The sequence below is a fragment of the Streptomyces sp. SID5643 genome, from assembly GCF_009872555.1.
Classification (GTDB): domain Bacteria; phylum Actinomycetota; class Actinomycetes; order Streptomycetales; family Streptomycetaceae; genus Streptomyces; species Streptomyces iakyrus.
This window is the reverse complement of the sequence record NZ_WWIC01000331.1, coordinates 2,501-57,850: the sequence shown is the minus strand read 5'-3', so window position 1 is coordinate 57,850 and position 55,350 is coordinate 2,501. Positions and strand designations below refer to the sequence as shown.

Annotated in this window: 53 protein-coding genes and 2 rRNA genes (1 of these 55 running past the window's edge); 33 read left to right on the top strand and 22 right to left on the bottom strand. The window is 70.4% G+C overall.

The window, feature by feature from the left end; genetic code table 11:
• Positions 1–60: 60 nt before the first annotated feature.
• Both GTY56_RS35280 and GTY56_RS35275 read left to right on the top strand, forming a co-directional pair.
• Complete coding sequence (locus GTY56_RS35280; RefSeq protein WP_161369353.1) at positions 61–798, top strand: response regulator transcription factor; 738 nt, start codon at positions 61–63, stop codon at positions 796–798.
• The gene (locus GTY56_RS35275) at positions 795–2,264 is read left to right on the top strand and encodes an ATP-binding protein (RefSeq protein WP_161369352.1); all 1,470 of its coding nucleotides are present in this window, start codon (positions 795–797) and stop codon (positions 2,262–2,264) included. Before GTY56_RS35280 ends, GTY56_RS35275 begins: the two co-directional genes overlap by 4 nt.
• Before the next feature lie 3 nt (positions 2,265–2,267).
• Here the strand turns inward: GTY56_RS35275 and GTY56_RS35270 are convergent, their stop codons facing one another.
• Together GTY56_RS35270 and GTY56_RS35265 are read right to left on the bottom strand one after the other, a co-directional pair.
• A complete protein-coding gene (locus GTY56_RS35270; RefSeq protein WP_161369351.1) occupies positions 2,268–2,468 on the bottom strand; it encodes a DUF397 domain-containing protein in 201 nt (66 codons plus the stop codon).
• On the bottom strand, positions 2,465–3,280 hold the full coding sequence (locus GTY56_RS35265; protein WP_346345655.1) for a helix-turn-helix domain-containing protein: 816 nt from the start codon (positions 3,278–3,280) through the stop codon (positions 2,465–2,467). Before GTY56_RS35265 ends, GTY56_RS35270 begins: the two co-directional genes overlap by 4 nt.
• A 136-nt stretch (positions 3,281–3,416) precedes the next feature.
• Between GTY56_RS35265 and GTY56_RS35260 the strand changes: the two genes are divergently transcribed.
• The 4 genes from GTY56_RS35260 to GTY56_RS35245 all read left to right on the top strand — a co-directional run bounded on the left by GTY56_RS35260 (position 3,417) and on the right by GTY56_RS35245 (position 7,010).
• Complete coding sequence (locus tag GTY56_RS35260) at positions 3,417–3,635, top strand: hypothetical protein (RefSeq protein WP_161369349.1); 219 nt, start codon at positions 3,417–3,419, stop codon at positions 3,633–3,635.
• Positions 3,632–3,895, top strand: a complete 264-nt coding sequence (locus GTY56_RS35255) for a hypothetical protein (protein WP_161369348.1) — start codon at positions 3,632–3,634, stop codon at positions 3,893–3,895. Before GTY56_RS35260 ends, GTY56_RS35255 begins: the two co-directional genes overlap by 4 nt.
• Before the next feature lie 124 nt (positions 3,896–4,019).
• On the top strand, positions 4,020–4,868 hold the full coding sequence (locus tag GTY56_RS35250) for a hypothetical protein (protein ID WP_161369347.1): 849 nt from the start codon (positions 4,020–4,022) through the stop codon (positions 4,866–4,868).
• Positions 4,869–4,946: 78 nt separating this feature from the next.
• The gene (locus tag GTY56_RS35245; protein ID WP_161369346.1) at positions 4,947–7,010 is read left to right on the top strand and encodes a pectinesterase family protein; all 2,064 of its coding nucleotides are present in this window, start codon (positions 4,947–4,949) and stop codon (positions 7,008–7,010) included.
• 67 nt (positions 7,011–7,077) lie between these two features.
• Here the strand turns inward: GTY56_RS35245 and GTY56_RS35240 are convergent, their stop codons facing one another.
• From GTY56_RS35240 to GTY56_RS35230, 3 genes are all read right to left on the bottom strand, one after another.
• Positions 7,078–8,112 (bottom strand): cellulase family glycosylhydrolase, encoded by a 1,035-nt coding sequence (locus tag GTY56_RS35240; RefSeq protein WP_161369345.1) that lies wholly within the window; start codon positions 8,110–8,112, stop codon positions 7,078–7,080.
• 159 nt (positions 8,113–8,271) lie between these two features.
• Positions 8,272–9,507 (bottom strand): LmeA family phospholipid-binding protein, encoded by a 1,236-nt coding sequence (locus GTY56_RS35235; protein WP_161369344.1) that lies wholly within the window; start codon positions 9,505–9,507, stop codon positions 8,272–8,274.
• 58 nt (positions 9,508–9,565) lie between these two features.
• Positions 9,566–11,383 carry a bifunctional metallophosphatase/5'-nucleotidase gene (locus GTY56_RS35230; protein WP_161369343.1) on the bottom strand — a complete coding sequence of 606 codons (1,818 nt, stop codon included), beginning with the start codon at positions 11,381–11,383 and terminating at the stop codon, positions 9,566–9,568.
• A 145-nt stretch (positions 11,384–11,528) separates the two neighbouring features.
• On the opposite strand from GTY56_RS35230, the gene mshD reads away from it, so the two are divergent.
• Together mshD and GTY56_RS35220 are read left to right on the top strand one after the other, a co-directional pair.
• Positions 11,529–12,455, top strand: a complete 927-nt coding sequence (gene mshD, locus GTY56_RS35225; protein WP_161369342.1) for a mycothiol synthase — start codon at positions 11,529–11,531, stop codon at positions 12,453–12,455.
• A 12-nt stretch (positions 12,456–12,467) separates the two neighbouring features.
• The gene (locus GTY56_RS35220; RefSeq protein WP_161369341.1) at positions 12,468–12,980 is read left to right on the top strand and encodes a GNAT family N-acetyltransferase; all 513 of its coding nucleotides are present in this window, start codon (positions 12,468–12,470) and stop codon (positions 12,978–12,980) included.
• Here the strand turns inward: GTY56_RS35220 and GTY56_RS35215 are convergent.
• The 6 genes from GTY56_RS35215 to GTY56_RS35190 form a co-directional block, all read right to left on the bottom strand.
• Entirely contained in the window at positions 12,952–13,914 is a 963-nt protein-coding gene (locus GTY56_RS35215) for a LysR family transcriptional regulator (protein WP_161369340.1), read from the bottom strand. The genes GTY56_RS35220 and GTY56_RS35215 overlap by 29 nt on opposite strands.
• A 98-nt stretch (positions 13,915–14,012) precedes the next feature.
• Positions 14,013–14,642: an ABC transporter gene (locus GTY56_RS35210; protein ID WP_346345654.1), complete on the bottom strand. Its 630-nt coding sequence runs from the start codon at positions 14,640–14,642 to the stop codon at positions 14,013–14,015.
• Positions 14,630–16,144, bottom strand: coding sequence for an ABC transporter permease (locus GTY56_RS35205; protein WP_161369339.1), 1,515 nt, complete (start codon positions 16,142–16,144; stop codon positions 14,630–14,632). The genes GTY56_RS35210 and GTY56_RS35205 overlap by 13 nt, the downstream gene beginning before the upstream one ends.
• Entirely contained in the window at positions 16,141–17,001 is an 861-nt protein-coding gene (locus GTY56_RS35200) for an ABC transporter ATP-binding protein (protein WP_161369338.1), read from the bottom strand. The genes GTY56_RS35205 and GTY56_RS35200 overlap by 4 nt, the downstream gene beginning before the upstream one ends.
• Entirely contained in the window at positions 16,998–17,834 is an 837-nt protein-coding gene (locus GTY56_RS35195; RefSeq protein WP_161369337.1) for a zf-HC2 domain-containing protein, read from the bottom strand. The genes GTY56_RS35200 and GTY56_RS35195 overlap by 4 nt, the downstream gene beginning before the upstream one ends.
• A complete protein-coding gene (locus GTY56_RS35190) occupies positions 17,831–18,382 on the bottom strand; it encodes a sigma-70 family RNA polymerase sigma factor (protein ID WP_161369336.1) in 552 nt (183 codons plus the stop codon). Before GTY56_RS35190 ends, GTY56_RS35195 begins: the two co-directional genes overlap by 4 nt.
• Positions 18,383–18,493: 111 nt before the next feature.
• Here GTY56_RS35190 and GTY56_RS35185 point away from each other — a divergent pair, with 111 nt between their 5' ends.
• The 11 genes from GTY56_RS35185 (at position 18,494) to pstB (ending at position 30,109) form a co-directional block, all read left to right on the top strand.
• Complete coding sequence (locus GTY56_RS35185; RefSeq protein WP_161369357.1) at positions 18,494–18,886, top strand: GntR family transcriptional regulator; 393 nt, start codon at positions 18,494–18,496, stop codon at positions 18,884–18,886.
• Positions 18,883–19,767, top strand: a complete 885-nt coding sequence (locus GTY56_RS35180; protein WP_161369335.1) for an ATP-binding cassette domain-containing protein — start codon at positions 18,883–18,885, stop codon at positions 19,765–19,767. The genes GTY56_RS35185 and GTY56_RS35180 overlap by 4 nt, the downstream gene beginning before the upstream one ends.
• The gene (locus GTY56_RS35175; RefSeq protein ID WP_161369334.1) at positions 19,764–20,771 is read left to right on the top strand and encodes an ABC-2 membrane transporter-related protein; all 1,008 of its coding nucleotides are present in this window, start codon (positions 19,764–19,766) and stop codon (positions 20,769–20,771) included. The genes GTY56_RS35180 and GTY56_RS35175 overlap by 4 nt, the downstream gene beginning before the upstream one ends.
• Complete coding sequence (locus GTY56_RS35170; RefSeq protein ID WP_161369333.1) at positions 20,768–21,712, top strand: ABC-2 membrane transporter-related protein; 945 nt, start codon at positions 20,768–20,770, stop codon at positions 21,710–21,712. Before GTY56_RS35175 ends, GTY56_RS35170 begins: the two co-directional genes overlap by 4 nt.
• 270 nt (positions 21,713–21,982) lie before the next feature.
• Positions 21,983–24,214: an RNA degradosome polyphosphate kinase gene (locus GTY56_RS35165; RefSeq protein ID WP_161369332.1), complete on the top strand. Its 2,232-nt coding sequence runs from the start codon at positions 21,983–21,985 to the stop codon at positions 24,212–24,214.
• A complete protein-coding gene (locus GTY56_RS35160) occupies positions 24,195–25,271 on the top strand; it encodes a CHAD domain-containing protein (protein ID WP_161369331.1) in 1,077 nt (358 codons plus the stop codon). The genes GTY56_RS35165 and GTY56_RS35160 overlap by 20 nt, the downstream gene beginning before the upstream one ends.
• A gap of 31 nt (positions 25,272–25,302) precedes the next feature.
• Entirely contained in the window at positions 25,303–25,737 is a 435-nt protein-coding gene (locus tag GTY56_RS35155; RefSeq protein ID WP_161369330.1) for an NUDIX domain-containing protein, read from the top strand.
• A gap of 246 nt (positions 25,738–25,983) precedes the next feature.
• Complete coding sequence (pstS, locus tag GTY56_RS35150) at positions 25,984–27,108, top strand: phosphate ABC transporter substrate-binding protein PstS (protein ID WP_161369329.1); 1,125 nt, start codon at positions 25,984–25,986, stop codon at positions 27,106–27,108.
• 104 nt (positions 27,109–27,212) lie between these two features.
• Positions 27,213–28,214, top strand: a complete 1,002-nt coding sequence (gene pstC / locus GTY56_RS35145; RefSeq protein WP_161369328.1) for a phosphate ABC transporter permease subunit PstC — start codon at positions 27,213–27,215, stop codon at positions 28,212–28,214.
• Positions 28,211–29,266, top strand: coding sequence for a phosphate ABC transporter permease PstA (gene pstA / locus GTY56_RS35140; RefSeq protein ID WP_161369327.1), 1,056 nt, complete (start codon positions 28,211–28,213; stop codon positions 29,264–29,266). The genes pstC and pstA overlap by 4 nt, the downstream gene beginning before the upstream one ends.
• A gap of 66 nt (positions 29,267–29,332) precedes the next feature.
• Positions 29,333–30,109 (top strand): phosphate ABC transporter ATP-binding protein PstB, encoded by a 777-nt coding sequence (gene pstB / locus GTY56_RS35135; protein WP_031105672.1) that lies wholly within the window; start codon positions 29,333–29,335, stop codon positions 30,107–30,109.
• Between the two features lie 246 nt (positions 30,110–30,355).
• Here pstB and GTY56_RS35130 read toward each other — a convergent pair whose 3' ends face one another.
• Together GTY56_RS35130 and GTY56_RS35125 are read right to left on the bottom strand one after the other, a co-directional pair.
• Complete coding sequence (locus GTY56_RS35130) at positions 30,356–31,354, bottom strand: inorganic phosphate transporter (RefSeq protein WP_161369326.1); 999 nt, start codon at positions 31,352–31,354, stop codon at positions 30,356–30,358.
• Between the two features lie 7 nt (positions 31,355–31,361).
• The gene (locus GTY56_RS35125) at positions 31,362–31,982 is read right to left on the bottom strand and encodes a DUF47 domain-containing protein (RefSeq protein ID WP_062927701.1); all 621 of its coding nucleotides are present in this window, start codon (positions 31,980–31,982) and stop codon (positions 31,362–31,364) included.
• 205 nt (positions 31,983–32,187) lie between these two features.
• On the opposite strand from GTY56_RS35125, the gene GTY56_RS35120 reads away from it, so the two are divergent.
• Entirely contained in the window at positions 32,188–32,565 is a 378-nt protein-coding gene (locus GTY56_RS35120; RefSeq protein ID WP_202511150.1) for a metal-sensitive transcriptional regulator, read from the top strand.
• Between the two features lie 20 nt (positions 32,566–32,585).
• Here GTY56_RS35120 and GTY56_RS40180 read toward each other — a convergent pair whose 3' ends face one another.
• On the bottom strand, positions 32,586–32,753 hold the full coding sequence (locus GTY56_RS40180; RefSeq protein ID WP_202511168.1) for a hypothetical protein: 168 nt from the start codon (positions 32,751–32,753) through the stop codon (positions 32,586–32,588).
• Between the two features lie 91 nt (positions 32,754–32,844).
• Positions 32,845–33,696, bottom strand: a complete 852-nt coding sequence (locus GTY56_RS35115; protein WP_161369325.1) for an SCO4651 family lipoprotein — start codon at positions 33,694–33,696, stop codon at positions 32,845–32,847.
• A 137-nt stretch (positions 33,697–33,833) separates the two neighbouring features.
• Here GTY56_RS35115 and GTY56_RS40175 point away from each other — a divergent pair, with 137 nt between their 5' ends.
• Together GTY56_RS40175 and GTY56_RS35110 are read left to right on the top strand one after the other, a co-directional pair.
• Positions 33,834–34,004, top strand: coding sequence for a hypothetical protein (locus GTY56_RS40175; RefSeq protein ID WP_202511167.1), 171 nt, complete (start codon positions 33,834–33,836; stop codon positions 34,002–34,004).
• 92 nt (positions 34,005–34,096) lie between these two features.
• Positions 34,097–35,650 (top strand): FAD-binding oxidoreductase, encoded by a 1,554-nt coding sequence (locus GTY56_RS35110; RefSeq protein WP_161369324.1) that lies wholly within the window; start codon positions 34,097–34,099, stop codon positions 35,648–35,650.
• Between the two features lie 5 nt (positions 35,651–35,655).
• Here the strand turns inward: GTY56_RS35110 and GTY56_RS35105 are convergent, their stop codons facing one another.
• The 4 genes from GTY56_RS35105 to GTY56_RS35090 form a co-directional block, all read right to left on the bottom strand.
• Positions 35,656–36,354: a phosphatase PAP2 family protein gene (locus tag GTY56_RS35105; protein WP_161369323.1), complete on the bottom strand. Its 699-nt coding sequence runs from the start codon at positions 36,352–36,354 to the stop codon at positions 35,656–35,658.
• A 245-nt stretch (positions 36,355–36,599) separates the two neighbouring features.
• Positions 36,600–37,601, bottom strand: a complete 1,002-nt coding sequence (locus tag GTY56_RS35100; RefSeq protein ID WP_161369355.1) for an NlpC/P60 family protein — start codon at positions 37,599–37,601, stop codon at positions 36,600–36,602.
• 203 nt (positions 37,602–37,804) lie between these two features.
• The gene (locus tag GTY56_RS35095) at positions 37,805–38,515 is read right to left on the bottom strand and encodes a trypsin-like peptidase domain-containing protein (RefSeq protein WP_161369322.1); all 711 of its coding nucleotides are present in this window, start codon (positions 38,513–38,515) and stop codon (positions 37,805–37,807) included.
• 35 nt (positions 38,516–38,550) lie between these two features.
• Positions 38,551–39,483 (bottom strand): oxidoreductase, encoded by a 933-nt coding sequence (locus tag GTY56_RS35090; RefSeq protein WP_161369321.1) that lies wholly within the window; start codon positions 39,481–39,483, stop codon positions 38,551–38,553.
• Positions 39,484–39,554: 71 nt separating this feature from the next.
• Here GTY56_RS35090 and GTY56_RS35085 point away from each other — a divergent pair, with 71 nt between their 5' ends.
• From GTY56_RS35085 to GTY56_RS35055, 7 genes are all read left to right on the top strand, one after another.
• The gene (locus tag GTY56_RS35085) at positions 39,555–40,172 is read left to right on the top strand and encodes a TetR/AcrR family transcriptional regulator (protein ID WP_161369320.1); all 618 of its coding nucleotides are present in this window, start codon (positions 39,555–39,557) and stop codon (positions 40,170–40,172) included.
• 552 nt (positions 40,173–40,724) lie between these two features.
• Positions 40,725–41,033: a DUF8827 family protein gene (locus GTY56_RS35080; protein WP_003991275.1), complete on the top strand. Its 309-nt coding sequence runs from the start codon at positions 40,725–40,727 to the stop codon at positions 41,031–41,033.
• A gap of 209 nt (positions 41,034–41,242) precedes the next feature.
• Entirely contained in the window at positions 41,243–42,070 is an 828-nt protein-coding gene (locus GTY56_RS35075; protein ID WP_161369319.1) for a DUF8175 domain-containg protein, read from the top strand.
• Positions 42,060–43,394 carry a hypothetical protein gene (locus tag GTY56_RS35070; protein ID WP_161369318.1) on the top strand — a complete coding sequence of 445 codons (1,335 nt, stop codon included), beginning with the start codon at positions 42,060–42,062 and terminating at the stop codon, positions 43,392–43,394. Before GTY56_RS35075 ends, GTY56_RS35070 begins: the two co-directional genes overlap by 11 nt.
• The gene (locus GTY56_RS35065) at positions 43,391–44,947 is read left to right on the top strand and encodes an SCO6880 family protein (protein WP_107456698.1); all 1,557 of its coding nucleotides are present in this window, start codon (positions 43,391–43,393) and stop codon (positions 44,945–44,947) included. The genes GTY56_RS35070 and GTY56_RS35065 overlap by 4 nt, the downstream gene beginning before the upstream one ends.
• Before the next feature lie 6 nt (positions 44,948–44,953).
• A complete protein-coding gene (locus GTY56_RS35060; RefSeq protein WP_161369317.1) occupies positions 44,954–46,363 on the top strand; it encodes an ATP-binding protein in 1,410 nt (469 codons plus the stop codon).
• Positions 46,364–46,381: 18 nt separating this feature from the next.
• Complete coding sequence (locus tag GTY56_RS35055; RefSeq protein ID WP_161369316.1) at positions 46,382–48,001, top strand: TraM recognition domain-containing protein; 1,620 nt, start codon at positions 46,382–46,384, stop codon at positions 47,999–48,001.
• A 6-nt stretch (positions 48,002–48,007) separates the two neighbouring features.
• Here GTY56_RS35055 and GTY56_RS35050 read toward each other — a convergent pair whose 3' ends face one another.
• Entirely contained in the window at positions 48,008–48,550 is a 543-nt protein-coding gene (locus GTY56_RS35050; RefSeq protein ID WP_161369315.1) for a GNAT family N-acetyltransferase, read from the bottom strand.
• Between the two features lie 92 nt (positions 48,551–48,642).
• Here GTY56_RS35050 and GTY56_RS35045 point away from each other — a divergent pair, with 92 nt between their 5' ends.
• From GTY56_RS35045 to GTY56_RS35030, 4 genes are read left to right on the top strand one after another with little or no spacing between them, the layout of a single operon-like run.
• Positions 48,643–49,563, top strand: a complete 921-nt coding sequence (locus tag GTY56_RS35045) for an ABC transporter ATP-binding protein (RefSeq protein ID WP_161369314.1) — start codon at positions 48,643–48,645, stop codon at positions 49,561–49,563.
• Positions 49,560–50,339, top strand: coding sequence for an ABC transporter permease subunit (locus GTY56_RS35040; RefSeq protein WP_161369313.1), 780 nt, complete (start codon positions 49,560–49,562; stop codon positions 50,337–50,339). Before GTY56_RS35045 ends, GTY56_RS35040 begins: the two co-directional genes overlap by 4 nt.
• 23 nt (positions 50,340–50,362) lie before the next feature.
• Positions 50,363–51,607, top strand: a complete 1,245-nt coding sequence (locus tag GTY56_RS35035) for a sensor histidine kinase (RefSeq protein WP_161369354.1) — start codon at positions 50,363–50,365, stop codon at positions 51,605–51,607.
• Positions 51,604–52,275 (top strand): response regulator, encoded by a 672-nt coding sequence (locus GTY56_RS35030; RefSeq protein ID WP_161369312.1) that lies wholly within the window; start codon positions 51,604–51,606, stop codon positions 52,273–52,275. Before GTY56_RS35035 ends, GTY56_RS35030 begins: the two co-directional genes overlap by 4 nt.
• A gap of 88 nt (positions 52,276–52,363) precedes the next feature.
• Here GTY56_RS35030 and rrf read toward each other — a convergent pair.
• Together rrf and GTY56_RS35020 are read right to left on the bottom strand one after the other, a co-directional pair.
• A 5S ribosomal RNA gene (gene rrf, locus GTY56_RS35025) occupies positions 52,364–52,480 on the bottom strand.
• An 87-nt stretch (positions 52,481–52,567) separates the two neighbouring features.
• Positions 52,568–55,350 (bottom strand): 23S ribosomal RNA (locus GTY56_RS35020) (it continues 338 nt past the right edge of the window).

The following is a 55,350-nucleotide window of genomic DNA, read 5'->3' as shown; positions in this document are numbered from 1 at the left end:
TGCGACGCTGAGAGCGTCAGAGCACCCCCGCCCCCCTTCACACCCGAGGACCCCCGACCCATGAGCCCCGCAGACGGCGACCGTGACCCGCAGCGCATCCTGATCGTCGACGACGAGCCGGCCGTACGCGAAGCCCTTCAGCGCAGCCTCGCGTTCGAGGGGTACGGGACCGAGGTCGCGGTCGACGGCGCGGACGCCCTGGAGAAGACGGCGGTCTACCGGCCCGACCTGGTCGTCCTCGACATCCAGATGCCGCGCATGGACGGTCTGACAGCCGCGCGCCGCATCCGTGCCACCGGCGACACCACGCCGATCCTGATGCTCACGGCCCGCGACACGGTCGGCGACCGCGTCACCGGCCTCGACGCGGGTGCCGACGACTACCTGGTCAAGCCGTTCGAACTCGACGAACTCTTCGCCCGCATCCGCGCGCTGCTGCGCCGCAGCACCTACGCGGCGGCCGTGGGCGCGGCCGCCGCGGCCGACGACGACGCGCTCACCTTCGCCGACCTGCGCATGGACCTCTCGACGCGGGAGGTCACCCGGGGCGGGCGCCAAGTGGAGCTGACCCGTACGGAGTTCACGCTCCTGGAGATGTTCATGGCGCACCCGCGTCAGGTCCTCACCCGGGAGCAGATCCTCAAGGCCGTCTGGGGCTTCGACTTCGAGCCGTCGTCGAACTCCCTCGACGTCTACGTGATGTACCTGCGCCGCAAGACCGAGGCCGGAGGCGAACCGCGCCTCGTCCACACGGTGCGCGGTGTCGGATACGCGCTGCGGGCGGGCGGCGCCGAGTGAACAAGGTCGTTTGCCGGTTCCGCTCCCTGCCGATCCGGTCCCGACTGGCGCTGCTGGTGGCGGCGGCGGTGGCGTTCGCGGTGACGGCGGTGTCTGTGACGTGCTGGTTCATCGTGCAGAAGAAGTTGTACGACCAGGTTAACGGGGATCTCAAGTCGTCCTTCCGGACTATTGAGGCGGACGCGTTCTACTCTCTGACGAAGGAGTGCCCGCAGAAGCCGTCGAACACGCTCAGCGGGGCGCCTCGGCCGCAGGCCTACGCGCAGGTGGTCAGGTCCGACGGCAGGGTCTGCCGGTTCAGCAGCCTCATGCCCCAGGTGAACGTGACGAGTGGCGACAAGGACGTGGCCAAGAATCCCGACTACAGGACAGCCGTACTGCGCAACGGCACGGACAGCGACGGCAATTCGGTGCGGGTGCTGACCACGGCGGTCGTCGTGAAGAACGGCCCGTTCGAGCAGGGCGTGGCCGCCGACTACGCGCTGGTCATTGCCGTGCCCCTCAAGGGCACGGAGTCCACCCTCAACGAACTGGCGCTGATCCTGCTGCTGGTCTCGGGGATCGGGGTAGTGGGCGCCGGGGCGGCCGGCCTCACCGTGGCGAGGGCGGGCCTGCGCCCGGTCGACAAACTCACCGAGGCCGTCGAGCACGTGGCCCGCACGGAGGATCTGAACATCCGCATCCCCGTGGAGGACGCCAGCGAGGACGAGATCGCCCGCCTCTCCCACTCCTTCAACTCCATGACCTCGGCCCTGGCCAGTTCCCGGGACCTCCAGCAGCAACTGATCGCGGACGCCGGCCACGAACTGCGCACGCCGCTCACCTCCCTCCGCACCAACATCGAACTCCTCACCCGCAGCGAGGAGACGGGCCGCCCCATCCCCGAGGCGGACCGCAAGGCGCTGCTCGCGTCGGTGAAGGCGCAGATGACGGAACTGGCCACGCTCATCGGCGACCTTCAGGAACTGTCCCGCCCGGACCCCAACCAGCACTCGGAGCGGACTCAGATCGTGGCCTGGCAGGACACGGTCGAGTCGGCGCTGCGGCGAGCGCGGCTGCGCGGACCGGAACTGACGATCACCGCAGACATCGAGCCCTGGTTCGTCCGCGCGGAACCCTCCGCCCTGGAACGGGCCGTGGTCAACATCCTGGACAACGCAGTGAAGTTCAGCCCGGAGGGCGGCCTGATCGAGGTCCGCCTGGCCGAGGGCGTCCTCACGGTGCGCGACCACGGCCCGGGCATCGATGCCGACGAACTCCCCTACGTCTTCGACCGCTTCTGGCGCTCCCCCGGCGCACGCGCCCTGCCGGGCTCGGGCCTGGGCCTGTCGATCGTCGCGCGGACGGTTCAGCAGGCGGGGGGCGAGGTGTCCCTCGCCCCGGCCGAGGGCGGCGGCACGGTGGCGACGGTACGACTGCCGGGGGCGGCGGTGCCTCCGCCGGAGGACCCTCCCGCCTCGGCCTGATCGTCAGCGGTTTCTGACGCCCTCAAGGAACGACGCCCAGGGGCCTGCGGCGAACACGAGTATCGGGCTGTGCGGGAGCTTGCTGTCTCGGACCGGGACTACGTCGGGGCAGTTGTCGGCGACCTCAAGGCAGTTGTTGGCCCCGCCGTCACTGTAGGTCGACTTGCGCCAGACGGCAGTGGTGAGATCGAGGGTGGGCATCATGATCCGTGCTCCTCCAGTACGTCCCTGATGAACGCCAGCGAGTCCGACGGGGACAACGCCAGATCCCGCAACCGATCGTAGGACAAGCAGTGGTCCAGGACTTCCTCCGGATCGTCCATCAACAGGCCAAAGCTATGACCCTCCGTATAGGCCACCGCGCTGGTGTCCTTCTGCCACAGCAGGGTCAGAGACCCCTTGCCCATGAGGTGGTGGACCCCGGCGGAGAAGGGGAGCACCTGGACGACGACGTTCGGTCGCTGCGCGACTGCTTCGATGCGCAATAGCTGGCCCTTCCACGTCTCCGCGCTGGCCGAGGGGCGACGCAACGCCGACTCGTCGATGACGAAGCGCGCATGGGGTGCCGGATCCTTGCTCAGCAGAAGCTGCCGCCCCATGCGCGCGGCCACCTGTTCCTCGACTTCCTCAGTGCTGCCAGGTGTTGTCTGAGGGCCAGACAACACCTCCCGGGCGAACTCCTCCGTCTGCAGCAGTCCAGGCACGTTCGGTGTGTACACCCGCAGGAGACGCGCCGTCGCCTCCAGCGCCATGTACCTCTTGTACTTGTCCTTGAAGGCGTCGTACCGGGCGATCTTCCAGTGGTGAACCAGCAGGTCACCGCACCCGTAGTAACTGTCCAGGTCTTCCATGACCGCCAGCTTGGACAGTCGCTCGCCCGACTCCAGGCGGCTCAGGTAGCTCTTGTCGTAGCCGGTGTCCTCGGCCAACTGCCCCAGGGACTTGCCCTCCTTCTCCCGCAGAAACCTCAGCGTCCGCCCCAGAACGGCCCGTCCTCCGTCAACCACTTCGCCCACGTCACCCCTCACCGTTGCCTGGAGCGCCAGGCAACACCTGGCCTCTTCCGCAGCGTACGCGCGAGCCGTGACGATGACGGCACGAACGGTAATCACCGCTCGTCAAACCCCCGCCCGCCTCCCGGAAGGGACGCCCATGCGCCTGCGCCTGCGCGCCGCCGAGCTCTGCGAGTCACTGCTCCTCACCCTCGTACGGCTCCTGCTGCCCGCCCGAGGGCGGCATCGAGCCGTCGCGCCCGCCCCGCCGCGGCCGTTGCCCCCGCCTACGCTCCTGAGCCCCCTCCCGCCGGAGCCCCTGGAAATCGACACCCCTCTCGTCCGGCCCTATCTCCGCGCCCTGGAGGTCTACGCATGAGGCTGCTCCCCTGGACCGGGGCCGACGGCAAACCCTGTTACCTCTCCACCGACGACCCCGACAGCCTGCTCTCCCGACTCGCCGACGACGTCGAGGCCGCTCAGCTCGCGTCCGCCGAGGCCGTGCTCGCCGGTGCCAGAGCCGTCATGCACGACCCCAAAGCCGGTGAACACGCCGTGCGTTGCGCGTTGGCGCGGGCCGTGGAGTCCCTCGGCGATGTGCTGCGGATCGCTGTCGGTCGCGGCGACGGCACCCGATAAGGCAGGACATACACCCCGCGCACCTGTCGATGTCCTGTCATACCCATCAGTAGCGCCCACTCCTGCCGCTGTTCTGACATCTTCATCGCCGTCACAGAACGACAAGCAGGAGTGAGCCCCCCACATGCGTCTCATTCGCACGTCAACTGTCAGGAAGATCGGCACTGTTGCCGCCTCCACCGCCCTCGCCGTGACCGGTCTGCTGGCCGGCGCGGGGACCGCCTCGGCCGGACCCGCCGGGGCGACGAACATCCGGGGTGTCGACCCCGGGGACACCGACCGGATGATCGAGCGGCTCTGTAGCCAGGAGACGAGCCTGACGGGCGTGTACGGCGCCCTGAACGTCGACACCGGTGAGTTCAAGACCCGGGACGAGTACCTGCGGGACGTCTTCGGGCTGTGGAAGCCCGCCGGGCCGTGGGAGTTGTTCCGCGGCTGGTGCGGGTACGCCGAGGCCTCGACCTGGTCGGCCAAGGGCGAGACCGTCCGCACATCCCGCTGGATCGGGAACAAGGGGTCCGCCGACGACAAGGAGACCTTCGTCAGCAGCTACAGCACCAAGACGTTCGCGAAGAAGAGCGTCGGCGGCGAGATCAGTCTCTCCCTCGCCAAGAGCATCTTCAGCGGAACCGTGGGGGGCAGCGCCGGCTACGAGTGGGGCTGGGAGAAGGAGTCCCGGTTCGAGACCCGGAGCGAGAAGACGATTCCGCCGTGCCGGCAGGTCGCCGTGACCTGGACGCCGTATCAGCGCGTGGTGCGCGTGAACCCCGTCTTCCACGTCGAGGACTACCAGTGGGACAAGGGCGACGGGGAGCGGACCGTGCACAGTTGGCGTGACCGCGGGTACGAGACGATCTACTCGCACGGGTACTACATCGACGGCATCTCCGACAAGCTCCTGCCCAGCGGTCAGCCCGACGGCCGTGAGGACAAGATCGAGGAGAAGCTCGACCCCAAGTCCTGCATCCAGTAGGGCGCCTGGAGCGGCAACCTTTCCGTGTGGGGCGGCGACTGATCAGCGGTCATTCCCCCACACGGAACGGATCGCCGTATGAGTGAGCCGCGCAGCAAGGCCCAGCACCGTCGCCGCAGAAGCCGCACCGCCCTGGCGGTCGGGGTCCCCCTGGCCCTGACCGCCGCCGGCACCTTCACCTACGGCGCCGACCTCGGTGTCCTCGGCAGCAGTGTCCAGGAGGCCTCCGCCGCCGCACCCGCCTGGGCGGCCGACACCGCCGACGGTTTCGCCTCCGTCAACGCCCTCGGGCAGAACGGGACGTACGGCGGGCGCGGCGGCCAGATCGTCACCGTGACGACACAGGCCGAGCTGGAGAGGTACGCCACCGCGACCGAGCCGTACGTCATCGTCGTCGCCGGGACCATCGCCATGAACCCGGTCGGCAAAGAGATCAAGGTGCAGTCCGACAAGACCATCGTGGGCCGGGGGACCGCCGGGCACATCGTCGGCGGCGGGTTCTTCCTCGGCCGGGGCGTGCACAACGTGATCATCCGGAACCTGACCATCCGGGACGCGTACCAGGGGATCTGGAACGACAAGGACCACGACTTCGACGCGATCCAGATGGACGGCGCCCATCACGTGTGGATCGACCACAACGACCTGCGGCACATGGCCGACGGGCTCATCGATGTCCGCAAGGACTCGACGAACGTCACCGTCTCCTGGAACAGGCTGAGCGACAACAACAAGACCTTCGGCATCGGCTGGACCGAGAACGTCAGGACCGACATCACGATCCACCACAACTGGATCCGCGAGACCGAGCAGCGCAACCCGTCCACCGACAACGCCGCACACGCGCACCTCTACAACAACTTCCTGGAGGACGCCCCGGGCACCTCTATCAAGTCGGCGTACGGCAACTACGCGCGCGGCGGCACGAAGATGGTGCTGGAGAACTCCCTCTTCCAGGGCGTCAGGAACCCCGTCATCAAGGACAGCGGGGCCGCCGTCGTCCAGCGCGGCAACTCCTTCTCCGGCACCAGCGGGCGCAACGAGAGCGGCGGGACCGCCTTCGACCCGAAGACGTACTACCCCTACACCCTCGACAAGGCCGCTGACCTCCCGTCGGTCCTCAAGGCCGGTGCCGGTCCCCGCGCCTCCATCGGTACGACCGCCGCCTCCGCCAAGGCCGCCGCCGCGACCACCCTCACCGTCGCCCAGGACGGCAGCGGCCAGTACCGCACCGTGCAGGCCGCCGTGAACGCCGTACCGGCGAACAACCCCGCGCGCGTCGTGATCGCCGTGAAACCGGGGACGTACCGGGAACTGGTGAAGGTCCCCTCCAACAAGCCGCACGTCACCATCCAGGGCACCGGCGGCAGCCGCAAGGACACGACGATCGTCCACAACAACGCCTCGGGCACGCCGAAGCCCGGCGGCGGGACCTACGGCACCGGCGGCAGCGCGACCGTCGCCGTCGAGGCCGACGACTTCCAGGCGCGCAACCTGACCATCTCCAACGACTTCGACGAGAAGGCCAACCAGCACATCAAGGACCAGCAGGCCGTCGCCCTGCGGACCGCCGCCGACAAGGTGTTCCTGGACGGGATCATCGTCAGCGGGGACCAGGACACGCTGCTGCTCGACACCGCGGCGAAGGACCGCCTCGGCCGGGTCTACGTCAGCAACTCCTATGTGATCGGCAACGTCGACTTCATCTTCGGCCGGGCCACGGCCGTCGTCGACAAGTCCGTCATCACGCTGAAGAAGCGCTGGAACGGCACCTCGGCCGGGTACGTCACCGCACCGAGCACGGCGGCGAACCGCAAGGGCATCCTGATCGCCAACTCCACCGTGAACGGCGACGTCTCGGCCGGGAGCTTCTACCTCGGCCGGCCCTGGCACGCGGGCGGGGACGCGTCCCTCGACCCGCAGACCACCGTCCGCAACACCAACCTCAGTTCCGCGATCAAGTCCACGCCGTGGACCGACATGAGCGGCTTCTCCTGGAAGGACGACCGGTTCGCCGAGTACGGCAACTACGGCGCCGGGGCGGGCCCGGCGAGCACGAACCGGCCGCATCTGACCGACGCGCAGGCCGCGAACCAGGAGGTCGCGGACTGGCTCGCGGGCTGGACGCCTTCGGCGTCCTGAACGACTCCCTTCCGGGTCCGGCTGACGAGCGGCGCCGGACCCGGAAGGGCCACCACCTCAGAGGTGCTTACTGCTTCCAGGCGTGGTGCAGCCGGTCCAGGCCGCTCTGGTTGTTCACCGTCAGGCTGAGGTTCGTGCCCGTGCCCTGGAGCGTGGTGAGGGAGTAGGTGTCACCGTTGCGCAGGCCGGGCCAGTAGACCGAGCCGAGGCCCAGCTCCCGGATGGTGTCCGTCGCGGCCTGGATGTACGCGATCTCGTTGGAGTCGCCCACCGGGCCGTTGTAGTCCAGGCCGGTGGTCATCGAGGCGCCGAACTCGTCGAGGATCGTGCGGGAGGCGCAGTCGCCGATGCGGCTCTTGAAGTCGGCCTTCCACTGGTCGACGCTGGTCCAGTCGGTGTGCCAGAAGCCGTAGTTGTGCAGGGCCAGGCGCGTGCCCTTCAGACGCGGGTCGGCGCAGACCGGCTTGACGTCCTCGCTGTACTTGTACCCGCCGATCAGGATCCGGTCGCGCGGTATGAAGCGGTGGGTGCTCACCCACTTCGCCGCGATGTCCGTCCACTCCTGTGCGGTGTAGCCGAACGGCTCGTTCATCGGCTCGAAGTACACCTTGGAGTTGCCGGCGTAGGCGGAGGTGATCCGCGCCCACATCCGGTCCCAGGACGCCTGGTCGTCGATCTTGCCGTCCTTGGCGTTGTCGGCCTCCCAGTAACCCAGGATGACCTTGAAGCCCTTGGCGGTGGCGGCGTCGATCGCGCCCCGGTACGACTTCCAGAACGGGCCGTTCACCGACGTCGGATTGACCGGGAGACGGACGGTGTTGGCGCCGAGCTCGGAGAACCCGCCGATGATCGCCCTGGACTTGGCGTAGGTCGTGGCGTAGCTGTCGGAGGTGGACAGGCCCGAGGGCACGACCGCGTCGTCGGCGTAGTTGTCGCGCGGGTCGGCCCAGTTGACGCCCTTGAAGTCGCTGACGGGCGGCGGAGTGGCGGGGCGGTGGGCGGGAGAGGCGGCGGCGGGGGAGGCGAGCGCTCCACCGAATGCCGTGACGCAGGCCAGCAGCGCCCCCACGCACGCTGTTCCGCGATGGGTCTTGTGAGACACGACATCCCCTTCTGAGCATGTGCGAAGGTGAGCAGCCCACAGACGGACCGCTCAGTGGAGCACGAAACTAGAAGGAGACTCGAACAGAGGTCAACACATCAGCACACCAAATTTCATCAAGAAGGCAGGGAAGGCAGGGATTCCGAGCCGACGTTGCGGCTACGAGCCCACCGTCAGCCCCGAGCCCGACAGCCTCACCCGGATGCCGTCCTCCTCCACCCGTACGTCCTCCAGCTTCACGTCCCCCTGCTCCGGCTTCGGCAGTTCGAACGCCAGGGCCAGCCGGTCGGCCAGGACCGGGCGCGTCAGACCCGACAACTCGCCGAGGAGATCGGGGTCGAGACCCAGGCGCCTGAGCACCTCGGGGTTGTCCAGAGCGAGGTCGATGAGGTTCAGGCGCTGTGCCTGGCGGGCGAAGCGCGGGGAGCCGGTCAGCTCGGCGAGCTTGCCGTCGTCGGCCAGGGCCTGGTCCACGGTCGCCTCGGGTACGCCCATGCGCCGCACGATGGCCGGGACCGACAGCAGCGCCTTGGCCTTCCGGGTCTCCCGGGCCAGGTCGGCGGAGGCCTTGGGCGTCAGGTGCAGTCCTTCCGAGGCGCGCTTGCCGGGGCGGTAGGTGGCCAGGTTCCCGATGTCCAGGCGCATGCCGCCGATCTCCGTGGCGATGCCCCGCTCCCCCTGCCGCTGGATCCGGGCCTCGGCCCGCAGCTTCAGGTCGTGCCCGGCGACCGGCAGGGTGCCGCGGGCCCGCACCCGGTCCCGGCCCTCGCCGGTGAACGTCACCTGGGAGGCGCCCAGTTCGCGGTTGAGGTCCTCGAAGGACAGCATCACGTCCCCGTCGAAGCGGGGGACGTCGGCACCGCGCACGGAGGTCAGGCCGTCGGCGTTGAGCGTCACGTCGTGGGCCGTGGCCGACACCTTCGCCAGCGAGACCCGGTCGGCCGCGACGTCCGGGACGGTCACCTTCACCGACTCCAGCCGCTTGTCGGTGAGCTGGGTGAGGAAGGGGAAGCCGCCGATCTCCACCTCGGGCGCGGCGGCCAGGTCCAGGCGGTCCTTGAGGGTGTCCGCGGCCCGGTGCTCGGCGTACAGCACGGCCCAGCGGTCGCCGAGGGCGGCGAACGAGGCGAGGACGACGAGGCCGACGACCGCCTTCACGGCGAGCGGCAGTCCGGCGAAACGATTCTTTCGGCGCCGGCCGCCACGGCGGTGGTCGGGCGGCGACCACCCCGGCTCCGGCTCCTGCCGCTGCTCGGCGTCCCCGCCGAGGAAGTCCTCCAGAGGGGTCGCCTCCAGAGGCCCGTCGTCGAGTGCGCCGAGTTCCTCGTAGGGGTTGCGGGGCTGCTCGGAGCGGTCGTCGGGAAGATGCGTGTCCATGCGGTGGGGGGTGCGCATCGTCTCATCCGACCATGCGCACCGCCCCGTCCCGCAACTCGAACCCGCGGTATGCGACTTACTTCACGATCGTGATGCGGTCCGCCTTCGGCGGCGCGATCGGGTTCGCGGCCGAGGAGTTGGCCGTCAGGTACTGCTCCAGCGCGGTCAGGTCGTCGGAGCCGACGACGTCGTTCGCGCCCTGGCCGAGGGTCGGGAAGCCGTCGCCGCCGCCCGCGAGGAAACTGTTCGTCGCGACGCGGTAGGTGGCCGCCGGGTCGATGGCCGAGCCGTTCAGCCTGATGCTGTCCGTGACCACCCGGTCGGCACCGGACTTGGTGAGGTCCAGCGTGTAGGTCAGACCGGACGAGACCTGAAGGACCTTCGGGGCCGCGGCGTTGGGGCCGGTCACCTGCTCCTTGAGCACCTGGACCAGCTGCGCGCCCGTGAAGTCCTGGAGGTTCACGGTGTTCGCGAACGGCTGGACGGTGAAGCCCTCGGCGTAGGTGACGACACCGTCGCCCTCGGTGGCCTTGGCCGCGTACGTCAGGGGCGCCCGGATACCGCCCGGGTTCATCAGCGCCAGGTCGGTCTCCGGGTCGAGCTGCTTGCCGTGGGCGAGCTGGGCGTCGGCGATGAGGTCGCCGAGCGGGGACTCGGTGCCGGTGTTGCCGATGTCGCCGGAGATGTAGCCGATCGGCTTGTTGCCGATGGGCGCGGCCAGCGTGTTCCACTTGCTGATCAGCTCGGTCATGTCGGGCGCCTTGGGGACGTCCCGGGTGACCACGCGGTTCGCGGACTTCACCGCCGTACGGGCGATGTCGCCGGTCCTGCGGTCGTAGGTCAGCGTGGTGTCGGTGTAGAGACGCCCGAAGGACGCAGCCGAGGTGACCATGCGGGGCTTGCCCGCCGGGTCGGCGATGCTGCACACGTACGCGTTGTGGGTGTGGCCGGTGACCAGCGCGTCCACCTGCGGCGTGACGTTCTTGGCGATGTCGACGATCGGGCCGGAGATGCCGTCGCCCGCACCCGGGGAGTCACAGTCGTAGTTGTACGACGTCGACGCCGGGAAGCCGCCCTCGTGGATGAGCGCGACGATCGACTTCACGCCCTGCTTCTGGAGCACCTTGGCGTACTTGTTGATCGTCTCGGTCTCGTCCTTGAAGGACAGGCCCTTGACGCCCTCGGCGGAGACGATGTCCGGGGTGCCCTCCAGGGTCACGCCGATGAAGCCGACCTTGACGCCGTTCTTCTTCCACACCCAGTAGGGCTTGAGGATCGGCTTCTTCGTCTTCTCGTCGAGGACGTTGGCGGCCAGGTAGGGGAAGTCGGCGCCCTGGAACTTCTCGTCCGTGTAGCAGCCGTCCTTCGGGTGGCAGCCGCCGTTCTGGAGGCGGGCCAGTTCCTTGGCGCCCTCGTCGAACTCGTGGTTGCCGACCGAGGTGACGTCGAGGTCGAGCTTGTTCAGCGCCTCGATGGTCGGCTCGTCGTGGAACAGCCCGGAGATCAGCGGAGAGGCGCCGACCATGTCGCCGCCGGCGGCCGTGATGGAGTACTTCTCGCCCTTGCGGGCCTCGCGCAGGTGCGTGGCGAGGTACTCGACACCACCGGCGTCGATGGTCTTCGTCGTGCCGTCGTGCTGGTGCTCGGTGACCCGGCCGGACGAGCCCGCCGGCGGCTCCAGGTTGCCGTGCAGGTCGTTGAAGGACAGCAGCTGCACGTCCTGGTAGCGGCCGGGCCAGTGCCCGCCCGCCCGGTGGTCCTCGCCCGCGGTCGCCGAACCCGGCAGCCCCGCGGCGGCCAGCGCGCCGACGGTGACGACACCGGCGGCGAGAGCGGCGAAACGGTTCGTACGACGTCTCCGGCGCTCCGGATGCGCCGGTGAAGTGGCTGGCATACGCCCCCCTGTGGGTCTGCTGGGACAGTGATGTCGTCCGGCGCAGCCTAGAGTCAACGCGCGTAGCGCGACAGGCCTTTCCGGGTTACGACCTGGTTGCTTCTTTGCCGCCGTTTTGCCGGTGGCGCCCCGTACCCTCGTACGCATGACCAGCGACGACACCGTACGGCCAGGCCATCCCCGCTCGATCGAGACCCTTGCCGCGCTCTCCGCGGAGCAGACCGAGGCCGTGCTCGGGCTGCTCGACGAGGCGGCCCGGACCGACGGTCAGCAGGCGGTGTCCGAACAGGGCCGGTTGCAGCTGCGGGGCGGGGAGCGGGAGGGCGTGTCCCATCTGCTGCTCACCACCGGCGGAGAACTTGTCGGTTATGCCCAGTTGGAGGACACGGACCCGGTGGAGCCGCCGGCCGCCGAGCTGGTGGTGCATCCCGGGCATCGCGGGCACGGGCACGGACGCGCGCTCGGCTCGGCACTGCTGGCCGCGTCGGGCAAGCGGCTGCGGGTGTGGGCGCACGGCGGGCACTCCGCCGCCCGGCATCTCGCGCAGGTCCTGGGCCTGACGCTGTTCCGTGAACTGCGTCAGATGCGACGGCCGTTGACCGACTTCGACGCGCCCGAGCCGGTGCTCCCCGAAGGGGTCACGGTGCGGACCTTCGAGCCCGGCCGGGACGACGCGGCCTGGCTCGCGGTGAACGCCGCCGCCTTCGCCCACCACCCCGAGCAGGGCTCCCTCACCCAGCGCGACCTCGACGACCGCAAGGCCGAGCCGTGGTTCGACCCGGCGGGCTTCTTCCTCGCCTTCCGCGGCGGGGAACTCGTGGGCTTCCACTGGACCAAGGTGCACGCCGAGGAGGGCCTGGGCGAGGTGTACGTCCTCGGTGTGGGGCCGGGCGCGCAGGGCGGCGGCCTCGGCAAGTCCCTCACCACGATCGGGCTGCGGCACCTGGCGGGACAGGGGCTGCCGACGGCGATGCTGTACGTCGACGCCGACAACAAGGCGGCGGTGTCGGTGTACGAGCGGCTGGGGTTCACCACGCACGAGGTGGACCTCATGTACCGGACGGAGACCTGAGCCTTGCTCCCGGTGCGTGATCTGCGCGTCCGCCCCGCCGCAGAGGCCGACCTGGCCGCCCTCGTGCGCCTGCGCGACGACGCCGCCCGCCGGCTGCTGTCCCGCGGTGTCACCGGGCAGTGGCGGCCGGGGGAGCGGGACGAGGACCACTTCCGCCGGGTCATGGCGCACGGCGAGGTCTGGCTCGCGGAGACCGGCGGGCGTCTCGCGGGTGCCTGGGAGCTGTGGTGGGAGGACGAGGAGGCCTGGGGCCCGCAGCCGCCCGTGGCCGGGTACGTGCACCGGCTGATGGTGGACCGGACCGTCACCGCGCCCGGGACGGGCCGGCTGCTGCTGGACGCCGCCGAGCGCCGGGTGGCCGGGGCGGGGCGCACCCGGGTGCGCCTGGACTGCCTCGCGGGCAACGCGCGGCTCAACGCCTACTACGCCGAGGCCGGTTACCGCGTCGTGGGACACAAGGCGGGCAAACCGCAGCCCGGCGGGTCGCCCAAGTCCTTCACGCTGATGGAGAAGCGGCTCCGGTAAGTGGGCGTTGCGCCCACGACGGCCGCCAGAGCTCGCCCTCCGGCGGTCGCGGCCGGGTCGCCACCAGGTGGTCGCGCAGGGCCGCCAGGCCGGGATGCGGGTTGTCCGTGCGCCACAGCAGCGAGTGCGGGTAGACCGGGACCGGATCCACGAGCGGGACGAGCCGCAGGTCGTGGCCGACCGGCCAGACGTGCGGGGTGCGTTCGCTGAGGAAGGTCGCCACGGTCGGCGAACCGGCGATCGTGTCGAGGAGCGCCTCCAGGCCGAAGTTGGGCCCGATGGTGTCGATGGCCGGCCCGAAGACAGCGGCCAGTTCCTCGTAGTAGGCGTGCCACTCGGTCCCCGGCACGTTGCCCGGCATCCAGATCCGGTGTCCGGCGAGCTGCGCGGTCGTCACCTTGTCGGCCCGGGCGAACGGATGGGCGGGGCCGACGCACAGCCGCAGCGGCTCGTCGAGGACGGGTGTGGCCGCGATGCCGTCGGGGGGCCGCTGCCCGGGCATGGTGACGGCCCGGAAGGTGGCGTCGACGGCCCCGTCCCGCAGGGCCGTCACGGCCGTCTCGACGTCGAACAGCGTGACGACGTCCAGCGCGGTCTCCGGGTGGGCCCGGTGGAAGTGCTGCACCAGGCCGCCGGTGGCGGCCCGGCGTCCCACGACGTCCACCCGCAGCGCCCGGTCCCCGGGCCGGACGGCGGCCGTCGCCCGCTCCTCGGCCCGGAGCAGGACCCGGGCGTGCGGCAGCAGGGCCTGCCCGTCGATGGTGAGTTCCGCCCCGCGCGGCGTACGGACCAGCAGCCGCACCCCGAGGTCCTTCTCCAGCGCGGCGATCCGCTTGGACACGGCCTGCTGGGTGAGGGCCAGGTCCACGGCGGCCTTCTGGAACTGCCCGGAGTCGGCGATCGCGACGAAGGCCCGTACGGCTTTGAGGTCCACGAGGGGCAGCGTAGCCGCACAACGGATGGTTGTCGGATGGATCGGCGAAAGGGCTCTTGGCCCGCCGGACGCGCCCCTGTGCACAACCACTCGACGTACTAGAGCCGGATCCGCCGCCGCACCGGCTCCATCGCGCACACCGCGCCGAGGATCACGGCCCCGGCCAGGACCATGCCCCACCGGTCGTGTGCCGCCGCCCACCGCTCGTCCTCCACCGTCACGAACAGGGCCCAGCGGCCGGGCCAGAACAGCATGGCCAGGACTGCCGTGGCCAACAGCCCGACCGCGGCCGGCAGTCCGGGCCGGGTGACCTCGCTGAAGCGCACCGCGGCCGCCGCGCCGGTCATCGCCAGGACGAAGGCGGCGCCGGCCTCCAGCGTGATGTCGCCGACCGGGGGCCGCGCGCCCGGCGGCACGAGCAGCAGGGCCACCGTCCACCAGGCCGCCGCGGCCGGGACGGCCAGGGCGACGCGCAGGGCGACACGGACCGGGCGCGGGGTCGGCACGGCGGCCGTGGTGTGCCGGGCCGGGTCGTCCAGGAGGAAGGCCAGGCCCACGGCGAAGGCGAGGATCGCGGCCCGCAGCAGGTACAGGGAGAGTCCTTCCGCCGTCGCGCCGGTCCGGGTCAGCGCGGCGAGCAGCAGTCCCGCCGCCCCGGCCGCGCCGACCGTGCCCCACGGCACCGTCCGGTGGACGGGGAGCACCAGCTGCCGGGTCAGGAGAGGCACTTGTCCTCCCCCTCGGGCGCGGGCAGGCCCAGCAGCCCGGCCGCCCGGGCCGCGGTGATCTTCGGTGCGGTGAGTTCGTCCCACCGGTCCTTGACCCGTGCGCCGGCCTCGGCGCGGGGCAGGTCGAGCAGCGCGCGCAGCACCTCGGTCTGGGCCTCGGTCATGTACAGCCCGTTCGTGGGCTGGAGCACGGAGCCGGAGCCGGTGACGGTGTCGTTGAGGCGGACCCTGCGCAGCGCGCCGAGCGGGTCGGACTCCCAGCCCACGGCCAGCCACATGAGGGGCACGATGCGGCCGTCGCAGATCGAGGTCGCGGCCTCCTCGTCGCCCGCGATGAGCACACCGGCCACGGCGGCCGAGAACTCGGGGACGCGGTTGCCGCCCCACTGCGTGCCCACCGTCACCTCGTGCGGGCGCCTCAGCGAGTCCAGAGCGGCGTCACCGGAGAGGCCGTAGCGCGCGTCGACCCGCTGCCGTACGACGACGTCCTGCTCATGGGCGCTCCCGCCGGCCAAGGAGCGGACCCGGCCCACCACCGCGGCCCAGTCCCCGACCCGGGGCCCCCACTCGGGGAACGCGCAGTAGGTGGAGCCGTCCCGGCGGACACAGGACTGCACCTGCTCGGGGTGCACGGTGGCGCGCTCGCGCGCCTTGACCAGCTCGGGGGAGTCGCCCGCCGACTGGGCCACTCCGCCCACCAGCGTCAGGGCCAGCGCCCCGGCGGCACCGGCGAACACGGCCGGCCTGCGGCCACCGGCGACCAGGACCGCCACCAGCCCCAGCAGCAGGGCCAGCCCGGCGAGGTACAGGGCGTGCCAGGCGGCCGGCCGGCCCATCAGGTCCGACGGCAGGGTGTTCGAGGTCGCCTCCTCGACCACCGGCAGCAGCCACCTCGCCCCGTAGTCCAGGCCCGAGAAGAAGAGGAACAGGAACAGGAACAGCACCACCAGCAGCGGCGCCACGAGAGCGGACCGCACCAGCCCCGCCATGAGCAGCCCGGCCAGGCCGAACAGCAGCACCGTCAGCGGGCCGACGAGCAGTTCGGCCACCGAGCCCTGCCCGATCGCCCCGGGCCGCAGCGCCTCCCGGCCGAACTGCCCGGCCACGCATACGGCGGTGACCAGGGCCGCGGCCACGACCGACAGGGCGTGGGCGACCGTACGGCACCACTGCGGGAGCACCAGCACCGCGAAGTGCCTTTCCGTCCCGTGCCGTCGGGAGCGCAGCGCGGCCTGGTTGACGGACAGCAGGACCGCGAGGCCGACGAGCATCGGCGCGCCCTGGGTGGCCCGGTCGGCGTCCTGGAGGGCCGGGTAGTCGCCCCAGGCCCTGCCGGCGCGCCACACGGTCCAGCCGAGGTACACGGTGAAGGCGAGGAGCACCGGGATCCGGGTCAGCAGCCGACGGGACTCGAACAGGGCCAGGGCGAGCACGGCCTTGAAGGGCCCGCCGGACTCGTTCCGTGTTCCGGACGCGGCCGGCTTCTCCACCAGCGTGGTCACGCCGCCACCTCCGCTTCGGCGTCGTCGAGCGTGAGCAGGTAGCCGTCCTCCAGGGTGGGTTCGAGGAGATCGGCCCCGGCCGGCGGATCGCCGACGTTCCGGAAGGATCCGGTGCCCGTGCGCCACCCCGCCTTCGCGCCCGGGTCCCGCTCGGTGCTGCTCCACACGCGCCCGGCGGCCCGCGTGGTCAGCTCGGCCGGCGTGCCCTCGAAGCGCACCCGGCCACCGGCCATGACGATCACGCGGTGGCAGAGCATCGCCACGTCCTCCGTCTGGTGGGTGGACAGCAGGACCGTCCGTCCCTCCCCCGCCCCGGCGATCAACTCCCGGAAGCGCATGCGCTGTTCGGGGTCCAGGCCCACGGTCGGCTCGTCGAGGACCAGGAATCCGGGGTCCCCGGCGAGGGCGGCCGCCAGGGCCACGCGCTGCCGCATCCCGCCGGACAGCTTGCGGATGCGCTTGCCCCGCACGTCCGCCAGGCCGACCTCGTCGAGCACCCGCCGCACCTCCCGGTGCCGGGCGCCCCGGTCGGTCATCTCCTTGAGGATCGCCACGTAGTCGACGAACTCGAAGGCGGTGAAGTCCGGGTGGAAGCCCGGCGTCTGCGGCAGATAGCCCAGCCGCCGCCGCACCTCCTGCCGGCCCCGGGCGGTGGCCGGGTCGTGCCCGAGCACGGTGAAGGCGCCCTGGTCGGCGGGCAGCGCCGTGGCGAGCACCCGCAGCAGCGTGGTCTTGCCGGCGCCGTTGGGGCCGAGCAGCCCGGTGACGCCGGCGGTCAGGCGCAGCGACACGTCGTCGAGGGCCCGGGTGCCGCCGTAGCGGAGGCTCAGCCCGGAGGCGGACACGGTCGGGGTCATACGGCACGTCCCTGGAAGAGGTCGAATCGGTCACGGAGCAGGAAGAGCAGCCCGGCGGCGAGCGCGGCGACCACCGCCGCCACGCCCTGCCCGGCCGCCGTGAACGGCGCGAGCGGCACGTCCGCCCCCGCCCGCTGGGCGTCGGCCGTCAGCAGCAGCCCGGCCCACGCCCCGCCCACCAGGGACGGCGCGAGCACCGGCCCCAGCCGGGGGGTCAGCGCCAGCCCGGTCGCCGTCAGTGCCAGCCCGGGCAGCAGCCAGGCCAGCGCCCGCAGCCCGTAGGCGGGCAGGGCGAGGGTCGCCAGACCGTTCAGCGCGAGCACGACGGCGAGCACGGCCACCGTCCGGATCATCAGCAGCCGGAACCCGTGCATCGGCGCGACGACGGCCATCTCGTACGTCGGGTCCAGCGCGGGCCCGTACGACAGCGCCACGCCCGCCAGCGGCAACAGCGGTGCCAGGGCCAGGAACAGTGTGGGGAACTGCCCGGTGTGCACGGAGTGCCCGGCGGCCACGCTCAGGAGCAGCACGGCGGCGACGGCCCCGAGCCAGGACCGCCGCAACACCGGCGTCGCCGCCAGCAGCCGCGCGGTGTGCCCGGCCACGCCCATCCGCACGAGCAGCTTCTCCAGGAGCCCCGTCCGGGGCGCGTCCAGCTCGGCGTCGAGCCGTTCCCACCCGGCGTCGAGGGCGACCGGGTCGCCGACCTCGGCCAGCGCCCCGCGGCACCGGGCGCAGGAGGTCAGGTGCGCGTCGGCGGACCAGAGCGCGGGAGCCGCCAGCTCCCCACGGACGTAGGCCCGCAGATCTTCTTCCGGCACGTGCCAGCTCATGCCAACGCCTCCCTCAGCTGCTTGCGGGCCCGCATCGCCCGTGTCTTGACCGTCCCGGGCGGTATCCCGAGCAGCACCGCCGCCTCACGGGTGGTCAGCCCGTCGATGACGGTCGCCTGCAACACCGCCCGCAGCTCCGGCGACAGCCGGACCAGCGCTCCGGCGAGGTCCCCGTGCTCCACCCCCGCGAGCACGCGTTCCTCCGCCGACGCCTCGTCCCGGTGCCGCATCCGCGCCAGGGCCTGCCGCAGCCGCCCCCGGGCCCCGTCGCCGCGCAGCGCGTCCACCAGCCGCCGCGACGCGATGCGCCACAGCCACCCGGCCGCGTCCGCGGAACCGGCCTCCTCCCGGTGGCGGGCCTTGCCCCGCCAGATCGCGAGGAACGTCTCCTGCACGACGTCGTCGACGACCCCGAGGTCGGCGCACCTCCCCCGCAACCGGGCCCGGAGCCAGGGCGCGTAGCGCCGGTACAGCTCCTCGAAGGCACGCCGGTCGGCGTCCGCGGCTATGGCCCGCAGCAGCTCCCCGTCGCTTCTCGTATCGCTCACGTCTCCTCATCGGACGGCCCGGCCCGAACGGTTCACCGAAAGCACGCTTGACTTTGCCGGCCCGCTCCACCACCCTTTCACTACTCAATTAGTGAAAGGGTGGTTCAAGCAGTGGTCGAGTACCGCATCGACCGGCGCAGCGGCGTGGCCACCTACGTCCAGATCGTCCAGCAGACCAAGCAGGCCCTGCGCCTGGGCCTGCTGGAGCCGGGCGACCGCCTCCCCACGGCCCGCGAGGTCGTGGAGGCCACCGCCATCAACCCCAACACGGTCCTGAAGGCCTACCGGGAGCTGGAGCGCGAGGGCCTGGTCGAGGCCCGCCGCGGACTCGGCACGTTCGTCCGCAGGTCCCTGGGTGCGGCTCCGGCCGACTCCCCCCTCCGCGCGGAGCTGGACGCCTGGGCGGCCCGGGCCCGAGCGGCCGGTCTGGAGCGCGACGACGTGGCCGCCCTCTTCACTTCCGTACTCGACACGCACTTCGCAGACTCCAAGGGGGACGCATGACCGACACCGCCATCGAGGCGGCGGGACTGGGCAGGAGGTTCGGGCGCCGCCGCAGGCCGGCCCTGGACGGCTGCTCCTTCCGGATACCGACGGGCCGCGTGTGCGCCGTCGTCGGTCCGAACGGCGCCGGCAAGTCCACCCTGCTCGCCCTCGCGGCCGGGCTGCTGCGGCCAACGGACGGCTCGGTCACCGTGCTCGGCCGGGCCCCGGCGGCATCCCGCGAGCGCCTCGCCCACGTCGCGCAGAACAAGCCCCTGCACCCCCAGCTCACCGTCACCGGCACCCTGCGTCTGGGCCGCGACCTCAACCCGCGCCGCTGGGACGCCGAGGCAGCCGAGCGGATCATCGCGGAGGGCGATCTCGACCCGGGTACGAGGATCCGCTCCCTCTCCGGCGGCCAGCGCACCCGCGTGGCACTCGCCCTGGCCCTCGGCAAGCGCCCCGACCTGCTGCTCCTGGACGAGCCGATGGCCGACCTCGACCCCCTCGCCCGGCACCAGCTGATGGCCGCGCTCATGGCCGACGCCGCCGACCGCGGCACCACGGTTGTCATGTCCTCGCACGTGGTGGCGGAGCTGGAGGGCTCCTGCGACCACCTGCTGCTGCTCGGCGGCGGCCGCGTGCGTCTCGCCGGGCCGATGGACGACCTGCTCGCCGCCCACGCCCTGGTCACCGGCCGGGCGGGCGACTCCCTCGCTCCGCACACCATGGTCGAGTCCCGCACCACCGGCCGCCAGCTGACCGCCCTGGTCCGGCCCGCCGGCCCCCTCGGCGACGGGGTCCGGGGCGAGCACCCGACCCTGGAGGAAGTCGTCCTGGCCCACCTGCGCTCCCCCGACGCCCCGCCGCTGCTGCTCGACGCGCGGGAGGCAGCCGTATGACCGCCCTCGACGCCGTGACCGCACCCGCCGTCGCCCGGCACGCCTCCCCGTCGCGCGGCCTGGTCCTGGCCATGCTCCGGCTGCACCGCACGGCGCTGCTGTTCTGGCTGGGTCTGGTGGCGGTGGCCGCGGGGGCGCTGCTGTGGGCGATGGGCCCGGGTGCGGACGCCGCCTGGGCCGAGTACACGGACCTGGGCTGCGACCAGGCCGCCCCGAACCTGGGCTGCGACTCCCCCGGCCCCGCGAACAGCCGGTACCAGACGGCCGTCACGGTCGCCATCGGCCTCGTCACGCTCCTCCCGTTGCTCACCGGGGCCTGGGCGGGCGGCGCCCTCATCGGCCGCGAGCTGGAGAACGGCACCGCCCAGCTTGCATGGACCCAGTCGGTCAGCCCGGCCCGCTGGCTGGCCGCCAAGCTGGCGGTCCCGGCCCTGCTGCTCGTGACGGGCACGCTCACGCTGACGCTGCTGCACCGCGTGCTGTGGTCGTCGGACCCTGCCCTGAACAGCGTCATGGGCTGGCGCGTCTGGCACGACGACGGCATCTTCGAGATCAACGGCACCATCGCCGCCGCCCAGGCCCTCGCCGCCCTGGCCCTGGGCATCCTGGTGGGGCTGCTGCTGCGCCGGGCGCTGCCCGCCCTCGGCGTCGCGGTCCTGGCCGTCGTGTCACTCGTCCACGTCCTCGACGCACTGCGCCCGCACCTGTGGCCGGTGAAGACGGCCGTGACGAGCCTGGACGACGCCACCGCCGGCTCCGACAGCATGATCGCCGAGACCGGCGCCCTGACCGCTTCCGGTGCCCGCGTCCCGATCCCGGCGTGCTCGGGTGAGCCCGGCTGCGAGACCAGGACCGGCATCACCCACTACTACGCCGACTACCACCCGGCCTCCCACTTCTGGCCCCTCCAGCTCATGGAGACCGGCCTCCTCCTCGCCGTCGCCGCCCTGGCGACCGCCGCCTCGTTCGTCCTGCTGCGCCGCCGCACGGGAGCGGCCGTATGACCGCCCTCGGCACGGCGCCGGCGCCCGCGGGCCCGGGCCGTCCGAGCGGACCGGGCCCGGGCCGTCCGGGCGGCCTGGTCCGTACGGTCGCGCGCACGCACCGCACGGCTCTCGCCCTGACCCTCGTGGCCCTGGCCACCGCGACGGCAGCGCTGATCTGGCTGCACTCCCTCGGGGACGAGGCCCGGGCCGGAAACAGCGCCTGCGCCACGCCCCCGACCGACCGGCTGCCGTCCTGCGCTGCCGTCGAGGCGATCACCGTCGACGAGACGTACGCGAGCGGCCTCGCGGTGATCGCCACGGTGCTGTCCTGGGTGATGTTCCCGGCGGCGGCCTGGGCGGGCGGCGCGCTCATCGGCCGCGAGCTGGAGAGCGGCACCGCGGAGCTGGCCTGGACCCAGTCGGTCACCCCGGCCCGCTGGCTGGCCGCCAAGCTGGGCGCCCCCGCCGCGCTGCTCACCGCCGGCACCGGCGTACTCGTCCCGGTGAACGTCTGGGCGCGCGGGGACGGCAACCCGAACCTGACCGGCGACTGGTACTACCCGGACGTGTTCGTGTCGACCGGCCCGGTGGCCGTGGCCCACGCCCTGGCCGGTCTCGCCCTCGGGGCCCTGGCCGGACTGGTGTGGCGACGGGCCCTGCCCGCCGCGGGAGTGGGCCTCGCCGCCTCCCTGCTCCTGCACAGCCTCCTGGAACGGCACCGCGAGGACCTCTGGCCGCCGGTCACCCGCACCGAGGCCGGCAGCTTCGAACTGCCCCGCTCGGCCCTCCAGGTCGCCTGGTCGGACTCCCCCCGCCACGGCGTCCCGCTCACCCGCGCGGACTTCCACCCCGAGTCCCACTTCTGGCCCCTCCAGTACGTGGAGTCCGGGCTGCTCCTGGTCGTGGCCGCCACCGCCACGGCCGCCGCCTTCGTCCTGCTGGCCCGCCGCCTCCCCTGAACCCGGTCCGCGCGTCCTTCCACGGGGGGATGGACGCGCGGACCGCCCCGCGGCCCCCTCGCGAGCCGCCCCCCGGTGTCCCGCACGTCATGTCTCCGTAACCATTGATTCAGACGAGCTTGCGAAGCTCGGCCAATGAATCCCGCCGTGCCAGAGCCTTCCCCGCCCCGTGAGGGTCCTGAGGGAAACGGGAGCACTCATGTGACACCCCCGCTCCCGCCCGCGCTGTCCGACGCGCCCGTGTTGCTCGCGGCGCGGAAGAATGGGTCCATGAGCCAGCCGAACACCCAGGCACAGGTCCAGCACGCGCAGCCCTCCGTGGGCTCCATCGCAGCCCACCGCCCCCACACGGTGGCGGCGGCGGTCTCCGATCTGGAACCGGACATCGACGCCGACCTCGACGCGTACGAGGAGTCGCCGTACGACGGGCCCCAGCTGCCCCAGGGCCGCTTCCTCGACCGGGAGCGCAGTTGGCTCGCGTTCAACGAGCGCGTGCTCGAACTCGCCGAGGACCCGAACACGCCCCTGCTGGAGCGGGCCAACTTCCTCGCGATCTTCGCCAGCAACCTGGACGAGTTCTTCATGGTCCGGGTGGCCGGTCTGAAGCGCCGCATCGCCACCGGCGTGGCCACCCGCTCCGCCTCCGGCCTCCAGCCCCGCGAAGTGCTGGAGATGATCTGGGCCCGCTCCCGTGAGCTGATGGCCCGGCACGCCGCCTGCTACCACGAGGACGTCGCCCCCGCACTCGCGGAGGAGGGCATCCACCTGGTCCGCTGGAACGAGCTCCAGGAGAAGGAGCAGGCCCGCCTGTTCACCCTGTTCCGGCACCAGATCTTCCCCGTGCTGACCCCGCTGGCGGTCGACCCGGCCCACCCCTTCCCGTACATCTCCGGCCTGTCACTGAACCTGGCCGTCGTGGTGCGCAACCCGGTCACGGGCCACAAGCACTTCGCCCGGGTCAAGGTGCCGCCGCTGCTGTCCCGCTTCCTGGAGAGCTCCCCGGGCCGCTACGTCCCCATCGAGGACGTCATCGCCGCCCACCTGGAGGAGCTGTTCCCGGGCATGGAGGTGCTGGAGCACCACGCCTTCCGCCTCACCCGCAACGAGGACCTGGAGGTCGAGGAGGACGACGCGGAGAACCTCCTCCAGGCCCTGGAGAAGGAGCTCATGCGGCGCCGCTTCGGCCCGCCGGTGCGCCTGGAGGTCGAGGAGTCCATCGACCGCGAGGTCCTGGACCTGCTGGTGCGCGAGCTGAAGATCAGCGAGGCCGAGGTCTACCCGCTGCCCGGGCCGCTGGACCTGACGGGCCTGTTCCGCATCGCCTCCCTGGACCGGCCGGAGCTGAAGTACCGCAAGTTCGTCGCCGGCACCCACCGGGACCTCGCCGAGGTCGAGTCGGCGTCCCCGCCGGACATCTTCGCCGCGCTGCGCGAGCGGGACGTCCTGCTGCACCACCCGTACGACTCGTTCTCCACCTCCGTCCAGGCCTTCCTGGAGCAGGCGGCCGGCGATCCGGCCGTCCTCGCCATCAAGCAGACCCTGTACCGCACTTCGGGCGACTCCCCGATAGTCGACGCCCTCATCGAGGCCGCCGAGACCGGCAAGCAGGTCCTGGTCCTGGTCGAGATCAAGGCCCGTTTCGACGAGCACGCCAACATCAAGTGGGCGCGCAAGCTGGAGGAGGCCGGCTGCCACGTGGTCTACGGCCTGGTCGGGCTGAAGACCCACTGCAAGCTGTCGCTGGTGGTCCGTCAGGAGGGCGAGACACTCCGCCGCTACAGCCACGTCGGCACCGGCAACTACCACCCGAAGACGGCCCGCCTCTACGAGGACCTCGGCCTGCTCACGGCCGACCCGCAGGTCGGCGCGGACCTCTCGGACCTCTTCAACCGGCTGTCCGGTTACTCGCGCCGGGAGACCTACCGCCGGCTGCTCGTGGCGCCCAAGTCGCTGCGCGACGGCCTGGTCTCGCGGATCACCAAGGAAGTCCAGCACCACCGCGCGGGGCGGCCCGCATACGTCCGCATCAAGGTCAACTCGCTGGTCGACGAGGCCGTCATCGACGCCTGCTACCGCGCGGCCCAGGCGGGCGTGCCGGTGGACATCTGGGTGCGCGGCATCTGCGCGGTGCGCCCGGGCGTGGCGGGCCTGTCGGAGAACATCCGGGTCCGCTCGATCCTCGGCCGTTTCCTGGAGCACTCCCGGGTGTTCGCCTTCGGCAACGGCGGCGAGCCCGAGGTGTGGTTCGGCAGCGCCGACATGATGCACCGCAACCTCGACCGCCGGATAGAGGCCCTCGTCCGGGTCACCGACCCGGCCCACCGGGCGGCCCTGAACCGGCTGCTGGAGACCGGCATGTCCGACTCCACCGCCTCCTGGCACCTCGGCCCGGACGGCGACTGGACCCGGCATGCGACCGACGCGGACGGACAGCCCCTGCGCAACGTCCAGGAGATGCTCATAGACGCCCGGAGGCGCCGGCGTGGCACAGCAACACCTTGACCCGACCGATCCCCGGTCCAGGCACGCCGGGCCTATCCCCACCGGTGACGCCCTCGCGGGCTATCTGCGGGCCCAGGCCACGGAGTTCCTCCGGGCGCTGCGCCTGCACCGGGAGACGGGGTCGGGGGCGAACGGCTCGGAGGGCTCCGCCGAGGCGGCCCGCGCCCTGCGCCGCTCGGCCCGCCGCATCAGCGCCAGCCTGCACACCTTCCAGCCCCTGCTGGACTCGGACTGGTGCGAGGCGATGCGCCCGGAACTGGCGTGGGTGTCGGGGACGCTGGCGATGGAGCACGCGTACACGGCACGCCTGGAACGCCTGCTGGCCGCCCTGCACCGGCTGTCGGGCTCGGCGGCGTTCCCGGCCCAGAACGGTGCCCGGGTGACGGCGGCAGCGTCCCCCAAGGCCGGCTCGCCCTCCCAGGAACGCGGCAACCTGACGGTGGGAGCGGCCAAGGCGGGTGCCCTGCTCGACCGGCAGCTGACGCTCGCCCGCACCCGGGCCCACTCCACGGCCCTGCAAGCCCTCGGCAGCAGCCGCTTCCACGCCGTCGCGGACAAGGTCGCGGTGCTGGCCAGCGAGGTCCCGCTCGCCAAGACCGCCGACGCCACCGACCTGCGCCCCCTGTCCGCCGCGGCCCGGGACCGTCTCGCCGACGCCGTGACCGCGCTGCCCCTCGTCGTCGCGGGGCACCCGTACAACGCCGCGGCCCTCGTCCACGGTCTGTCCCCGGACACCGTCCCGCATCCCCAGGACGCCCCGTGGCACCAGGTCCGCCTGCTGCTGCGCCTGCACCGCTACGCCCGCGAGGCGGTCACCGGCCCGAAGGGCAACGCCGTGGTCGACCTGCGGCTGCTCGCCGCCGGCCAGGCCCTGAACCGGCACCGCGACGCCTCGGAGGCGTCGGCATCGGCGGCCCAGGCCGCCCGCACCCCGCGCATCGCCCCGGCCACGGCCTACGCCCTCGGCGTGCTCCACGCCGACCAGCGGCACGAGGTGGAGGCGGCGCGTTTCGCGTTCCAGCAGGCCTGGCAGAAGGAGACCGTCGGCGCGTCATGACCGGGCCCGGGACCAGGAGGCGGTGAAACCGGTGAGCACCCCCAAGGACACCACGGTTCAGGCGGCCGGCTGCGTGCTGTGGCGCCGCTCCCGCGCCACCGGCGAGCCGGAGCTCTGCCTCGTTCACCGGCCGAAATACGACGACTGGTCGTGGCCGAAGGGGAAACTGAAGCGCGGCGAGGATCCGCTCGCGGGCGCGCTGCGCGAGGTGGCGGAGGAGACGGGCTGCCGGGCCGTGCCGGGCCCCGAGCTGTCCACCCATCGCTATCGCGCCAACGGCCGCCCCAAGAAGGTCCGCTACTGGGCGGCCGAGGCCGTGTCCTGCGCGTTCTCACCGACGGACGAGATCGACCGGGTCCTGTGGCTGGATCCCGCCGACGCCCGTGACCGTCTCACCCAGGCCCACGACCGGCCCCTGGTGGACGAGCTGCTCGCCGTCCTGCACCCACCCCGGACGGCCGACTGACCGGAAGATCCCTTTTCGTCAGCAAAAGCGGAATGCCGACGTGCGCTCCCCGTGAGCATTCCGTGACCTAACCAGGCCTTAGGCAGGGGTTCACCCCTCGTTCATGTGCGGCCATCGGCGGCTTCACCTGATCTGCCTAATTTCGGCCTTACCGACGCGAGCCGCGCCTGCTGAGTGCGACCGCGTCCGCATCACTCAGACTTCGCACGCCGCCGATCAGGACGGCGGCTCCTGGAAGGAACTCAAGTGAAGCTTCAGCGCATGAACCGGCGGGCCCTCGCTCTCGGTGCTCTCGCCGTCTCCGGCGCCCTGGCCCTCACGGCGTGCGGCTCCGACGACACCGGCGGCGGCGCCGACGGCGGTTCCTCCAACGCCGCCGCGCCGAGCAACGTCAAGTGCGACGACGCTTCGGGCCAGGTACTCGCCGACGGTTCCTCCGCTCAGAAGAACGCGGTCGACGCCTGGGTCAAGCAGTTCTCCGCCGCCTGCAAGGTGGAGATCAACTACAAGGCCGGCGGTTCCGGCGCCGGTGTCACCGCGTTCACGCAGGGCCAGGTCCCCTGGGCCGGTTCCGACTCGGCCCTGAAGCCCGAAGAGGTCGAGGCTTCCAAGAAGGTCTGCTCCGGCGGCCAGGGCATCGACCTGCCGATGGTCGGCGGCCCGATCGCCGTTGGCTACAACGTGCCGGGGGTCGACAAGCTCGTCCTGGACTCCGCGACGATCGCCAAGATCTTCGACAGCAAGATCACCAACTGGAACGACCCCGCGATCGCGAAGCTGAACCCCGACGCGAAGCTGCCCAACCTCAAGATCCAGGCGTTCCACCGCTCGGACGAGTCCGGCACCACGGACAACTTCACCAAGTACCTGATCGCCACCGCGAAGAAGGACTTCCCGTACGAGGGCGGCAAGGCCTGGCAGGCCAAGGGCGGCCAGTCCGCTCCGCAGTCCTCGGGCGTCGCCGCGCAGGTCAAGCAGACCGCCGGCGCGATCGGCTACTTCGAGCTGTCGTACGCCAAGGACGGCATCAAGACCGTCGCCATCGACACCGGTGCCGCCGAGCCCGTCGCGGCGACCGTCGAGAACGCCACCAAGGCCATCGCGGACGCCAAGGTCGTCGGCACCGGCAAGGACCTCGCGCTGAAGCTGAACTACGAGACCAAGGCCGACGGCGCCTACCCGATGGTCCTGGTGACGTACGAGATCGTCTGCGACAAGGGCAACAAGGCCGAGACCCTGCCCGCGGTCAAGGCGTTCCTGCGCTACGCGGCCTCGGAGGACGGTCAGAAGATCCTCGCCGAGAACGACTACGCGCCCATGCCCGAGGACATCATCGCCAAGGTCCGCACGACCGTCGAGAGCCTGAGCTGACCCGAGTGCGGTCCGGCCTCCCCAAGGGAGACCGGACCGCACCGTCCGGTGCACCGCCGCCAGTGGCCGTACCTCACGTACGGCTCCGCAGACCGGAGAACCCGATGGGCACACCCACACAGATAACCGACACACCACCACCCGCTCCGCAGCCGGCCATCGACAAGCGCGCCGCGCGCGGGGCCACCCGGCCCGGAGACCGGATCTTCCTCGCTCTCTCCCGTGGTTCGGGCATCCTGCTGCTGGTGATCATGGCCGCGATCGCGGGCTTCCTCACCTACCGCGCGGTCCTCGCCATCAGTGAGGACGAGGGCAACTTCCTCACCACCTTCGAATGGAACACCGGCGTCAACCCGCCGGTCTTCGGCATCGCGGTCCTGGCCTACGGCACGATCGTCTCCTCGATCATCGCCATGATCATCGCGGTCCCGGTATCGGTCGCCATCGCGCTGTTCCTCACCCACTACGCCCCCCGCCGGCTGCGCGGCCCGATCGCCTATGTGATCGACCTGCTCGCCGCCGTGCCGTCCATCGTCTACGGCCTGTGGGGCGCCCTGGTCCTCGTGCCGCACATGAACGGCCTCTTCGGCTGGCTGAACGACTACCTCGGCTGGACCGGCATCTTCTCCTGGCAGGGCGGCGCCGCCCGCTCCATGCTCACCGTGGGCATCCTGCTCGCGATCATGATCCTGCCGATCATCACCAACGTGAGCCGCGAGGTCTTCCGCCAGGTCCCGCAGATGCACGAGGAGGCGGCCCTGGCGCTCGGCGCCACCCGCTGGGAAGTGATCCGCATGGCGGTCATCCCCTTCGGCCGCTCCGGCGTCATCTCCGCCTCGATGCTCGGCCTCGGCCGCGCCCTCGGCGAGACGATGGCCGTCGCCACCGTGCTCTCCCCCGACTTCCTGATCCACAGCAGCCTGCTCGACCCGGGCGGCGGTACCTTCGCCCAGAACATCGCCAGCAAGTTCAGCGAGGCCACCGAATTCGGCCGTGACGCGCTGATCGCCTCCGGTCTGGTGCTGTTCGTCATCACCCTGCTGGTCAACGGAGCGGCCCGCGCGATCATCGCCCGCCGCAAGGAGTACTCGGGGGCCAACGCATGAGCACCGCAACCGTCACCCCGAAGCGCCCCAGCACCCTGCGCGGCGGCCAGTTGCCCAAGTGGGCGCCGTGGGCCATCGCCGCCGGATCCGTCGCCCTCGGCATCGGCATCAGCGCCGCCGCCGGCCTGCACAGCAACATCCAGTGGGCGCTGATCGCCGCGATCCTGCACGTCCTCGGCACGTACCTCATCGCAGCCAAGGTCGAGAACCGCCGCCAGGCCAAGGACCGCGTGGTCACCTCGCTGGTGTGGGTCGCGTTCCTGCTCGCCGTGGTGCCACTGGCCTCGCTGGTCTGGTCAACCGTCCAGCGCGGCGTGAAGGTCCTCGACGTCTACTTCCTGACCCACTCGATGGGAGTGGTCGCCGACTCGGAGGCGGGCGGTGGCATCTACCACGCCATCCTCGGCACGCTGGAGCAGGTCGGCCTCGCCACCCTGATCGCAGCGCCGGTCGGCGTGCTCACCGCGATCTACCTGGTGGAGTACGGCCGCGGCAACCTCGCCCGGGCCGTCACCTTCTTCGTCGACGTCATGACCGGCATCCCGTCGATCGTCGCCGGCCTGTTCATCCTCAGCCTCATGCTGATGTTCGAGATGGAGCCGTTCGGCTTCGCCGGCTCGCTCGCCCTGGCGATCCTGATGATGCCGGTCGTCGTCCGCTCCACGGAGGAGATGCTCAAGCTCGTCCCGAACGAGCTGCGCGAGGCCTCGCTGGCGCTGGGCGTCCCGAAGTGGCGCACCATCCTGAAGGTGGTCCTGCCGACCTCCATCGGCGGCATCACGACCGGCATCATGCTGTCCATCGCCCGTATCGCCGGTGAGACCGCGCCCGTGCTGCTGCTGGTGTTCGGCAGCAAGTTCATCAACGCCAACCCCTTCGAGGGCGCGCAGGCGTCGCTCCCGCTGTACATCTACCAGCAGTACGGGTCGGGCGAGGTCACGGCGTACGACCGGGCGTGGGCGGCGTCCCTCACGCTGATCGCCTTCGTGATGATCCTGAACCTGGTGGCCCGCGGGATCGCCCGCTGGAAGGCCCCGAAGACCGGTCGCTGAGCGACAATCTGCGGCTACCGCCGCGCGGGGCCACAGCGACCCCCAGACTTTGGAAGTGAAGTAGTAATGGCCAAGCGAATCGACGTAAGCGGACTGACCGCCTACTACGGCTCCCACAAGGCGATCGAGGACATCTCGATGACCGTCGAGCCGCGCTCGGTGACGGCGTTCATCGGCCCGTCCGGCTGCGGCAAGTCGACGTTCCTGCGCACGCTGAACCGGATGCACGAGGTGACCTCGGGCGGCCGGGTCGAGGGCAAGGTGCTCCTCGACGACGAGGACCTCTACGGCACGGGCATCGACCCGGTGTCGGTCCGCCGCGAGGTCGGCATGGTGTTCCAGCGGCCGAACCCGTTCCCCACGATGTCGATCTTCGATAACGTCGCGGCCGGTCTGCGCCTGAACGGCAACTACAAGAAGAGCGAGCTGGCGGACATCGTCGAGCGCTCCCTCAAGGGCGCGAACCTCTGGAACGAGGTCAAGGACCGGCTGAACAAGCCCGGCTCGGGCCTCTCCGGCGGCCAGCAGCAGCGTCTGTGCATCGCACGGGCGATCGCGGTCGAGCCGAACGTCCTGCTCATGGACGAGCCGTGCTCGGCGCTCGACCCGATCTCCACGCTCGCGATCGAGGACCTGATCGGCGAGCTCAAGGAGCGCTTCACGATCGTCATCGTGACGCACAACATGCAGCAGGCGGCCCGCGTCTCCGACCGCACGGCGTTCTTCAACCTCGCGGCGGTCGGCCAGCCCGGCAAGCTCATCGAGATCGACGACACGGAGCGGATCTTCTCCAACCCGTCCGTCCAGGCCACGGAGGACTACATCTCCGGCCGCTTCGGCTGAGCCGGACCCCGCCGACTCCTCGCGGTGCTGCATGGCGGTGCCACCGCGAGGCCGAAAAAGGGCCCGCCCCTCTCCCAGGGGCGGGCCTTTTCGCGTGCGTCCCAGCTGCGGGCATGCGTGCCGCCAGGGGCGACACGGGTGGGCGTGGGGGTCCCCCCTGCTCGAGCGAAGCCGAGAGCTTGGGGGAGGCACCTCGTCGCGCCGAACCGCGCAACGCCCGAGCGTTCAGCCCCACGCCGGCACCAGCTACAAGAACGCCAGGTTCACGATCCCGAAGGACGCCGCAGCCACCAGCGCCGCAGCCGGCATGGTGATGAACCAGCCGAGAATGATGTTCTTGGCGACACCCCACCGCACCGCGTTCACGCGCTTGGTCGCCCCCACGCCCATGATCGCCGAGGTGATCACATGCGTCGTGGAGATCGGCGCCTTGAACAGGAACGCCGTGGTGAACATGATCGACGCGCCGGTCGTCTCGGCCGCGAAACCCTGCGGCGGGTCCAGCTCGATGATCTTCCGCCCCAGCGTCCGCATGATCCGCCAGCCGCCGGCGTACGTCCCCAGCGACAGCATCACCGCACAGGCGACCTTGACCCAGATCGGAATCGGGTCACCGTAGTCCTCGACATCGGCGATGACGAGCGCCATCACGACGATGCCCATGGTCTTCTGCGCGTCCTGCAGACCGTGCCCCAGCGCCATGCCGGCCGCCGAGACGGTCTGCGCGATGCGGAACCCGCGCTTGGCCTTGTGCGGGTTCGCCTTCCTGAATATCCACAGGATCGCGGTCATCACGAGGTAACCGGCCAGCATGCCGACCACCGGAGACACGAACATCGGGATGACGACCTTCTCCAGCACCCCGCTCCAGTAGACCGTCGTCCCGCCGGCCAGCGCCGCCCCGACCATGCCGCCGAACAGCGCGTGCGAGGAGGAGGACGGCAGTCCGAAGTACCAGGTGATGAGGTTCCAGACGATCGCGCCCACCAGCGCGGCGAAGAGGATGCCCATCCCCTTCGAGCCGGTCGGCGTCTGGATCAGCCCCTCGCTGACGGTCTTGGCGACCCCGGAGCCCATGAAGGCACCGGCGAGGTTCATCACCGCCGCCATGGCCAGCGCGGCCTTCGGCGTCAGCGCCCGCGTCGAGACGGACGTCGCGATCGCGTTCGCCGAGTCGTGAAAGCCGTTGGTGTAGGTGAAGAAGAGCGCGACCGCGATGGTCACGACCAGAGCAAAGGTGTCCATGAAGGGCTCAGGACTCCTTGACGGCGATGGTCTCCACCGTGTTCGCCACGTGCTCGAACGCGTCCGCCGCTTCCTCCAGCACGTCCACGATCTGCTTCAGCTTGAGGACGTCCATGGCGTCGTACTTGCCGTTGAAGAGGTGCGCGAGCAGTTTGCGGTGGATCTGGTCGGCCTGGTTCTCCAGCCGGTTGACCTCGATCCAGTACTCGGTGAGGTTCTCCATCGTCCGCAGGTGCGGCATGGCCTCGGCCGTGAGCTCGGCCGCGCGCGCCAGCACCTCGATCTGCTGGTCGACGCCCTTGGGCAGTTCCTCGACGTTGTAGAGGACGACCAGGTCGACGGCCTCCTCCATGAAGTCCATGATGTCGTCGAGCGACGAGGCGAGGGAGTAGATGTCCTCGCGGTCGAACGGCGTGATGAAGGAGGAGTTCAGCTGGTGGAAGATCGCGTGCGTGGCGTCGTCACCTGCGTGTTCCGCTGCCCGCATACGCTCTGCGATCTCGGCCCGGGCGGATGCGTCCGCCCCGAGCAGTTCCATCAGGAGCTTCGAGCCCGTGACGATGTTGTCCGCGGAGGCGGCGAACATGTCGTAGAAGCTCGTCTCCCTGGGGGTCAGACGAAAGCGCACGTGGGGTCCTCGGGGTGCTTCGGTTTTCGGTCAGGCTGATGCTAGGCGCATCATCCGGCCACGGCTATCGGGCCGCCCACCAGTGTCGCCCATCGGGCACAGTGATGAGCACGGGGGCGGTTCCCAGGGCCGTATACCCGGCAAAGTTCGGTACCATATACCCACCAGGGGTATCAGTTCACCCGCTGTCCACCAGGAGGAAGCGATGACGGACGTGACCGACACGACAGATGTCGCACATGTCACCCCCGGCACCGCCGACACCGCCGGGGCGGACGTGGCGGCCGATCACGACCACGGCGTGCACGGGTACCACCAGCAGAAGGACGAACACCTCAAGCGCCTGCGCCGTATCGAGGGCCAGATCCGCGGCCTGCAGCGCATGGTCGACGAGGACGTCTACTGCATCGACATACTCACGCAGGTCTCCGCCTCCACCAAGGCCCTTCAGTCCTTCGCGCTCCAGCTCCTGGAGGAGCACCTGCGGCACTGCGTCGCCGACGCGGCCCTCAAGGGCGGTGACGAGATCGACGCGAAGGTGAAGGAGGCGACCCAGGCGATCGCCCGCATGCTGCGGACGTGAACCGGTCCCCGCGCCCGTGATCAGCGTCCGGTGGAGTCCCGCTCCTCGGCGACTTTCAGCACCTCGTCGATGCTTTCCAGGCTGAGCCGCTCCCGGGCGGCCGAGGCCGCGATGATCAGCTCCCCGCACAGCTCGATCTCGGCGAGGGCCACGTGGTCCTGAACTGCCGTACCGCCGACCGGAGCCACGTGCATCACCTCATCTCTGCCGTCACCGGCTTCCTAGAGTAGGGAGCGGCCTACACACCGCGCATGGCACGGACGGGCTAGTTCGCGCCGGTCACTCCTCGGCGATCTTGCCCGCGTAGATGTCGTCGGCCGCCGGCAGCCGTACGCGCGCCGGAGCCCCGAAATCGTAGAGCAGCGTGGTCGAGGCGACGGCCACCGGGCTCTTCTGCTGTCCGTTCAGGAAGCTGAAGCGGTGCCTCACCTTGCGGATGCGTCCCTCGTCGTCGAGGTAGGCGTCGAACGGCACCGCGGCGGTGGCGAACCCGTCGGCCGCCGCCTTGAGGGAGGCCTCGTTGCCGTCCGAGGCGCGCCGGGCCGCGTCCCCGAGATCCGCCGTCCCCCGGTAGTGCCGCACTCCGGTGCCCGCGACCTCCGTCCTGCCCACGTACGCCGCCGTACGCGTCCCGAGCAGCACCTCGGCCGCTGTGAAGGGATCGGTGGCGCCGCCGGTGACGAGGTTTCCGTCGGACAGGGTCCGCGTGTCCACCCGCACCCATTTGTCCGGGGGGACACCGGCCCCCCGGTTCTTCATGAACAGCGCACCCGGAGCGAGCAGTTCGGTGATCGGCCGGCGCTCGGCGACTCCCGCGGGATCCTGCGGCAGCAGCACCTTCAGCTGCCCCATCCGCTTCCGGTAGTCGTACACCCCGGCACCCCGGATGGTCACCCGGGTGCCGCCGGCGGCCATCTCCATCGACGTACGGGCCTTGGAACTCCCCGCGTCCACGAGTCGGTCGGCGGCCTGCCGCAGCACCACGACCGCGTCCCCGCCGCGGGAGTCGCCGGCGACCGCGTCACCCCCGGAACACCCCGCGGTAGCGAGCCCCGCCCCGGCCAGGGCCGCGGCCGCGACGACCGCCGCACCCGCCCGCCCGCGCCGCCGTTCGCCCTGCCGCCCAGTCATCGCCTGCCTACCCCCAGCCGGTACGTCCGTCACGGGCCCCCTGTTGTTCCGGTTAACGACGGGTATGTGCCCCCGTCACGCGAGCCCCCGCGGACCGCCGTACGAACCCTTCACCCGGGGTGGGTAACGTTGTCGGCGTGGCGCAGCAGGACGGGCTGGAAACTCCCCCCAACCTCCCGGAACACCGCACGACGACCATGGAGAAGGGCCGCTTCTGCATGGCCCACTGCACCTGCGGCTGGCGCGGCCCGGCACGAAGAGCCAGGAGCCAGGCCCGCACGGACGCGGAGCGGCACACGACGCCTTGAGGCCCGTGGCGGAGATGTTCCGCCCGGGGCCGGACCATGGAACCCTGACCTCCACCAGCCCGTCTCCCAGGACGGAACCACCGGGAGGCCCCATGGAACGGCGCACGATCCTCACAGCCGGCACGGCGGCGATCGCCGCGGCCGCGACCCCCTTCACCACCGCCTGCACCCCGTCGGGCGACCGCTCCGGGGCCACGCCCTCCAACGCCTCGCGCATCACGACCACCTCGAGAGCCGCCGCCGCCAACTGGTCCGCCCTGGCCCGCGACCTCGACGGCTCCCTGGTCCGCCCGGGCGACGCCGACTGGTCCGCGGCCCGGCAGCTCTACAACACCCGCTTCGACAGCCTGAAGCCCGCCGCGGTCGCGTACGTGTCCCACCCTGAGGACATCCGCACAGCCCTGGCCTACGCCCGCGCGAAAGCCCTGCGCGTGGCGATCCGCAACGGCGGCCACTCCTACGCCGGCTGGTCCTCCGGCGACGGCCGTCTGATCATCGACGTCTCGAAGCTCAGCCGCGTCCGGGCCTCCGGCACCACCGCGGTGGTCGGCGCCGGCGCCAAACTCATCGACGTCTACCGCGCCCTGGCCGCCAAGGGCGTCACGATCCCCGCCGGTTCGTGTCCGACCGTCGGCGTCTCGGGCCTCACCCTCGGCGGCGGCCACGGCGTGGTCTCCCGCGCCTACGGCCTGACCTGCGACAGCCTCACCCGGGCCACCCTGGTCACCGCCGACGGCAAGCAGCTCACCGCCGACGCCCGGGAGAACAAGGACCTCTTCTGGGCCCTGCGCGGCGCCGGGAACGGCAACTTCGGCGTCGTCACGGAACTGCACTTCAAGACCCACCCGGCCCCGCAGGGCGTCTCGGCGTACCTGTCCTGGCCCTGGTCCAGGGCGGCCGCGGTGGTGAAGGCCTGGCAGGAGTGGGGGCCGTCGCAGCCCGACGAGATCTGGTCGTCCCTGCACCTGGCGAACGCCGCGGGCGGCACCCCGACCGTCTCGGTCGCGGCGTTCTCCCTCGGCACGTACGGCGAGCTGAAGAACGCCGTCGACCGCCTGGCCGACCGCGTCGGCGCCCCGGCCCGCAGCGTCTCCCTGAAGCGGCGCTCGTACGAGGAGTCGATGGAGGTGTACGCGGGCTGCTCCTCGTTCCCGACGGACGCGCAGTGCCATCTGCCGGGCTCGACCCCGGGGCGTTCCCCGAAGGGCGCGCTGGGCCGGGAGACGTACGCGGCGGCGTCGGACTTCTTCGACCGCTCGCTGTCCACGGCCGGCATCCGCACGCTGCTCTCGCAGATCGGGTCGGTGCGCGGCGGCACGGGCAGCATCGCGCTGACCGCCCTCGGCGGTGCGGTCAACCGCGTCTCCCCCACGGCCACGGCGTTCGTCCACCGCCGCTCGCGCATGCTGGCCCAGTACATCGCCGCGTGGCGGGCCGGCACGAGCGGGGCGACGGCCCGCGACTGGCTGGCCTCCGCCCACAGGTCGATGCGCCCGTACGCCTCGGGGGCGGCGTACCAGAACTACACGGACCCGACCCTGACCGACTGGCGCAAGGCGTACTACGGCGATGCGGCCACGCGCCTGACGAAGCTGAAGAAGCAGTACGACCCCGACCGCTTCTTCACGTATCCCCAGGCGCTGTAGGGCTGTTACGCGGCGAGGTCCCGCTCCGAGGGCCGCTCACTGCGCGCCTCGGGGATCACCGTGTCCGCTCCCGACGCCCGCCCTCTGCCGCGCACCAGCCACCCCACCCGGGGCGAGCGCTCGACGGCCTTGACCACAGGCGTCAGCAGGGCCATGGCGAGCGGCGACAGCAGCAGCGCCACGGCCGTCCCCAGCGCGAAGCCGCCCACGACGTCCGTCGGGTAGTGCACGCCCATGTAGACGCGGATGAACCCGCCGAACAGTGCCAGCACCAGCCCGATGAGCCCGAACTTCCGGTTGGCGACGAACAGGCCGACCGCCAGTGCCATGACGATCGTCGCGTGGTCGCTGACGAACGAGTAGTCGGTCTTGCCCTGGACGAGCACTTCGAGCCCCTGGTGGTCCAGGAACGGCCGGGGCCGTTCCACGAACCCCCGTATGGGCACGTTCACCAGCACGGCGACCCCTGCGGCCAGCGGGGCCCAGACCAGTGCGGCCACGGTGGAGGCCGCGTCCTCGTCGCCCCGCCGCCGTACGGTCCACCAGCACCACACCACGAGCAGGACGATGGCGAGCAGCAGCCCGTACTCACCGACGTACTCCATGACGCGGTCGAACCAGGCCGGCGCGTCCTTGGCCAGGCCATTGATGTCGTACAGCAGGTCGACGTCAGGGTTCGACCCGGAATCGGCGAGTCCAGCCATGGCGCTGCGGCCCCTTCGTCGTCTCTTTGGCGCAGCTGTGCGTGCGCCGCTCCTGCCACCCCCGTGGTTGTAGATCCGCTTCCGCCGCACGCGTGCGTGACGCGTGCCGTATGAACGTCCGCTCGGCTACGTCACCAGGAACGCATGGTCCCCGTTGATACGTTCCACACTCCACCGAATGATCACGCAGACGTTATCGAAGAGAGACACGTCTTCGCAGCTCAGGGGGTGGGTTCACACACGGTTCACACCGTCGTGGGCAGTGCTTTCGCGCCATCTTCGGTGACGCGGGTGGCTCCGAAGTAGTCGGGGGTGTCGATCGGGTCGAACCGGATGACGGCCCCGGTCCGGGGCGCGTCGATCATGTACCCGCCTCCGACATAAATGCCGACATGCCGGATGGCTCGGGAATTGGTGAGGTCGTCCGAGAAGAACACGAGGTCGCCGGGGAGCAGTTCGTCCCGCGAGGGGTGCGGACCGGCGTTGTACTGGTCGTTGGCGACACGCGGCAGCTTGATGCCCACGGTCTCGTAGGCGGCCTGGGTCAGCCCCGAGCAGTCGAAACGTCCGCCCTGCTCAGCGGTGCCGGTACCACCCCAGAGGTAGGGCGTGCCGAGCTTCGTCTGCGCGTACTCGATCGCGGCGGCCGCCTGCTCGGAGGGCTCGACCCGCCCGACCGGCGCCGCGAAGCTCTCCGAGAGCGTCGTGATCCGCTTCACGTAGTTCCGGGTCTCGCTGTACGGCGGCACGCCCCCGTACTTGATCACCGCGTACGCCCCCGCGTTGTAGGCGGCCAGCATGTTCTCGGTCGGATTCCCGCCAACCTTCTTCACGTACGACGCGAGTTCGCAGTCGTAGGAGGCGGCGGAGGGGATCGCGTCCTTCGGATCCCACACGTCACGGTCGCCGTCGCCGTCGCCGTCGATGCCGTGGCTGGCCCACGTTCCGGGGATGAACTGCGCTATGCCCTGCGCGGCGGCATGACTCTGCGCCCTGGGGTTGAAGCCGCTCTCCTGGTAGAGCTGCGCGGCGAGCAGGGCCGGGCTGATGGCGGGGCAGAGGTTGCCCCACTTCTGCACGAGGGCGGCGTACGCGGCGGGCACCGCGCCCTTGGCCAGCGTTTTCGCCCCGCCGCCCGCGCCGTTGACCAGGTTCCCCGCGACGAGGTAGACCCCGACGACGAGCAGCATCACGAAGGCCAGGGCGGAGCTGATGGCGACACTCGCCACGATCCATGCCTTACGCACCGTCAACCGCCCCTCACCGCCCAGGAGTCCGTTGGTCAGTGTAGAGGCGGCCGGCACGCCCGGGAATGATCACGGGGAGGAGAGTCGGGGCGGACGGAGGGGCGGGCCACAGCACGGGCAGCACGGCGAGAGCACGGCGGTTGCGGCCCGGCGCACGGGTTCACGGCCCGTCACGGATCCCCGGCCGCCCGCTTCACGTCCCGTCACGGAGCCGCCGCCGCCTGCTCGTACAGCCGCCGCGCCTGCGCGCCGAGGACCACGCTGTAGGAGACGCCGGAGGTCGTCCCGCCCTGGTCGTGCCCGCCGAGCACCCCGACGACCTGCCCGTCCCCGTTCACCCAGGGGCTGCCGCTGGTGCCGCCGCCGAACCCGGGGCACGCGATGCGCTGCTGGGTGCGGCCGAGCGCGTGCGGTTCTGCGGCGCAGCTGACGGCCGTCTCGCGCGCGTCGGGATACCCGGTGACGGTCACCGCGGTGGCCCCGGTCGCCGTGCCCGTGACGAACCGGTTCCCGCCGACGGCGTCCTGGACCTCCTCCCCGCCGCGGGGCGCGACCGCGGCGAATCCCACGTCGCTGTCCTCGTCCCGCCCCTCGGCCCACCCGCGGGCCAGGAACCGCCGCCGCACCGTCCACTCCCCGTAGGGCGCACGTCCGTCCCGGTAACCCGGCACGAAGACCAGCCCTGCGCCACCGCCCAGGCAGTGCGCCGCCGTGACGATCAGATTCCGGTGCGGGGCGTCCACCACGGACGCCGTACAGAAGTGCCGTCCCCCCGCGGCGGGCACGAGCACCCCGACCCGCGCGTCCCGCGCGGTGACGGTCACCCCGAGCGGCCCGCCCCCGTCGTCGGCGGTGGCCACGGACACGGCGAGGAGGGCGACGAGCAGGACGACGACGGTCAGGACGCGCTTCACCGGGGGGACTGTGCCGGACGAAGGTGAGAGGAACGTCAGACGCCTGCCTGCTCGTCCCGCGCGAGCGGGAAGTGTGTGCCCGTCAGGTCCTCCGACACCCGCCACAGCCGCCGGGCCGTCAGCGGATCGCCGGCCGCGCGGGAGCGCCCCACCAGGGTCGGGGCCCCGCGCAGCTCGCCCAGGCCGTCGGGACCCACGTAGCTCGCCCCCGGAAGATCCGCGGTGGCGGCGTACAGGGTGGGGAGGGCGCCCGCGCGGTCGTCCTGCGCGAAGAACCTGTTGCCGAGGCGCATGAAGGCGCGCAGCACCGGGCTGGCCGCGTGGCTCTGGAGGTTGGTTGCCGCGTACCCGGGGTGTGCGGCCAGGGCGCGGACGGGGGAGCCCGACTCCGTGAGGCGGCGCTGAAGTTCCAGGGTGAACAGCAGGTTGGCGAGCTTCGACTGGGCGTAGGCGCGCTGCGGGGTGTAGTCCGCCGCCAGGTCCAGGTCGTCGAAGTCGATTTTCACGCCGCCCCAGCGGTGGGCGCCCGAGGAGACCGTGACGACACGGTCGGTGATGTGCGGCAGCAGCAGGTTCGTCAGGGCGAAGTGCCCGAGATGGTTCGTGCCGAACTGCATCTCGAAGCCGTCCTTGGTGCGCTGCCTGGGGAGCATCATCACGCCGGCGTTGTTGACGAGGAGATGCAGCGGGCCCTGCCAGGCCTCGGCGAAGGCCCGCACGGAGGCCAGGTCCGCCAGGTCCAGCCGGCGCACCTCGGTGCTGCCGTGGACGGCCGCCGCCGCGGCCCGCCCGCGCTCGGTGTCCCGTACGGCGAGGACGACGTGCGCCCCCGCCCGGGCGAGCGCGTCGGTCGCGGTGAGACCGATGCCGCTGTTGGCGCCGGTGACGACGACGGTCCGCCCGCCGAGGCCGGGCAGGCGGTCCGCGCTCCATGTACCGCCGCTCTGGGTGTTCGTCTTCTCAGCCATGACCCGAATGTAGGCGCCGCCAACAATGCTGTCAATGACAACAATGATGGCACCGCCAACATCGGGATACGATGGTGCGCATGCCAGCCAGCCGACCGGCGGAGAGCCGCCCCTACCACCACGGAGACCTGCGCTCCACCCTGCTCGCCGGCGCTGAACGCACCCTGCGGGAGAAGGGGACCGGCGCACTGTCGCTGCGCGAGCTGGCCCGGGAGGCGGGCGTCAGCCACGCCGCGCCCGGCCGCCACTTCAAGGACAAGCAGGCCCTGCTCGACGCTCTGGCACTCGTCGGCTACGACCGGCTGGGGCAGGCGTTGTCGGCCGCCGACGACCCCGCCCTCCCCCTGGAGCGGCGGCTCACCGTGCTCGCCCGGGCCTACCTCGCGTTCTCGATCGACAACGCCGAGCTGCTGGAGCTCATGTACGCCCGCAAGCACGAGCCGGGCGCCTCCGAGCAGATGGCCGCCGCCGTCGACCGGACGGTGGGCTCCCTGGAGCGGGTCATCGCCGACGCCCAGGAACGCGGCGAGATCGTCGCGGGCGACCCCCAGCACCTGACCCTGCTGACCGGCGCCGCCCTCCAGGGCATCGCCTCCTTCGCCGCGGGCGGCATGCTCGCACCCGAGGCGGCCCTCGACGGCATCGAGGAGTTCGTCCATCTCCTCCTGCACGGCCTCAAGCCACGCTGATCCCGGCCTCCAGGGTCACGTCGCACCCGTCGCCCGGCCATCGGCCCGTCAGCGACCGGTAAGCCCCGCACTTCCTTCAGTAAACCGGTGACAGACCGTCACCGGGGCACGCCACCCGGGGCCGTGAGGGCACGGGGGCCGGCCGAAGCAGAAGGGGCCGCGGCTCCCCAGCCGCGGCCCCTCGCCTTGCCGGGTAGCCTTCACCCCGGGAACACCGGCGCGACCACTCACCCGATCAGCCGTCAGAAACAGCCCACAAAGGTGAGAAAGGCCGCAAGAGGGCACAACGACGGAACCACACACCAGGTTCCGCTCCGGCCTCATTGCCCGGCGTGACCTGCCGTGATACACAGAGTGACCATACGATCCTTCGTACACCACCCGTCACCTCCCCTAGGGGCAGGAGCGAAAGGGTGGCAAGGTATTCGTACGAAACCCGCCAATCAATGACGCCAAGTCGACATCCGACAGCATCATTGTCGGCGAGAATGAGGCCTGACCTCTGCACGACCGCAGAGGGTGCGGAACTACCCAACAGGGGCGGTGACTTACATGCTCTTTGCGGCCGACAAGGGAGACATCAACACCATCATCGGCGGGATCGCTCCGGACTGGGGCCCCTTCGGCAGCCTGGGCAACGAGGCGAAGGTGATGATCGAGGTCGTGATGGCGGTGGCCATCCTGCTCTGCCTCGGCATCGCCATCTGGGGCGCCGCCAAGCAGCGCATCGGAGCGACCGCCCTGCGCGACACCTTCAGCGCGGAGCAGGGCAAGGGCCTCATCATCGCGGGTCTGACGGGAGTCTTCATCATCGGCTCACTCGGCACGCTGTTCACCATCGTGTACGGCATGGCCGTGTAGCCCGGGCACCGACCGCCCGGCCGGGCACGCCCGGTTCCCTCTCCATCCCACCCGCCCGTCGTGCCCACCGGCTGAGGTTGCGTTTCCCTGATGTCGAGTCACCACACCGCGCCCGCGCGGGAACCAGCACGGCTACCGTCGTACGAGGAGTATGAGAAGTACGACCGGTACGAAGTGTTTCCGCACGACGTGGAGGGGGCGTACGCGGCATGAGTCTCGGTGACGAGCACGAGTCCTCCGGCGGTTACGGCGGCACGGGCCAGACCCGCACCCGCCTGCCCGACTCCGGCGACGCCTTCGGCGACCCCCGCCGCCGCTCCTCCTCCCGCAGCCTGGTCACGGTGGTCGGCGTGGTGGTCCTCCTGATCGCCGCGATCGCCTTCGCGAACCGGGGGGACGGCGACCCGTCCTCTTCGACGGACGGTTCCTCGGGCAAGCCGGAGACGTCGGCGACGGCGCCCTCCGGCAAACGCCCCGTCACGGCCAAGTCCGCCGCCGGCATCCCGTCGGGCTTCGCCCAGGACCAGGAGGGCGCGGAGAGCGCGGCGGCGAACTACGCCGTCGTCCTCGTATCGGCCGACATCCTCAAGCCCGCACGGCGACCCGAGATCGTCCGCCAGGTGTTCGACGCCGGCAAGGTCCCCGAGCTGGAGAAGAACCTCGACCGGGTCTACAGCAAGGCGTTCCTTGAGAAGGTCGGCCTGGACGCGAACGGCGACGCCCCGAAGGGCAGCACCTACGTCTCCCGCACGATGCCGGTCGGCACCAAGGTCACCGACTTCTCGGGCAGCGCCGCCACCGTCGAGGTCTGGTGCACCGGCGTGTTCGGGATGACGGGGGAGGGCTCGCAGAACCCGGTCACCAACGACTGGTTCACCATGACCCTCCAACTGCGCTGGGCCGACGGTGACTGGAAGGTCGACAGCTTCTCCCAGAAGGAAGGCCCCGCGCCGGTCAACGGCGACAACAGGGTGTCGACATCGGAGGCCATCTCCAAGGCCGTCGAGGAGTTCGGAGGGTTCACGTATGCCCGGTAGCCCGCCCCGCGCAGTCAAGGTCGCCGCAACCCTCACCGCCGTGCAGACCGCCCTGGTCCTGTTCGCCACCCGGGCGGCAGCCGCTCCCACGCCCTCTCCCAGCCCCAGCCCCAGCAACGACAACTGCTCCCTGCTCTCCGGCCGGGCCCGGGAGATCTGCGAAGGCGACACCGGCAGCGGATCCGGCAGCGGCACCTCCCGCCTCGACCCCACCTCCACCCTCGACCCCCTCTCCTCCCTCGCCAAGGGCTGCGCCGACGCCGCCTCCTGGACCGTCGACAAGCTCAGCGAGGCCGTGAAGGAGACCGCCAACGTCGACTTCACCAACCCCAAGTTCCTCCAGCAGTACGCCGTCGTCTTCGCCGCCTCGACGATCCTCACGCTCCTGCTCTGGCTCCTGGCCGTCGCCAAGCGAGCCGTCCGCGGCGTACCCCTGGCCACCGCCCTCTCCGAAGCCATCGGCTTCCTGTGGCTCACGGTGCTGGCCTCCGCCTTCACCCCGCTGATCCTTTACACCGTCGTATCGGCCACCGACGGCATCACCGAGGTCCTCGCCAAAGCCACCGGCGACCAGACCGACGCGTTCTTCGGCACGTTCTCCGAGGCCCTCAAGAAGGGCGAGGACATCGGCGGCGGCCCGATCATGCTGATCGTCGTCTCCCTGGTCAGCATCCTCGCCGCCGGCGTCCTCTGGCTGGAGCTCGTCATCAGGGCCGCCCTGCTCTACGTCGGCGCCCTCCTCGGCACCGTCGTCTACGCCGGCCTCGTCGACAAGAACCTCTGGGGCCACGTCCGCCGCTGGGCCGGCATCATGATCGCGGTCATCCTCATCAAGCCGGTCATCGTCATCGTCCTCGGCCTCGCCGGCGCACTCTCCGCCGACGACGGCCCGAACGCCTTCTCCGCCGTCGTCTCCGGCCTCGCCATCATCCTGCTCGCCATCTTCGCCAGCGCGATGATCTACCGCTTCGTCCCCGGCTTCGGCGACGAGATCGCCGGCTCCCGCAACAACCGCCTCATGCAGGGCGCAGAAGGCAAGGCCGCGGCCGTCATCAGCTCCCCGGCCACCCTCGTCGCGCAGGGCATCAAGACCCACAGCTCCCGCGCCGACAACAACGGCGGAGGCGGCCAGTCCTCCGCCCCCCGCCCCGGCAACCCCGCCTCCGGCGGAGTCGCCGCGCACAGTGGGCGCACCTCGAACGGCGGCGGCGGATCTGTCCCCTCCGCCGCACCCGCCCCCCGTTCGAGCAGCCCCGTCAACACTCCCCACGCCAGCAACACCCGCAACAGCAGTACCAATCGCACGGGAGGTGAAGGGCGTTGACGACCGAGTCCCACGTGTCCCATCCGGTCACGCCCCGCCGGACATACCTGATCGGCCGCGCCCGGCCGAACGCCATCATCGGCCGCAACCGCGAGACCGGCGAGATCGCCCTGATCGTCGTGGGCGCGTTCCTCGGCATGATGTGCGGCCTCCTCGTCCCGGTGCTGTCCCTGCGCATCGTGCTGCTCGCCGGGTTCCCGATGCTGGCGCTGGCCGCGGTGTACGTGCCGTACAAGCACCGCACGTTCTACAGGTGGTTCGAGATCAACCGCAGCTACAAGCGGACCCTCAAGCAAGGCACCACCTACCGCTCCACCGCGATCGAGGCCGGCACCCGGCTGGACGGCAAGGAGATCGAGGTCGGCCCGCCCCCCGGCATCGGCCGCATCACCTGGCTGGCCGCCCCCTTCGGACCCGACGAGATCGCCGTGCTCCTGCACGCCGACCGCAAGACCGTCACCGCCGCCATCGAGATCGAGGGGCCCGGCGTCGGCCTGCGCGACAGCGAGGACCAGGAAGCCCTCGTCGACCGCTTCGGCACCCTGCTCAAGCACGTGGCCAACGGCGACGGCTTCGTCACCCGCCTCCAGATGCTGGCCCGCACCCTCCCGGCCGACCCGGACGCCCACGCCAAGGACGTCGCCGTCCGCGGCGACGACAAGGCTCTGCCGTGGCTCCAGGAGTCCTACGACCAGCTCCAGTCGATGGTGTCCACCAGCAGCGAGCAGCACCGCGCCTACCTCGTCGCCTGCATGCACTACACCCGCGACCTCGCCGCCGAGGCCAACGCCATGGCCCGCGCCGCCCGCGCCCACGGCGGCAAGGTCGACCGGGACGCCGGACTCGCTGTCGTGATGGCCCGCGAGCTCACCGACATCTGCTCGCGCCTCCAGGAAGCCGATATCCGCGTCCGCCAGCCCCTCGGTCAGGGACGGCTGGCCTCGCTGATCCACTCCATGTACGACCCGGACCACCCCATCGACCACATCCAGGCGATGACCAAGCGCAACGCCTGGCCGGCCGAGCTGGACGCCATGGAGCCCACTTACCTCCAGGCCAAGACCCGCGAGTCCTCCACCCGCGCCCCCTGGTGCCACGCCACGGCCTGGGTGAAGGAGTGGCCGATGACCCCCGTCGGCGTCAACTTCCTCGCCCCGCTCCTCGTCCACACCCCGGACGTCATCCGCACGGTCGCCGTCACCATGGACCTCGAACCCACCGAGGTCGCCATCGAGCGCATGCTGACGGAGAAGACCAACGACGAGGCCGAGGCGTCCCGCGCCGCCAAGATGAACCGCACCGTCGACCCGCGCGACATCGCCGCCCACTCCCGGCTCGACCAGCGCGGCGAGGACCTCGCCAGCGGCGCGGCCGGCGTCAACCTCGTCGGCTACATCACCGTCTCCTCCCGCAACCCCGACGCGCTCGCCCGCGACAAGCGCACGATAAGAGCGTCCGCGGGCAAGTCGTACCTCAAGCTGGAATGGTGCGACCGCGAGCACCACCGCGCCTTCGTGAACACCCTTCCCTTCGCCACCGGCATTCGGAGGTAGGACCTGATGCGGGACCCGCTGTCCGTCCTCACCGACGCCTTCACCTCCTTCCTCTTCGGGAAGGTCGAGACGACCAGGCTCCCGGTGCGCACGTCCACGGGCCAGGCCCAGGCGGTCTACCTCCCGACCGCCGCACCGGGCCTCGGCGACTCCGGCGTCATCATCGGCCGCGAGGTGTACTCCGGAAAGGGCTACATCTACGACCCCTTCCAGCTCTACGGCCAGCAGCTCCCCGCCCCGCACTGGCTGGTCCTCGGCGAGTCCGGCAACGGCAAGTCGGCGCTGGAGAAGACGTACGTCCTGCGCCAGCTCCGCTTCAAGGACCGCCAGGTCGTCGTCCTGGACGCCCAGGGCGAGGACGGCGTCGGCGAATGGAACCTCGTCGCGCAGGAGCTGGGCATAACTCCCATCCGCCTGGACCCGACAGCGGCCCTGGACATGGGCATCCGCCTCAACCCGCTCGACCCCGCGATCACGACGACGGGCCAGCTGGCCCTGCTCCGGACGATCATCGAGGTCGCCATGGGCCACGGCCTGGACGAACGCTCCGGCTTCGCCCTCAAGGTCGCCCACGCCTACGTCAACGAGACCATCGTCGACCGCCAGCCGGTCCTCACCGACATCGTCGAACAGCTGCGCCACCCCGAACCCGAGTCGGCCGAGGCGATGAACGTCGCCATAGACGACGTACGGGCCTGGGGCCTCGACGTCGCCCTGGTCCTGGACCGCCTCGTCGACGGTGACCTGCGCGGCATGTTCGACGGTCCGACGACGGTCGGCATCGACCTCGACGCCCCGCTCATCGTCTTCGACCTGTCCCACATCGACCGCAACTCCATCGCCATGCCCATCCTCATGGCGATCGTCGGCGTGTGGCTGGAGCACACCTGGATCCGCCCCGACCGGAAGAAGCGCATCTTCCTCGTCGAGGAGGCCTGGCACATCATCAACAGCCCCTTCGTCGCCCAGCTGTTCCAACGCCTGCTGAAGTTCGGCCGACGCCTGGGTCTGTCGTTCGTGGCGGTGGTCCACCACCTGTCGGACGTCGTCGACGGGGCAGCCGCCAAGGAGGCGGCGGCGATCCTCAAGATGGCCTCGACCAGGACGATCTACGCCCAGAAAGCCGACGAGGCGAGGGCGACCGGCCGCGTCCTGGGCCTGCCCCGCTGGGCGGTGGAGATCATCCCGACCCTCACCCCCGGCATCGCCGTCTGGGACGTCAACGGCAACGTCCAGGTCGTCAAACACCTCGTCACGGAGACCGAACGCCCCCTGGTCTTCACCGACCGCGCGATGACCGAGTCCTCCGCCGAACTCGCGGACGACGCCCTGCACGCCGCCGAACTGGAGGCGGAGGAACGGGCCGCGGCCTTCGTGGAGCACCACCTGGGCGACTCCGAATCGACGGTGGCGTAGGCGCAAGGGGAGGACCGCGTGAGACCGGACGACCGCCACACCCAGCGGGACGGCCAGGGAGGCATCCCCGACGGCCTGCTGGTCGGCATACTCGCGTTCCTCCTCGGCATGACCGTGCTGGTGTGGACGGCCACCGGCCTCGCCGCCCTGTTCGCCCACGGCTCCTGGCCGTCCGGCCTCACCTTCGCCCACACGCCCCTGGCCATGCGCGAACTCGTCGCCCAGCCCCACGACATCCCCGACGCCTGGCCCGGCACACCCCCCGGCGAACTCTCCGGCTACGGCCTTTTCTGGGGCCTGTTCATCGGCCAGCTGATGATCCTGGTCGTCCTGACGGTGTTCGTGATGGGCACGCTGGCCCGGTGGCGGGCGGTCCGCGCGAGACGCCGGGAGGAGAGGATCCTGGCGGCGGAGGAGCGGACGGTGTCCGGCACACCGGCCCGGCGAGCCACCGCGTACGCGGCACACGAACCCGTGCAGCACGAGGTCACGCCCCCGGCGCAGCACCACGGCCCCGCATCGACGCAACACGAGGTCCCGAGCCCGGCACAGCACGAGGTCCCGACACCTCGCCGCTCGCCCTCCGGCCCCGCGAACCCCCTGGACTCCACGACGAGCCTCCTGGACTCCACGACGAGCCCCGCCGGCTCCCCACAGCCGGGGATGGTCCCCGCGACTGCGGCATCCCTGTTCGGACAGGGACGGGTGGGCGGGTGGGAGAAGATCCTCGTAGCCCCGAGGGAAGCCCGCCAGGCCACCGCCACCCAGGCCGTACGCGACGCGGAAGGTCCCGCCCTCGTCGTCACCTCGAACCCCGCCCTCTGGCAGGAGACCAAGGACGCCAGAGCCAAACTGGGCCCCACGCACCTCTACGACCCCCTCCACCTCTGCGACACCCCCTCCCGGCTCCACTGGTCCCCCACAGCCGGCTGCGAGGACAAGGCGACGGCAACCACGAGGGCCACCGCCCTCCTCACCCCCGTCCGCCCCACCGCCAAACTCGACCAGGCCCTCAGCGACACCGCCGAGATACTCCTGCGGAGCTACCTGCACGCCGCGGCGATCGACGGCCGCACCATCCGCCACGTCCACCGCTGGTCCCAGGGCACCCAGATCCAGGACGCCGTACGCATCCTGCGCACCAACCCCAAGGCCGCCCCCGGCTCAGCGGGCGAACTCGAAGGCGCCCTCACGGCCCACCCCGAACGCCGCGACATGGCCCAGCAGCTGACGACCCGTGCCCTGGCCGCCCTCTCCACGGTCAACATCCGCGAGGCCTGCACTCCCAACCGAACTGATGCACTCGCCTTGGATTCCTTCGTCCACGAAGGGGGCACGCTTTATGTGGTGGGGGAATCCATCGAGGACCCCAGGACGAACCCGGGCGCGATGCCCCTCCTGACGGCCCTCGTCTCCAGCGTGGTCGAGCGCGGCCGGCACATGGCCGAACGGTCATCGGCCGGTCGCCTCGACCCACCAATGACGCTCGTCCTGGACGACGTCGCGGCCGTGGCCCCGCTTCCCCAGCTTCCGGAGCTGCTGGCCACCGGAGCGGACCGGGGCATGCCGACCCTGGCCCTGCTCCGGTCCCGCGAACAGGGCCGCGCCCGCTGGCCGCACGACGAACTGCCCGTCTAGGCGCCGTCACTCCCGCTCGAGCACGAACTCCAGCTCCAGCTCCCCGGCGTCCCCCAACGGCACCGTCACCCCGCTCGGCAGGAACCCCACCCGCCGGTAGAAGCGCTGCGCCCGCCCGTTCTCCTCGTGCACGATGAGCCGGACCCGCTCAAGACCCCGCCCCCACGACCACTCCAGGGCCGCGTCGAACAGCACCTCGGTCAGCCCGCTCCCGCGCTCCTCGGGCCGTACGAACACGCCGACCACATGCCCCTGCTTCCGCTCCACCGGAAACCCGGCCCAGTCCGTCGTCCCGGGCTCCTCCACCAGCACGGTCAGCGTCGCCACCCACCGGCCGTCCGGCCCCTCGGCGATGATCTGCTGCGCCTTGTCCGCCCCTTCGGCAACCCCCGCGGTCCGCTTCTTCCAGAAGGCGTCCGGCCGGGCCACCGCCTCCTCGTACGTCTCCAGGAAGGCCAGGTGCGCCACCGGGTCGCGCAGCGCCACGAGCCGCAACTCCTTCGCCGCAGGCCACTCATCAGCACGGACGGACCGGATCACATAGCTCATGCGGCCACGGTAGTACCCCGGTACGACGCCCCTCACCCCGATTACCCCGCCGGTCCGACGCCCGCCGCCCCCGCACGCACGAGCATCGAACCATGCTGACGGCACACGAACTCACCAAACGCTACGGCGACCGGACGGTCGTCACGGACCTGTCCTTCAGCGTCCGCCCCGGCACCGTCACGGGCTTCCTCGGCCCGAACGGCGCCGGCAAGTCCACGACCATGCGGATGCTCCTCGGCCTCGACGCCCCCACCCGCGGCCACGCCACCGTCGGCGGACGCTCCTATGCCGCCCACCCCGCACCCCTCACCGAGGTCGGCGCCCTGCTGGAAGCCCGCTCGGTCCACCCCGGCCGCACCGCCTATCACCACCTGCGCGCCCTCGCCCACACCCACGGCATCCCCCGCAGCCGCGTCGAACACGTCCTCGGCCTCACCGGCCTGACCGACGTGGCGCACCGCCGCGTCAAGGGCTTCTCCCTCGGCATGGGACAACGCCTCGGCATCGCCGCCGCCCTCCTGGGCGACCCGGCCACGCTCATCCTCGACGAGCCGGTCAACGGCCTCGACCCGGAGGGCGTCCTGTGGATCCGCAACCTGCTCAAGTCCCTCGCCGCGGAGGGCCGCACCGTCCTCGTCTCCTCCCACCTGATGAGCGAGATGGCCCTCACCGCCGACCACCTGGTCATCATCGGCCGCGGCCGCCTCCTCGCCGACACCACGGTCACCGACTTCGTCCGCGACTCCGGCGCCGGCACCACCAAGGTCGTCACCCCGGACGCCACCGCCCTCGCAGACCTCCTGGCCACCCCCGGTGTCGACATCACCACCGACAGCCCCGGCATCCTCCACATCCGCGGCACGGACGCCCGGCACATCGGCCGCACCGCGGCCGCCCACGGCATCCCCCTCTACGAGCTGACCCCGGGCGCTGCCTCCCTGGAGGAGGCCTTCATGGACCTCACCCGCGACACGCTGGAGTACCCGGCGACCCTGGAAGGAGCAGCGGCATGACCACGACGACCCTCCCCTACCGCGTGACCCCCGCCCGCGTCCTGCGCTCCGAGTGGCACAAGCTCTGGACCCTGCGCTCCACCTGGATCACCCTCGCCGTCACGAGCCTCCTGACCGCCGCGATGGGCGCGGGCCTCGGCGCCGCCTACGACGGCTCCGGCGAAGGCGGCATGGACCCCGTCATGTTCACCCTGCTCGGCACCCAGTTCGCCACGATCAACCTCGGCGTCCTGGGCATCCTGGCCACCGCCGGCGAGTACTCCACCGGCCAGATCCGCGCCACGATCACCGCGGTCCCCCGACGCCTGCCCGTCCTGTGGTCCAAAGCCGCCGTCCTGGCCGCGGTCGCCCTCCCCCTCACCCTGGCGACGAACCTCCTCACCTTCCCCTTGGCCCAGGCCTTCCTCGACGGCACCGACCTCTCCGCCTCCCTCGGCGACCCGGGCGTCCTGCGCGCCCTCGCGGGCAACGCCGCCGGCCTCACCCTGCTCGCCGTCCTCGCCCTCGCCATCGGCGCCCTGCTCCGCTCGGTCCCCACGGCCATCGGCGCCTTCATCGGCCTCGTCATGATCCTCCCGGAGATCCTGGCCATGCTTCCGTACGCCTTCGTCGACGACGCCGTCCGCCACTTCCCCGGCAAGGCCCTCGAAGCTCTCACCACGGCCCAGCCCCAGCCCGGAGCCGCCTCCCCGGGCGCCTCCCTGCTGGCCATGCTCCTGTGGACGACGGCCGTCCTCACGGTGGCCGCGGTGGTCCTGCGCCGCAAAGACGTATGACGCCCGGCACCGAACCCCTCACGATGGTCCCCGTGACGGAAAACCGGGCGCCGGAGCCCCTCACCGCATACGCCCAGCGCCTCACCCACAGGATGCGTGCCTTCGACCGGCGCCACCCGCTGCTGTGGGACCTCCACTTCACCGGCTTCTGGGTCACCGCCGCCCTGATCGACTACGCGGGCGGCGGCTGGCGCAACAACGCCCATCACCTCGGCGTCCCCGGCTGGCTCCTCCTGACCCTGAGCCTCGGCCTGTCGGCCCCGCTCCTGTGGCGCCGCACCCACCCCGGCACGGCACTGGCCGCCATGGCCCCCTTCGCCCTCGTCAACGCCTGGACCGGCGCCGCCCTCCAGGCCGCCCTGCTCCAACTCGTCCTCATCTACCACCTGGCCCTGCGCCGCCCGCTGCGCAACCTGTGGTGGGCGACGGCCCTGGTGATGACGCCGGTCCTCGTGTCGGCCCTCCGCCACGGTGAGGGCACCTGGGACCAGCAGATCGGTTCCCACCTGATGTCCATCACCGTGGCCGCCCTCATCGGTGCCACGGTCCGCGCCCGCCGCGACCACACCGAGGCCCTGGAGGACCGCGCCCGCCGCCTGGAGACCGAACGCGACCAGCAGGCCCAGCTCGCCGCCGCCGCCGAACGCGCCCGCATCGCCCGCGAGATGCACGACATCATCGGCCACAACCTCTCCGTCATCACCGGCCTCGCCGACGGCGGCCGGTACGCGGCCGCCAAGTCACCCGAGCGCGCGGCCCAGGCCCTCGACGCCATCGCCACCAGCAGCCGCCAAGCCCTCACCGAGCTCCGCCGCCTCCTCGACGTCCTGCGCGAGGAAGAGCGGCACCAGGCCGACCTGACTCCCCAGCCGGGCCTCACCGACCTCGACCGGCTTCTCGACGGCGTACGCTCCGCCGGCCTCCCCGTCAGCACCACCACCCACGGCGTCCCCACCCTCCCCCCGGGCCGCCAACTCACCGTCTACCGCGTCATCCAGGAAGCCCTCACCAACACCCTCAAGCACGGCGGCCCCCACGCCACCGCACAGATAGAGCTCTCCTACGAGAAGAAGGCCGCAGTCACCGTCACGATCACGGACACCGGCAAGGGCAGCGCCATCGACGGGAGCTCACGGAACGGACGCGGCCTCCCCGGAATGCGCGAGCGAACCGCCCTGTACGGCGGCACACTTGAGGCCGGCCCCCGCCCCCACCCGGAGCAGGGCTGGCGCGTCCGCCTACGTCTCCCGGAGGAATCCCCGCAGTGACCACGGTCCTCATAGCCGACGATCAGCCCCTCCAGCGCTTCGGATCCCGCATGCTGCTGGAGAGCCAGGACGACATGACGGTCGTGGGCGAGGCGGCGAACGGCAGCGAAGCGGTCCGCATGGCGGCCGAGCTCCATCCCGACGTCGTCCTCATGGACATCCGCATGCCCGGCCTCGACGGCATCGAGGCGACCCGCCGCATCACCGCCGCCGGCGACCGCACCCGCATCCTGATCGTCACCACCTTCGACCTGGACGAGTACGCCTACGCCGGGCTCAGAGCAGGCGCCTCCGGCTTCCTCGTCAAGGACGCCCAGCCCGAGGAACTCCTCGCCGGCATCCGCGCGGTGGCCACGGGAGACGCGGTGGTAGCCCCCAGTCTGACCCGCCGCCTCCTGGACGCCTACGTCCACCATTTGCCGGCCGGTCCCTCGTCGGAAGCCCTGCCCCAGGACGACCCGCGTCTCGCTTCCCTGACGGACCGGGAACGCGAAATCCTCACGGTCATCGGCAAGGGCTGGACCAACACGGAAATAGCCACGCGCCTCCACCTGGCCGAGTCGACGGTGAAGACCCATGTGGGCCGTATTCTCGCCAAGACCGGCTCCCGCGACCGCATTCAGGCGGTCATCCTGGCGTACGACACCAAGCTGGTCCAGACGTCCTGAATCTCTGAAACGCTCTGAAACGCTCTGAAACGCTCTGAAACGCAGAAAACCCCCGCATCCGAAGATGCGGGGGTTTTCCAGAAGAATTGTTCGGCGGCGTCCTACTCTCCCACAGGGTCCCCCCTGCAGTACCATCGGCGCTGTAAGGCTTAGCTTCCGGGTTCGGAATGTAACCGGGCGTTTCCCCTACGCTATAACCACCGAAACACTATGAAACTGTGAACCGCCGCACCACGTGTGGCACGTGGGGCTGTTCGTGGTTTCAGAACCAACACAGTGGACGCGAGCAACTGAGGACAAGCCCTCGGCCTATTAGTACCGGTCAACTCCACACGTTACCGTGCTTCCATATCCGGCCTATCAACCCAGTCGTCTACTGGGAGCCTTACCCTCTCAAGGAGGTGGGAATACTCATCTCGAAGCAGGCTTCCCGCTTAGATGCTTTCAGCGGTTATCCCTCCCGAACGTAGCCAACCAGCCATGCCCTTGGCAGAACAACTGGCACACCAGAGGTTCGTCCGTCCCGGTCCTCTCGTACTAGGGACAGCCCTTCTCAATATTCCTACGCGCACAGCGGATAGGGACCGAACTGTCTCACGACGTTCTAAACCCAGCTCGCGTACCGCTTTAATGGGCGAACAGCCCAACCCTTGGGACCGACTCCAGCCCCAGGATGCGACGAGCCGACATCGAGGTGCCAAACCATCCCGTCGATATGGACTCTTGGGGAAGATCAGCCTGTTATCCCCGGGGTACCTTTTATCCGTTGAGCGACGGCGCTTCCACAAGCCACCGCCGGATCACTAGTCCCGACTTTCGTCCCTGCTCGACCCGTCGGTCTCACAGTCAAGCTCCCTTGTGCACTTACACTCAACACCTGATTGCCAACCAGGCTGAGGGAACCTTTGGGCGCCTCCGTTACTCTTTAGGAGGCAACCGCCCCAGTTAAACTACCCATCAGACACTGTCCCTGATCCGGATCACGGACCCAGGTTAGACATCCAGCACGACCAGACTGGTATTTCAACGACGACTCCCCCTGAACTGGCGTCCAGAGTTCAAAGTCTCCCAGCTATCCTACACAAGCCGAACCGAACACCAATATCAAACTGTAGTAAAGGTCCCGGGGTCTTTCCGTCCTGCTGCGCGAAACGAGCATCTTTACTCGTAGTGCAATTTCACCGGGCCTATGGTTGAGACAGTCGAGAAGTCGTTACGCCATTCGTGCAGGTCGGAACTTACCCGACAAGGAATTTCGCTACCTTAGGATGGTTATAGTTACCACCGCCGTTTACTGGCGCTTAAGTTCTCAGCTTCGCCCAGACGAATCTGAGCTAACCGGTCCCCTTAACGTTCCAGCACCGGGCAGGCGTCAGTCCGTATACATCGCCTTACGGCTTCGCACGGACCTGTGTTTTTAGTAAACAGTCGCTTCTCGCTGGTCTCTGCGGCCACCCCCAGCTCAGGAGGAAAACTCCATCACCGGGTGTGGCCCCCCTTCTCCCGAAGTTACGGGGGCATTTTGCCGAGTTCCTTAACCATAGTTCACCCGAACGCCTCGGTATTCTCTACCTGACCACCTGAGTCGGTTTAGGGTACGGGCCGCCATGAAACTCGCTAGAGGCTTTTCTCGACAGCATAGGATCATCCACTTCACCACAATCGGCTCGGCATCAGGTCTCACCCTGTATGAGTGGCGGATTTGCCTACCACTCGGGCTACACCCTTACCCCGGGACAACCACCGCCCGGGATGGACTACCTTCCTGCGTCACCCCATCACTCACCTACTAACCGCTTGGTTCAGCGGCTCCACCACTCCCCTTTGCCCGAAGGCTCCGGGGCGGCTTCACGGCCTTAGCATCACGATGCTCGATGTTTGACGCTTCACAGCGGGTACCGGAATATCAACCGGTTATCCATCGACTACGCCTGTCGGCCTCGCCTTAGGTCCCGACTTACCCTGGGCAGATCAGCTTGACCCAGGAACCCTTAGTCAATCGGCGCACACGTTTCTCACGTGTGAATCGCTACTCATGCCTGCATTCTCACTCGTGAACCGTCCACAACTACCTTCCGGTGCTGCTTCACCCGGCACACGACGCTCCCCTACCCATCCACACAGGCGTTGGCCCTATTGTGTGAATGACACGACTTCGGCGGTACGCTTGAGCCCCGCTACATTGTCGGCGCGGAATCACTAGACCAGTGAGCTATTACGCACTCTTTCAAGGGTGGCTGCTTCTAAGCCAACCTCCTGGTTGTCTCTGCGACTCCACATCCTTTCCCACTTAGCGTACGCTTAGGGGCCTTAGTCGATGCTCTGGGCTGTTTCCCTCTCGACCATGGAGCTTATCCCCCACAGTCTCACTGCCGCGCTCTCACTTACCGGCATTCGGAGTTTGGCTAAGGTCAGTAACCCGGTAGGGCCCATCGCCTATCCAGTGCTCTACCTCCGGCAAGAAACACACGACGCTGCACCTAAATGCATTTCGGGGAGAACCAGCTATCACGGAGTTTGATTGGCCTTTCACCCCTAACCACAGGTCATCCCCCAGGTTTTCAACCCTGGTGGGTTCGGTCCTCCACGAAGTCTTACCTCCGCTTCAACCTGCCCATGGCTAGATCACTCCGCTTCGGGTCTTGAGCGTGCTACTCAAACGCCCTATTCGGACTCGCTTTCGCTACGGCTTCCCCACACGGGTTAACCTCGCAACACACCGCAAACTCGCAGGCTCATTCTTCAAAAGGCACGCAGTCACGAGAACAAGGCAAGCCTTGCTCCGACGCTCCCACGGCTTGTAGGCACACGGTTTCAGGTACTATTTCACTCCCCTCCCGGGGTACTTTTCACCATTCCCTCACGGTACTATCCGCTATCGGTCACCAGGGAATATTTAGGCTTAGCGGGTGGTCCCGCCAGATTCACACGGGATTTCTCGGGCCCCGTGCTACTTGGGTGTCTCTCAAACGAGCCGCTGACGTTTCGACTACGGGGGTCTTACCCTCTACGCCGGACCTTTCGCATGTCCTTCGCCTACATCAACGGTTTCTGACTCGTCCCACGGCCGGCAGA

What these genes read in the sequence shown, in the direction of transcription:
- GTY56_RS35280 (WP_161369353.1), top strand. Translation starts at nt 61, where the DNA reads ATGAGCCCCGCAGACGGCGACCGTGACCCGCAGCGCATCCTGATCGTC.
- GTY56_RS35270 (WP_161369351.1), bottom strand. Translation starts at nt 2,468, where the DNA reads ATGATGCCCACCCTCGATCTCACCACTGCCGTCTGGCGCAAGTCGACC.
- GTY56_RS35260 (WP_161369349.1), top strand. Translation starts at nt 3,417, where the DNA reads ATGCGCCTGCGCCTGCGCGCCGCCGAGCTCTGCGAGTCACTGCTCCTC.
- GTY56_RS35255 (WP_161369348.1), top strand. Translation starts at nt 3,632, where the DNA reads ATGAGGCTGCTCCCCTGGACCGGGGCCGACGGCAAACCCTGTTACCTC.
- GTY56_RS35250 (WP_161369347.1), top strand. Translation starts at nt 4,020, where the DNA reads ATGCGTCTCATTCGCACGTCAACTGTCAGGAAGATCGGCACTGTTGCC.
- GTY56_RS35245 (WP_161369346.1), top strand. Translation starts at nt 4,947, where the DNA reads ATGAGTGAGCCGCGCAGCAAGGCCCAGCACCGTCGCCGCAGAAGCCGC.
- GTY56_RS35235 (WP_161369344.1), bottom strand. Translation starts at nt 9,507, where the DNA reads ATGCGCACCCCCCACCGCATGGACACGCATCTTCCCGACGACCGCTCC.
- GTY56_RS35230 (WP_161369343.1), bottom strand. Translation starts at nt 11,383, where the DNA reads ATGCCAGCCACTTCACCGGCGCATCCGGAGCGCCGGAGACGTCGTACG.
- mshD (WP_161369342.1), top strand. Translation starts at nt 11,529, where the DNA reads ATGACCAGCGACGACACCGTACGGCCAGGCCATCCCCGCTCGATCGAG.
- GTY56_RS35200 (WP_161369338.1), bottom strand. Translation starts at nt 17,001, where the DNA reads ATGACCCCGACCGTGTCCGCCTCCGGGCTGAGCCTCCGCTACGGCGGC.
- GTY56_RS35195 (WP_161369337.1), bottom strand. Translation starts at nt 17,834, where the DNA reads ATGAGCTGGCACGTGCCGGAAGAAGATCTGCGGGCCTACGTCCGTGGG.
- GTY56_RS35180 (WP_161369335.1), top strand. Translation starts at nt 18,883, where the DNA reads ATGACCGACACCGCCATCGAGGCGGCGGGACTGGGCAGGAGGTTCGGG.
- GTY56_RS35175 (WP_161369334.1), top strand. Translation starts at nt 19,764, where the DNA reads ATGACCGCCCTCGACGCCGTGACCGCACCCGCCGTCGCCCGGCACGCC.
- GTY56_RS35170 (WP_161369333.1), top strand. Translation starts at nt 20,768, where the DNA reads ATGACCGCCCTCGGCACGGCGCCGGCGCCCGCGGGCCCGGGCCGTCCG.
- GTY56_RS35165 (WP_161369332.1), top strand. Translation starts at nt 21,983, where the DNA reads ATGAGCCAGCCGAACACCCAGGCACAGGTCCAGCACGCGCAGCCCTCC.
- pstC (WP_161369328.1), top strand. Translation starts at nt 27,213, where the DNA reads ATGGGCACACCCACACAGATAACCGACACACCACCACCCGCTCCGCAG.
- pstA (WP_161369327.1), top strand. Translation starts at nt 28,211, where the DNA reads ATGAGCACCGCAACCGTCACCCCGAAGCGCCCCAGCACCCTGCGCGGC.
- pstB (WP_031105672.1), top strand. Translation starts at nt 29,333, where the DNA reads ATGGCCAAGCGAATCGACGTAAGCGGACTGACCGCCTACTACGGCTCC.
- GTY56_RS35130 (WP_161369326.1), bottom strand. Translation starts at nt 31,354, where the DNA reads ATGGACACCTTTGCTCTGGTCGTGACCATCGCGGTCGCGCTCTTCTTC.
- GTY56_RS35120 (WP_202511150.1), top strand. Translation starts at nt 32,188, where the DNA reads ATGACGGACGTGACCGACACGACAGATGTCGCACATGTCACCCCCGGC.
- GTY56_RS35115 (WP_161369325.1), bottom strand. Translation starts at nt 33,696, where the DNA reads ATGACTGGGCGGCAGGGCGAACGGCGGCGCGGGCGGGCGGGTGCGGCG.
- GTY56_RS35110 (WP_161369324.1), top strand. Translation starts at nt 34,097, where the DNA reads ATGGAACGGCGCACGATCCTCACAGCCGGCACGGCGGCGATCGCCGCG.
- GTY56_RS35105 (WP_161369323.1), bottom strand. Translation starts at nt 36,354, where the DNA reads ATGGCTGGACTCGCCGATTCCGGGTCGAACCCTGACGTCGACCTGCTG.
- GTY56_RS35090 (WP_161369321.1), bottom strand. Translation starts at nt 39,483, where the DNA reads ATGGCTGAGAAGACGAACACCCAGAGCGGCGGTACATGGAGCGCGGAC.
- GTY56_RS35085 (WP_161369320.1), top strand. Translation starts at nt 39,555, where the DNA reads ATGGTGCGCATGCCAGCCAGCCGACCGGCGGAGAGCCGCCCCTACCAC.
- GTY56_RS35080 (WP_003991275.1), top strand. Translation starts at nt 40,725, where the DNA reads ATGCTCTTTGCGGCCGACAAGGGAGACATCAACACCATCATCGGCGGG.
- GTY56_RS35075 (WP_161369319.1), top strand. Translation starts at nt 41,243, where the DNA reads ATGAGTCTCGGTGACGAGCACGAGTCCTCCGGCGGTTACGGCGGCACG.
- GTY56_RS35070 (WP_161369318.1), top strand. Translation starts at nt 42,060, where the DNA reads ATGCCCGGTAGCCCGCCCCGCGCAGTCAAGGTCGCCGCAACCCTCACC.
- GTY56_RS35060 (WP_161369317.1), top strand. Translation starts at nt 44,954, where the DNA reads ATGCGGGACCCGCTGTCCGTCCTCACCGACGCCTTCACCTCCTTCCTC.
- GTY56_RS35050 (WP_161369315.1), bottom strand. Translation starts at nt 48,550, where the DNA reads ATGAGCTATGTGATCCGGTCCGTCCGTGCTGATGAGTGGCCTGCGGCG.
- GTY56_RS35045 (WP_161369314.1), top strand. Translation starts at nt 48,643, where the DNA reads ATGCTGACGGCACACGAACTCACCAAACGCTACGGCGACCGGACGGTC.
- GTY56_RS35040 (WP_161369313.1), top strand. Translation starts at nt 49,560, where the DNA reads ATGACCACGACGACCCTCCCCTACCGCGTGACCCCCGCCCGCGTCCTG.
- GTY56_RS35035 (WP_161369354.1), top strand. Translation starts at nt 50,363, where the DNA reads ATGGTCCCCGTGACGGAAAACCGGGCGCCGGAGCCCCTCACCGCATAC.